The 57671-nt window shown below is 57.8% G+C and carries 52 protein-coding genes and 1 tRNA gene (2 of these 53 only partly in view); 24 read left to right on the plus strand and 29 right to left on the minus strand.

Annotated elements, in window-relative coordinates; all coding sequences use genetic code 11:
* Positions 1–552, plus strand: partial view of a S41 family peptidase gene (locus ACGHP5_RS08300; RefSeq protein WP_290532643.1) — the 3' end only. The gene continues 1086 nt to the left of window position 1, outside the view; 552 of the gene's 1638 nt are visible here — the last part of the coding sequence; the start codon falls outside the window, past its left edge; it ends in the stop codon at positions 550–552.
* Entirely contained in the window at positions 545–790 is a 246-nt protein-coding gene (locus ACGHP5_RS08305; RefSeq protein ID WP_337757122.1) for a hypothetical protein, read from the plus strand. Before ACGHP5_RS08300 ends, ACGHP5_RS08305 begins: the two co-directional genes overlap by 8 nt.
* 121 nt (positions 791–911) lie before the next feature.
* Here ACGHP5_RS08305 and deoC read toward each other — a convergent pair whose 3' ends face one another.
* From deoC to rpsO, 4 genes are all read right to left on the minus strand, one after another.
* Positions 912–1793, minus strand: a complete 882-nt coding sequence (gene deoC / locus ACGHP5_RS08310) for a deoxyribose-phosphate aldolase (RefSeq protein WP_290532641.1) — start codon at positions 1791–1793, stop codon at positions 912–914.
* Positions 1794–2020: 227 nt separating this feature from the next.
* Entirely contained in the window at positions 2021–3742 is a 1722-nt protein-coding gene (locus ACGHP5_RS08315; protein ID WP_290532674.1) for a hypothetical protein, read from the minus strand.
* A 277-nt stretch (positions 3743–4019) separates the two neighbouring features.
* Complete coding sequence (gene pnp, locus ACGHP5_RS08320; RefSeq protein ID WP_295901265.1) at positions 4020–6263, minus strand: polyribonucleotide nucleotidyltransferase; 2244 nt, start codon at positions 6261–6263, stop codon at positions 4020–4022.
* Between the two features lie 93 nt (positions 6264–6356).
* The gene (gene rpsO, locus ACGHP5_RS08325; protein WP_015546507.1) at positions 6357–6629 is read right to left on the minus strand and encodes a 30S ribosomal protein S15; all 273 of its coding nucleotides are present in this window, start codon (positions 6627–6629) and stop codon (positions 6357–6359) included.
* A gap of 189 nt (positions 6630–6818) precedes the next feature.
* Here rpsO and ACGHP5_RS08330 point away from each other — a divergent pair, with 189 nt between their 5' ends.
* The 4 genes from ACGHP5_RS08330 (at position 6819) to bla (ending at position 10793) form a co-directional block, all read left to right on the plus strand.
* Entirely contained in the window at positions 6819–7829 is a 1011-nt protein-coding gene (locus ACGHP5_RS08330; protein WP_290532639.1) for an FAD:protein FMN transferase, read from the plus strand.
* An 8-nt stretch (positions 7830–7837) separates the two neighbouring features.
* Positions 7838–8716, plus strand: a complete 879-nt coding sequence (locus ACGHP5_RS08335) for a YegS/Rv2252/BmrU family lipid kinase (RefSeq protein WP_290532638.1) — start codon at positions 7838–7840, stop codon at positions 8714–8716.
* 277 nt (positions 8717–8993) lie between these two features.
* Entirely contained in the window at positions 8994–9908 is a 915-nt protein-coding gene (locus ACGHP5_RS08340) for an AraC family transcriptional regulator (RefSeq protein WP_295901270.1), read from the plus strand.
* A 6-nt stretch (positions 9909–9914) separates the two neighbouring features.
* Positions 9915–10793 carry a class A beta-lactamase, subclass A2 gene (gene bla, locus ACGHP5_RS08345; RefSeq protein ID WP_337657784.1) on the plus strand — a complete coding sequence of 293 codons (879 nt, stop codon included), beginning with the start codon at positions 9915–9917 and terminating at the stop codon, positions 10791–10793.
* A gap of 41 nt (positions 10794–10834) precedes the next feature.
* On the opposite strand, the gene ACGHP5_RS08350 is transcribed toward bla, so the two are convergent.
* Positions 10835–11362 (minus strand): DJ-1/PfpI family protein, encoded by a 528-nt coding sequence (locus ACGHP5_RS08350; RefSeq protein ID WP_290532635.1) that lies wholly within the window; start codon positions 11360–11362, stop codon positions 10835–10837.
* A gap of 166 nt (positions 11363–11528) precedes the next feature.
* On the opposite strand from ACGHP5_RS08350, the gene ACGHP5_RS08355 reads away from it, so the two are divergent.
* On the plus strand, positions 11529–11876 hold the full coding sequence (locus tag ACGHP5_RS08355) for a helix-turn-helix domain-containing protein (RefSeq protein WP_290532673.1): 348 nt from the start codon (positions 11529–11531) through the stop codon (positions 11874–11876).
* Here the strand turns inward: ACGHP5_RS08355 and rimI are convergent.
* The 8 genes from rimI to ACGHP5_RS08395 all read right to left on the minus strand — a co-directional run bounded on the left by rimI (position 11848) and on the right by ACGHP5_RS08395 (position 26123).
* Entirely contained in the window at positions 11848–12321 is a 474-nt protein-coding gene (rimI, locus tag ACGHP5_RS08360) for a ribosomal protein S18-alanine N-acetyltransferase (protein WP_337773472.1), read from the minus strand. The two genes, ACGHP5_RS08355 and rimI, sit on opposite strands and share 29 nt — an antisense overlap.
* The gene (locus tag ACGHP5_RS08365; RefSeq protein WP_337773473.1) at positions 12318–13793 is read right to left on the minus strand and encodes a RimK family protein; all 1476 of its coding nucleotides are present in this window, start codon (positions 13791–13793) and stop codon (positions 12318–12320) included. Before ACGHP5_RS08365 ends, rimI begins: the two co-directional genes overlap by 4 nt.
* Positions 13794–13918: 125 nt before the next feature.
* A complete protein-coding gene (locus ACGHP5_RS08370) occupies positions 13919–15136 on the minus strand; it encodes a glycoside hydrolase family 57 protein (protein WP_290532632.1) in 1218 nt (405 codons plus the stop codon).
* Positions 15137–15144: 8 nt separating this feature from the next.
* A complete protein-coding gene (locus ACGHP5_RS08375) occupies positions 15145–16464 on the minus strand; it encodes a glycosyltransferase family 4 protein (protein WP_365944350.1) in 1320 nt (439 codons plus the stop codon).
* Between the two features lie 171 nt (positions 16465–16635).
* Positions 16636–18747 (minus strand): glycogen debranching enzyme N-terminal domain-containing protein, encoded by a 2112-nt coding sequence (locus tag ACGHP5_RS08380; RefSeq protein WP_390566193.1) that lies wholly within the window; start codon positions 18745–18747, stop codon positions 16636–16638.
* A 100-nt stretch (positions 18748–18847) separates the two neighbouring features.
* Positions 18848–23095 carry an alpha-glucan family phosphorylase gene (gene glgP / locus ACGHP5_RS08385; RefSeq protein ID WP_390566195.1) on the minus strand — a complete coding sequence of 1416 codons (4248 nt, stop codon included), beginning with the start codon at positions 23093–23095 and terminating at the stop codon, positions 18848–18850.
* Positions 23096–23229: 134 nt separating this feature from the next.
* Positions 23230–24363, minus strand: a complete 1134-nt coding sequence (gene hemW / locus ACGHP5_RS08390; protein WP_390566197.1) for a radical SAM family heme chaperone HemW — start codon at positions 24361–24363, stop codon at positions 23230–23232.
* Positions 24364–24482: 119 nt separating this feature from the next.
* On the minus strand, positions 24483–26123 hold the full coding sequence (locus tag ACGHP5_RS08395; protein ID WP_337756708.1) for a glycoside hydrolase family 32 protein: 1641 nt from the start codon (positions 26121–26123) through the stop codon (positions 24483–24485).
* A gap of 396 nt (positions 26124–26519) precedes the next feature.
* On the opposite strand from ACGHP5_RS08395, the gene pckA reads away from it, so the two are divergent.
* Positions 26520–28127 (plus strand): phosphoenolpyruvate carboxykinase (ATP), encoded by a 1608-nt coding sequence (gene pckA / locus ACGHP5_RS08400; RefSeq protein ID WP_390566199.1) that lies wholly within the window; start codon positions 26520–26522, stop codon positions 28125–28127.
* Positions 28128–28395: 268 nt separating this feature from the next.
* On the opposite strand, the gene frr is transcribed toward pckA, so the two are convergent.
* Genes frr through pyrH form a run of 3 tightly spaced genes read right to left on the minus strand, consistent with a single transcriptional unit; the run spans position 28396 to position 30244 of the window.
* Positions 28396–28953 carry a ribosome recycling factor gene (gene frr / locus ACGHP5_RS08405; protein ID WP_290532626.1) on the minus strand — a complete coding sequence of 186 codons (558 nt, stop codon included), beginning with the start codon at positions 28951–28953 and terminating at the stop codon, positions 28396–28398.
* A 12-nt stretch (positions 28954–28965) separates the two neighbouring features.
* Entirely contained in the window at positions 28966–29532 is a 567-nt protein-coding gene (locus tag ACGHP5_RS08410) for a redoxin domain-containing protein (protein WP_390566201.1), read from the minus strand.
* A gap of 4 nt (positions 29533–29536) precedes the next feature.
* Positions 29537–30244, minus strand: a complete 708-nt coding sequence (gene pyrH, locus ACGHP5_RS08415; protein WP_290532624.1) for a UMP kinase — start codon at positions 30242–30244, stop codon at positions 29537–29539.
* A 171-nt stretch (positions 30245–30415) separates the two neighbouring features.
* Here pyrH and dxs point away from each other — a divergent pair, with 171 nt between their 5' ends.
* Entirely contained in the window at positions 30416–32296 is a 1881-nt protein-coding gene (gene dxs / locus ACGHP5_RS08420) for a 1-deoxy-D-xylulose-5-phosphate synthase (RefSeq protein WP_390566203.1), read from the plus strand.
* Between the two features lie 63 nt (positions 32297–32359).
* Positions 32360–32884, plus strand: a complete 525-nt coding sequence (locus ACGHP5_RS08425) for a lipocalin family protein (RefSeq protein WP_390566205.1) — start codon at positions 32360–32362, stop codon at positions 32882–32884.
* Between the two features lie 158 nt (positions 32885–33042).
* On the opposite strand, the gene ACGHP5_RS08430 is transcribed toward ACGHP5_RS08425, so the two are convergent.
* Together ACGHP5_RS08430 and ACGHP5_RS08435 are read right to left on the minus strand one after the other, a co-directional pair.
* Positions 33043–33804, minus strand: a complete 762-nt coding sequence (locus ACGHP5_RS08430) for a YaaA family protein (protein ID WP_337657728.1) — start codon at positions 33802–33804, stop codon at positions 33043–33045.
* A gap of 12 nt (positions 33805–33816) precedes the next feature.
* The gene (locus tag ACGHP5_RS08435) at positions 33817–34590 is read right to left on the minus strand and encodes a radical SAM protein (protein WP_390566207.1); all 774 of its coding nucleotides are present in this window, start codon (positions 34588–34590) and stop codon (positions 33817–33819) included.
* 57 nt (positions 34591–34647) lie between these two features.
* On the opposite strand from ACGHP5_RS08435, the gene ACGHP5_RS08440 reads away from it, so the two are divergent.
* From ACGHP5_RS08440 to ACGHP5_RS08455, 4 genes are all read left to right on the plus strand, one after another.
* Positions 34648–35802: a dicarboxylate/amino acid:cation symporter gene (locus ACGHP5_RS08440; protein WP_290532619.1), complete on the plus strand. Its 1155-nt coding sequence runs from the start codon at positions 34648–34650 to the stop codon at positions 35800–35802.
* A gap of 180 nt (positions 35803–35982) precedes the next feature.
* Positions 35983–37254 (plus strand): pyridoxal phosphate-dependent aminotransferase family protein, encoded by a 1272-nt coding sequence (locus ACGHP5_RS08445; protein WP_337756717.1) that lies wholly within the window; start codon positions 35983–35985, stop codon positions 37252–37254.
* Positions 37255–37415: 161 nt separating this feature from the next.
* Positions 37416–37488, plus strand: a tRNA-Gly gene (locus ACGHP5_RS08450).
* A gap of 319 nt (positions 37489–37807) precedes the next feature.
* A complete protein-coding gene (locus ACGHP5_RS08455; RefSeq protein WP_337756729.1) occupies positions 37808–39037 on the plus strand; it encodes a site-specific integrase in 1230 nt (409 codons plus the stop codon).
* 79 nt (positions 39038–39116) lie between these two features.
* Here the strand turns inward: ACGHP5_RS08455 and ACGHP5_RS08460 are convergent, their stop codons facing one another.
* Both ACGHP5_RS08460 and ACGHP5_RS08465 read right to left on the minus strand, forming a co-directional pair.
* Positions 39117–39422 (minus strand): helix-turn-helix domain-containing protein, encoded by a 306-nt coding sequence (locus ACGHP5_RS08460; protein ID WP_337756731.1) that lies wholly within the window; start codon positions 39420–39422, stop codon positions 39117–39119.
* 1 nt (position 39423) lies between these two features.
* Complete coding sequence (locus tag ACGHP5_RS08465; protein ID WP_337756738.1) at positions 39424–39591, minus strand: helix-turn-helix domain-containing protein; 168 nt, start codon at positions 39589–39591, stop codon at positions 39424–39426.
* Positions 39592–40772: 1181 nt separating this feature from the next.
* On the opposite strand from ACGHP5_RS08465, the gene ACGHP5_RS08470 reads away from it, so the two are divergent.
* Both ACGHP5_RS08470 and ACGHP5_RS08475 read left to right on the plus strand, forming a co-directional pair.
* On the plus strand, positions 40773–41129 hold the full coding sequence (locus ACGHP5_RS08470; RefSeq protein WP_390566210.1) for a plasmid mobilization protein: 357 nt from the start codon (positions 40773–40775) through the stop codon (positions 41127–41129).
* A 2-nt stretch (positions 41130–41131) separates the two neighbouring features.
* Complete coding sequence (locus ACGHP5_RS08475) at positions 41132–42550, plus strand: relaxase/mobilization nuclease domain-containing protein (RefSeq protein WP_390566212.1); 1419 nt, start codon at positions 41132–41134, stop codon at positions 42548–42550.
* Between the two features lie 53 nt (positions 42551–42603).
* Here the strand turns inward: ACGHP5_RS08475 and ACGHP5_RS08480 are convergent, their stop codons facing one another.
* Together ACGHP5_RS08480 and ACGHP5_RS08485 are read right to left on the minus strand one after the other, a co-directional pair.
* Complete coding sequence (locus ACGHP5_RS08480; RefSeq protein ID WP_390566214.1) at positions 42604–43443, minus strand: hypothetical protein; 840 nt, start codon at positions 43441–43443, stop codon at positions 42604–42606.
* Positions 43430–44329 (minus strand): HEPN domain-containing protein, encoded by a 900-nt coding sequence (locus ACGHP5_RS08485; RefSeq protein WP_390566216.1) that lies wholly within the window; start codon positions 44327–44329, stop codon positions 43430–43432. The genes ACGHP5_RS08480 and ACGHP5_RS08485 overlap by 14 nt, the downstream gene beginning before the upstream one ends.
* Before the next feature lie 705 nt (positions 44330–45034).
* Between ACGHP5_RS08485 and ACGHP5_RS08490 the strand changes: the two genes are divergently transcribed.
* On the plus strand, positions 45035–46000 hold the full coding sequence (locus tag ACGHP5_RS08490) for a hypothetical protein (protein WP_390566217.1): 966 nt from the start codon (positions 45035–45037) through the stop codon (positions 45998–46000).
* Positions 46001–46504: 504 nt separating this feature from the next.
* Here the strand turns inward: ACGHP5_RS08490 and ACGHP5_RS08495 are convergent.
* Genes ACGHP5_RS08495 through ACGHP5_RS08515 form a run of 5 tightly spaced genes read right to left on the minus strand, consistent with a single transcriptional unit; the run spans position 46505 to position 51213 of the window.
* Positions 46505–47836 (minus strand): formylglycine-generating enzyme family protein, encoded by a 1332-nt coding sequence (locus tag ACGHP5_RS08495; protein WP_390566219.1) that lies wholly within the window; start codon positions 47834–47836, stop codon positions 46505–46507.
* Positions 47837–47857: 21 nt separating this feature from the next.
* Positions 47858–49486 carry an SUMF1/EgtB/PvdO family nonheme iron enzyme gene (locus ACGHP5_RS08500; protein ID WP_390566221.1) on the minus strand — a complete coding sequence of 543 codons (1629 nt, stop codon included), beginning with the start codon at positions 49484–49486 and terminating at the stop codon, positions 47858–47860.
* A 37-nt stretch (positions 49487–49523) separates the two neighbouring features.
* Positions 49524–50417: an SMP-30/gluconolactonase/LRE family protein gene (locus tag ACGHP5_RS08505; RefSeq protein WP_390566223.1), complete on the minus strand. Its 894-nt coding sequence runs from the start codon at positions 50415–50417 to the stop codon at positions 49524–49526.
* Positions 50414–50785, minus strand: a complete 372-nt coding sequence (locus tag ACGHP5_RS08510; protein ID WP_390566225.1) for a hypothetical protein — start codon at positions 50783–50785, stop codon at positions 50414–50416. The genes ACGHP5_RS08505 and ACGHP5_RS08510 overlap by 4 nt, the downstream gene beginning before the upstream one ends.
* A gap of 29 nt (positions 50786–50814) precedes the next feature.
* Positions 50815–51213 carry a DUF6515 family protein gene (locus ACGHP5_RS08515; protein ID WP_276722597.1) on the minus strand — a complete coding sequence of 133 codons (399 nt, stop codon included), beginning with the start codon at positions 51211–51213 and terminating at the stop codon, positions 50815–50817.
* A 176-nt stretch (positions 51214–51389) separates the two neighbouring features.
* Between ACGHP5_RS08515 and ACGHP5_RS08520 the strand changes: the two genes are divergently transcribed.
* Both ACGHP5_RS08520 and ACGHP5_RS08525 read left to right on the plus strand, forming a co-directional pair.
* The gene (locus ACGHP5_RS08520) at positions 51390–52439 is read left to right on the plus strand and encodes a sensor histidine kinase (RefSeq protein ID WP_276722595.1); all 1050 of its coding nucleotides are present in this window, start codon (positions 51390–51392) and stop codon (positions 52437–52439) included.
* Position 52440: 1 nt separating this feature from the next.
* The gene (locus ACGHP5_RS08525) at positions 52441–53145 is read left to right on the plus strand and encodes a LytTR family DNA-binding domain-containing protein (RefSeq protein ID WP_337772681.1); all 705 of its coding nucleotides are present in this window, start codon (positions 52441–52443) and stop codon (positions 53143–53145) included.
* A gap of 305 nt (positions 53146–53450) precedes the next feature.
* Here ACGHP5_RS08525 and ACGHP5_RS08530 read toward each other — a convergent pair whose 3' ends face one another.
* A complete protein-coding gene (locus ACGHP5_RS08530) occupies positions 53451–53891 on the minus strand; it encodes a plasmid recombination protein (RefSeq protein WP_337772682.1) in 441 nt (146 codons plus the stop codon).
* Positions 53892–54563: 672 nt separating this feature from the next.
* Between ACGHP5_RS08530 and ACGHP5_RS08535 the strand changes: the two genes are divergently transcribed.
* A complete protein-coding gene (locus ACGHP5_RS08535; RefSeq protein ID WP_337772684.1) occupies positions 54564–54959 on the plus strand; it encodes a hypothetical protein in 396 nt (131 codons plus the stop codon).
* A 155-nt stretch (positions 54960–55114) separates the two neighbouring features.
* Here the strand turns inward: ACGHP5_RS08535 and ACGHP5_RS08540 are convergent, their stop codons facing one another.
* Positions 55115–55228, minus strand: coding sequence for a hypothetical protein (locus ACGHP5_RS08540; RefSeq protein WP_367115705.1), 114 nt, complete (start codon positions 55226–55228; stop codon positions 55115–55117).
* 163 nt (positions 55229–55391) lie between these two features.
* On the opposite strand from ACGHP5_RS08540, the gene ACGHP5_RS08545 reads away from it, so the two are divergent.
* The 4 genes from ACGHP5_RS08545 to ACGHP5_RS08560 form a co-directional block, all read left to right on the plus strand.
* Positions 55392–55550: a hypothetical protein gene (locus ACGHP5_RS08545; RefSeq protein WP_337772687.1), complete on the plus strand. Its 159-nt coding sequence runs from the start codon at positions 55392–55394 to the stop codon at positions 55548–55550.
* Between the two features lie 657 nt (positions 55551–56207).
* Complete coding sequence (locus tag ACGHP5_RS08550) at positions 56208–56747, plus strand: UpxY family transcription antiterminator (protein ID WP_337772689.1); 540 nt, start codon at positions 56208–56210, stop codon at positions 56745–56747.
* A 182-nt stretch (positions 56748–56929) separates the two neighbouring features.
* Positions 56930–57163: a hypothetical protein gene (locus ACGHP5_RS08555; protein WP_390566230.1), complete on the plus strand. Its 234-nt coding sequence runs from the start codon at positions 56930–56932 to the stop codon at positions 57161–57163.
* 171 nt (positions 57164–57334) lie between these two features.
* Positions 57335–57671 carry the start of a polysaccharide biosynthesis protein gene (locus ACGHP5_RS08560; protein ID WP_390566232.1) on the plus strand. It continues 1628 nt past the right edge of the window, so 337 of the gene's 1965 nt are visible here — the first part of the coding sequence; it begins with the start codon at positions 57335–57337; its stop codon lies off the right edge, out of view.

Genomic DNA, 57671 nt, shown 5'->3' on the forward strand with positions numbered 1-57671 from the left:
AAGCCCTACACGATCGGGGACGACGCGGACTACGAGGAGGATCTTTGGAACCGTTACCGGAACAACGAGTTTTTCTCGGCCGACAGCATCCATTTCGCCGACTCGCTCAAGCGGGTGACGCCGGGCGGAAAGGTGGTCTACGGCGGCGGCGGCATCATGCCGGACGTGTTCATTCCGGCCGATACGACCGACGTGACGAAGTATTTCGTCGAGGTGGCGGGCCGCAATATCCTCTACCGCTACACGATCGAGTACGCCGACCGTCACCGCGAGGCGCTCAATGCAGTGAAGACCATCGATGAGCTGCAGGCGCTGCTCGACAGCGACAAGACCCTTGTGGATGATTTCGTCCGCTATGCCGCCCGGAAGGGCGTTGCGCCGCGCTACGGCGACATCGCCCGTTCGCGGAAGCTGATCGAGGCCCAGCTCCGGGCCTATATCGGCCGCAATACGGCGTTGGAGGACAATGGGTTTTACGCAAACATCTATCCCGTGGACAACGTCGTCGTACGCGCCATCGGGATCTTAAAGGAAGCGAATAAAAATGATTAAAAAACTGATCGGTATCGTTGTGGCCGTGGCGGTGGTTGTCATCATCGTCGTAGCGGCCATCCGGCGCGACAACTTCCAGTCGATGGTGCAGCGCGATGAATTGCTCAACGGCGTCGAGCCGGCCGCGGAACCCCCGCACCTGATCTCGCCCGCCGAACTCGACGTTCCGGCCGAAGGCGCTCCGGCCCCCGGGACGGTCGACTCGTTGAGCGTCGAAATTACGGATTCGCTTCCGTAAGCCGGGATCGGTATGTATGAAACGGCGGCCCCCGTATCAGGGGCCGCCGTTTTTCGTGCATCGGGGCGGGTCAGTCCGTGAGAAAGGCCCCGTAGATGTCCGCCAGCCGGTTTCGGGGCGGTTAGAAATACTTGATCTCCGAGCCTTCGATGGCCGAAAGGATGTTGTTCGCGGCCGAAGAGGCCCCGATGCGGAACAACTCCGTCGTGAGCCACTCTTTGCCGAGTATCTCCTCGACGATCGTGTAGTAGAGTGCGGCGTCTTCCGCCGTGCGGACCCCGCCTGCGGCCTTGAAGCCGACCTTGCGGCCCGTCTTGTCGTAATAGTCCCGGATCGCGTGGCACATCACCACGGCGGCCTCGGGCGTTGCGGCCACGTCGATCTTGCCCGTCGAGGTCTTCACGAAATCGGCCCCTGCCAGCATCGACAGCAGCGACGCCTTGCGGATCAGCTCGGGGGTTTTCAGCGCTCCCGATTCGATGATCACCTTCAGCACCACGTCGTCGTCCATCTCCGTGCGGATCACCTCCACCTCGTTGGCCGCCTCGTCGTATTCACCCGTAAGCATGCGCCCCACGTTGAGGACGATGTCCACCTCGTCGGCGCCGTTCTCTACGGCCATCGCCACCTCGAGGGCCTTCACTTCGAGAAAGGTCTGCGCCGCGGGAAATCCCCCGCCGACACTCGTGATCTTCATCGGTGTGCCGTCCACGGCCAGCCCCACGGTCTCGACGAACGAGGGATAGATGCAGATCGAAGCCACGTTGGGGATGTGTGGGTATTTTTGGTAGAACTCCGCGGCCTTGCGGGCGAATTCCGTGACGGATTTCACCGAATCGTTGCACGACAGCGTCGTGAGGTCGATGGCCGAGTAGCAGAATTTGTAGACCTCGGTGTTGTGGTTGCGGGTCTCTGCGGCCTTGCGGATGCGTGCGACCTCTTCGTCGACTTGCGCTGCGCTCCACGCCGGGGCGTATTCTTTCAGGTGGTTGGCGTATTCCATACAATCTTGTTTTTTACAAAATTAGAAAAATTATTCGATCCCGCATCGCTTCCGGACCAATTATTTTAACGGTTGTCCGGCATCGGCCGCCGCCCGGACACGGCGCCGGACCCGCTTAACCGAAAAACGGATGCACCTATGCTTTTGTTGCGGGGCACGCAGGGCAGGATGCAAAAAAAGAGCCTGAACCCTCGCGGGCCAGACTCTTTTTTTATCGATGAAGCCGATTACTTGTTCAACGCCTTCAGGTTGATGTCCTTGGCGGCCTTCTGGGCCAGCGCGGGATTCTTCGAAACGGCGCTCTTCAGCTGTGCCTCTGCGGTCTTCAGGTCGCCTTCCTTGGCAGCGATAACGGCGCGCAGGTAGTCGGCGTCAGCCGAGTTGTCCTTGGCAATGGCCTTCTTGGCGCCGGCCAGGTCGTTCGACTGAACCAGGGCGATAGCTTCGTTGTAGCCTTCGAGGTTCTTGGCGGCAGCCTTGTAGTCGCCTTCGGCGGCAGCCATGGCGGCCTTGGCCTGGGCGTCGGCGGCAGCGGCGTACTTCTTGGCCTCTGCGGTATTGCCGTTAGCCAGGTTGGCGAGCAACAGGTTCTTGCTCAACTCCTTCGACGAATCCAGCTTGGCAGCTTTCTCGAACGATTTCAGAGCGGCGGCCTTGTCACCGGCCTGCGTCTGGGCAACGCCGAGGTTGTTCCATACGCGGGCGTCGTTGAACTTCTTCGAAGCGGCAGTCAGAATGGCAACCTGCTCCCCGGCTCCGTTAGCCAGCTCCTGGGCGGCATAGAGGTACTGCTCTACGGTCAGGTCGCCGCCGTTGCGGTAAGCGGCCATGATCTCGGCGTCGGTCAGACCCTGGAGGTCGGTGCTGTTGACGATCTGCGAACGGCGCAGTTCGGGAAGGATGTCCTTCTTCAGCTCGTTGAAGACGCTCGACATGTTCTTGATCTCGGTCTCACGCTCTGCGGGCGAGTTGTAGAGGCTCAGCACCTGGAGAATGAGGTTCTTGTCCTTGATGTCCGACTTCTCGACCAGCTCCTTGAAGCCGTCCCAGTCTTCGCCGTAAGCAGCGGCGTCGATGTCCAGACCGGCGTCCTTGAGCAGCTTGGCAACGACCTTCTTACCCGATTCGCTGCGCTTCTTCGAAAGCGTGTCGTTGAACTTCACCGGACCGTCGGGCGAAGCGTAGCCCTTCACGGCGATGTTCTGCGTGGCGCGGTCGTTCGTGAGGTTCTTGTCCACGTTCTCCTTGAATGCGCCGAGGTTGGCGTTCTTCTCGTTCTTCTTCGTCACGACCGACGAGTTGATGGCGTAGAGCAGGTCCGTCTTGTCGACTACCGTGGTGACCTTCTTGTAGTTGTTGGCCATCTGATCCATCAGGTCGCCGTACTTGAGGTCCTTCTGCAGGGTGTTCAGACCGTAAGCCACCGTCAGACCGAATTCCTTGGCGATGGCAGCCTTGGCTGCGGCGTCGTTGCCGGCCAGCACGGCAGCCTGCTCCTTGGTGGGGATGGCGCCGGTGTTCAGGTTGACGAGCACGAACTCCTTGGCCTTGCCTTTCGGGCACTTGATCTCGGCGCGGAGCTGCAGGGCGCACTGGTCCATGCGGGGATCGTACGGGAACTCGACGTGCTGCGTGAAATTGCCGCCGTTGCTCATATCTACGACTGCGTAGTTCTCGTCCACCTTCGAACCCTGGTAGTATTTGGTGGCGCCGGCTACTTCGCCGCCTTCGAATACGATGACGGGGGTAACTTTGATGATGGCCTTCTTGTTGAAATACTCTACGGGGAAGGTCACATTGATGTCCGCGGCAACCGTGCCGTTGTTCAGCGTCAGAATCTCGGGGGTGACCGTCAGCTTGATGTCGTCCCGGTTCTTGGCCATCTTCTTGAAGCAGTTACAGCTCGAGAATGCCAGTGCGGCAGCTACGAGCACAACGCTCAATTTCATTAAGTTTTTCATAATAGGTAAAAGTTAATGTGTTTATTTTGAATTTGTTTGCCTCTTTTTCCGTTTCGTTTGCCCTTCGTTTGCCCTTCGTCCGCCCTTCGTCCGCCCTTCGTTCGCCCTCTGTCCGTCCTCCATCCCTCCTTCGTTCGTCCATCAGGGCCGGTGCTTACCGGGCCGCGGAACAGCGCAAATATAGAAAACTCTTGCTGATTATGCAATATTCCGGACGGAAAAAAGCGCTGTTTTCCGTCCGAAATATCCACATTAACAGTCTTCTTTACTCCTCTTTGTGCTCGTGACGCTCACGGCGTTCGCCGCGGTCGCGACGCTCGCCACGCTCACCGCGCTCGGGACGCGGACGGCGCTCACGCTCCACGTAGCCTTCGGGCTTGGGAAGAAGCGCCTTGCGCGACAGTTTGAGCTTGTTGGTCTTGGGGTCTACGCCGATCAGTTTGACGTCGATCTCGTCGCCCTCCTTCAGACCCGTCTCCTCCATGGTCTCGAAACGCTTGTAGTCGATCTCCGAGATATGGAGCAGGGCGTCCTTGCCCGGCATGATCTCGACGAACGCGCCGAAGGCGACGATCGAACGGACCTTGCCGTGGTACGTCTCGCCCACTTCGGGGATGGCTACGATGGCCTTGATGCGGGCCAGCGCTCCGTCGAGGGCCTCCTTGTCGATGCCGAAGATGTCCACGATACCCTTGTTGTCCACCTCCGTGATGGTGATGGTGGTGTTGGTGGTCTTCTGGATGTCCTGGATCACCTTTCCGCCCGGGCCGATAACCGGACCGATCATATCCTGCGGAATGACGATCTGCACGATGCGCGGCACGCAGGGCTTGTAGTCCTCGCGCGGCTCGGCGATGCACTCGGTGATCTTGCCGAGGATGTGCATGCGGCCTTTGCGGGCCTGCTCCAGCGCGGCGGCCAGCACCTCGTAGGAGAGTCCGTCGACCTTGATGTCCATCTGCGTGGCGGTGATGCCGTCTTTGGTTCCCGTCACCTTGAAGTCCATGTCGCCCAGGTGGTCCTCATCGCCCAGGATGTCCGACAGCACGGCCCATTTGCCGGTTGCGGAATCGGAGATCAGCCCCATGGCGATACCCGATACGGGCTTGCGGAGTTTCACGCCGGCGTCCATCAGCGCGAGGGTTCCGGCGCAGACCGTGGCCATCGACGACGAGCCGTTCGACTCGAGGATGTCCGACACGACGCGCACGGCGTAGGGGTTGTCCTCGCCCAGCGGAATCATCGGCTTCAGGGCGCGCCATGCCAGGTGGCCGTGGCCGATTTCGCGGCGCGAGAGGCCGCGGGCGGCCTTGGCCTCGCCCGTCGAGAAGGGCGGGAAGTTGTAGTGGAGCACGAACTGCTCGGTTCCTTGTACGAGCACCTCGTCCTTGACTTTTTCGTCCAGTTTCGTGCCGAGCGTAACGGTCGTCAGCGACTGCGTTTCACCGCGGGTGAAGATCGCCGAGCCGTGGGCTGCGGGCAGGTAGCCCACCTCGCACCAGATCGGGCGGATCTCGTCGGTCTTGCGGCCGTCGAGGCGGACGCCTTCGTCGAGGATCATGTTGCGCATGGCCTTCTTCTGCACGTCGTCGTGGAAATATTTGTGGATCAGCGGGGCCTTCTCGACCAGCTCCTCCTCCGAATAACGGGCTGCGAACTCGGCTTCGAGGGCATTGAACTTGTCCTCGCGCTCGTGTTTCATCGTGCCGCTCGTGGCGATGGCGTAAGCCTTGTCGTAAAGTTCCCGGATGATCGTCTGGCGGAGTTCCTCGTCGTTGACTTCGTGGCAGTAGGTGCGTTTCACGTCCTTGCCCAGTTCTTTCGAAAGCTCGATCTGTACGGCGCAGTGTTTCTTGATCTCCTCGTGCGCAAACTTGATGGCGCCGAGCATCACCTCTTCCGAAACCTCCTTCATCTCACCCTCGACCATCAGGATGTTGTCGATCGTACCGCCGACCATGATGTCCAGGTCGCATTCGGGCATCTCCGAATAGGTGGGGTTGATGGCGTATTCGCCGTTGCGTCGTACGACGCGGACCTCCGAGATGGGGCCGCCGAAGGGAATGTCCGATACGGCGAGCGCCGCCGAGGCGGCCAGACCGGCCAGCGCGTCGGGCTGAATATCCTTGTCCGCCGAAATGAGGGTGACCGTCACGTAGACTTCGGCGTGGTAATCCGCGGGGAACAGGGGGCGGAGGGCGCGGTCGATCAGCCGGGCGACGAGGATCTCGCTGTCGTTAGCACGGCCTTCGCGCTTCATGAAACCTCCGGGATAGCGGCCGATGGAGGCGTACTTTTCTTTGTACTCTACCTGCAGGGGCATGAAATCGGTGTCGGGTTTTGCGTCCTTTGCGGCCACGACGGTACCGAGCAGCATCGTGTCGCCCATCTTGACGACGACCGAGCCGTCGGCCTGCTTGGCCAGTTTGCCCGTTTCGATCTCGATCTGGCGTCCGTCGGCCAGGGCGATCGTTTTACGGACTGCGTTGTACAGCTTCTTTTCTTCCATAAAAATTTTAAACCTATAGTGTTTTCGAATTGTTTTTCGCAACGAAAATGAAGGCAACCCCTCTCGGGAATTGCCTTCATTTCTTCCTCGGGATTACTTGCGGAGATTCAGCGTCTTCACGATTGCGCGGTAGCGCTCGATGTCGACCTCCTTCAGGTATTCCAGCAACGCGCGGCGCTTGCCGACCAGGCGCAGCAGTGCGCGCTGGGTTCCGAAGTCGTGCTTGTTGCTTTTGAGGTGTTCCGTAAGGTGGCTGATACGGTAGGAAAACAACGCGATCTGACTTTCGGGCGAACCCGTGTCGGTGTTAGACTTGCCGTACTGGCCGAAAAGCTCCTGCTTTTTCTCAGCTGTTAAATAAGCCATTGTGTAAATTTATTTACGTTCCACTCTACGACGCATCCCCCTTACCGTGGATAACGCCAGAGCGTTCCGCAAAGGTAGGAAATAATTCATAATTCATAATTCATAATTCACAATTATTTTCAATTTGGCGTCTAAAAATAACAAATTAATCGGGAAAATCGTATTTTTGCGGCTAAACAAGTGAAAATTATGGGGAAAACGGGTGTGCGCGGAACTTTCGCCGCGCTTGTTGCCGCGGCGCTGTGCGGCTGCGGGAGCGGGCCGGATTTCGTCACCGTCGACGGGACGATGCTCGGCACGACGCTGCATGTGGTGGCCGACGTGAAGGGTGTCTCGCAGCAGCGGCTCTATGCGGCCGTCATGGAGTTGGACCGCGAGGCCAAGGCGTCGATGTCGATCTACGATTCGACGTCGCTCGTGAGCCGCCTGAACCGCAACGAAACCGACAGCGTCGACCGCCACATCGCCTTCAACCTGCATCTGGCCGACAGCATCGGCGCGTTGAGCGACGGGCGTTACGACGTGACCGTCAAGCCGCTGGTTGAGGCGTGGGGTTTCGCCGGGCGGGAGCGTGCCGATAATCCGAATGTCGATTCGATTCTCGCATTCGTGGGCCGCGAAAAGGTCCGCGTCGAAGGCGGGCGGCTGGTGAAGGACGACCCGCGCGTGCAGCTGGATTTCAACTCCGTGGCCAAAGGCTATACGGTCGACCTGCTGGCCGCACTGGTCGAGAAATACGGGGCTGAAAACTACATCGTCGACATCGGCGGCGAGGTCCGCTGCCGGGGACTCAACCGGCAGGGCAGGGCGTGGCGCATCGGCGTCGAAACGCCTTTCGACGGCAACATGTCGGACGGCGAATACCTTCAGAAACGGATTCGGATGACCGGCGGCGGGCTGGCCACCTCGGGCAACTACCGCCGGTTCTACCTCGACGGGGAGGGCAACAAGGTCGCCCACACCATCGACCCCCGCACGGGGCGCAGCGCCCTTTCGCGCCTGCTGTCGGTGACCGTCGCGGCCCCGACCTGCGCCGAGGCCGACGCGCTGGGGACCATGTTCCTGGCGATGGGCGCCGACGATGCGCTGGCGGCCGCGGAACGGATGCCCGGCGTGAAGGCGTACTTCATCCTGGCGGGCGACGGCGGGGAGTACGAGGAGTACGTCTCGCCGGCCATGGAAGCGTTGATTCTGAAATAGCGAGATAAATGAAAACAGCGGTATTCCTCTACAATCCCGAATCGGGCAAGGGAAAGATCGCCCGCAACGTCGGGTGCATCAGTACGATTTTTCAGGCCTACGGCTACGACGTCACGCCGCAGAAGATCGACTTTACGGCCAATCCGTTCGACGGCAACGAGACAATCGACCTGATGGTCGTCGCCGGCGGCGACGGCACGGTGAACTATGTGGTCAACGCCATGAAACGCAAGGGACTGGACATTCCCATCGGCGTGATTCCGGCCGGTACGGCCAACGATTTCGCCGGGGCGGTCGGCATGTCGCGCGAGCCGCTCGAAGCGGCGCGGCAGATCGCGTCGGGCGTCGTCGAGAGGGTCGACTGCGGGCGGGTGAACGACCTGTATTTCGTCAATATCTTTTCGTTCGGCATCTTCACGACCACCTCGCAGCGCACGCCCGACGAGCGCAAGCACAAGATCGGCAAACTGGCATATATCATCGAGGGGGTCAAGGAGTTCCGCACGATGCACGCCGTGCCGCTGGAGATCGAGGCCGACGGCGAGCGGTTCGACCTGCGGTCGCTGATGGTGCTGATTTTCAACGGCGAGACGGCGGGCGGTTTCCACCTGGCGCGGCGGTCGTCGATCAAGGACGGGCTGTTCGACTGCATCCTGCTGGAGAAGAAGAACTTCTTCCGTTCGACGCTGGCCATGTGCCGCTACCTGGCGGGAGGCAGTCCGAAGATCGTCCGCCATCTCCGGGCGCAGCGGATCGACATCCGGTCGTCGGTCAACGAACCCACGGACGTCGACGGGCAGAAGGGAGCCGAATTCCCGCTGCACATCGAATGTCTGGCGGGCGGCCTGCGTGTGATGTGCGCCAAACAGACCTCGGGCAATTCCTGATTTTGGGCGTCCGGCCCGTATTCCGGCCGCTGGTCCGGTTGCAGGCGCTGAACCCCTCCCGCGGGCTGGGCTTGGGCCGGACGGACTTATGGCGCGAAAACAGGCGCCATGACTGCTGTGGCGGCTCGGCAATCCGCAGGCGGTTGTCCTGCCGTCCGCAGCCGTGCATACGGCGGAACGCAGCGGCGACAGCGTTCGGAAACCGGGAAGTTTTTTTATTTCCGCACTTGCGATTTTAAGCGGTAATTGTTACTTTTGTCGGAAAAACTACGACGATATGGCGGATAACGGCAAAACGGCGCGCAGCGGAGGACGCGAAAGTTTGCGCAAAGTCTCCATCTCCCGGATCAAGAAGGAGATGAGCGACGTCTTTTACCTCTCGGACGATCTGGTGATCTCCGCACTCACGGCCGACAAGAACACCACGGCCGACTATCCGACCTCGATCGACGGTTTTACGGCCATCATCATGATGGCGGGCGAGGCCACCGTGTCGATCGACATGCAGAATTACAGCATCAAACCCAACACGATCGTCTTTTTCAACCCCGATTCGATCATCCGCACGGTCAAATGTTCGTCGAACGCCGCGGCTTACCTGTTGGCCTTCTCGAAATCGTTCGTCAACGAGATCCAGATCGACCTCTCGACCTCGCTGCCGGTCTACATGCGCTTCGGCAAGGCTCCCGTGCTGGAGGTCACGCCGCAGGACGTGGACGAAATCCGCCAGTTGTTCCAGCTCATCAAGACCATGCTGCGCAGCGACAAGGAGCGTTACCGCCACGAGATCATCCGCACGCTCTTCACCACGGCGTTCTACATCATCACCGAGATCAACCAGCGCGAGCAGCCCGGCGAGATGAAGCAGGGACGCTGCGAGGTGCTGTTCGACGAGTTCATGTCGCTCCTGCAGCAGTACAACAAGAAGGAGCGCAACGTGAGCTTCTACGCCAAGCAGCTCAATATCACGCCCAAATACCTCTCGTCCGTGGTGAAGGAGGTGAGCGGCAAGACCGCCGCGCGGTGGATCGACGAGTCGGTGATCCTCGAAGCCAAGGCCCTGCTCAAGTATTCCGGGATGAGCATTCAGGAGATCGCCTACCACCTCAATTTCTCGACGCAGTCCTTCTTCGGCAAGTATTTCAAACAGCATACCGGGACTTCGCCCTCGCGTTACAAACGGAAAGGATAACGGCCCGTGAAACGGCTGATCCTGCTCTGTTGCTGCCTTGCGGCGGCCGCCCTTTCGGCCCGGCCCGGGACGCCGGAGCGCGACATCCGCGCCCTGGCCGATTCGGTGCGGGCGACGGTGGGCGTCGCCGTGGTGTTCGATGACGGCGACACGCTCGTGGTGAACGGCTCCCGTCCCTATCCCATGTTGAGCGTCTTTAAATTCCATCAGGCGCTGGCCGTGCTCGACAGCCTTGCCCGCGGCGGCCTTCCCCTTGCGACGCGCATTCCGGTCCGTCGCTCCGACCTGCCGCCCGATACGTGGTCGCCGCTGCGCGAAGTCTGTCCCGCGGGCGGCGAGTTCACCGTGGCGGAACTGCTGGCATACAGCGTCGCGCAGAGCGACAACAACGTCTGTGACCTGTTGTTCCGCTTCCTCGGCGGACCGGAGACCGTGAGCCGCTATGTCGCCCGGCTGGGCGTCGGTGAGACGGAGATCGTCGCCGACGAGGAGACGATGCACCGCCATACGGACAACCAGTATCTCAACCGGACCACGCCGCTGGCGGCCGTGCGGCTGCTCGAACGTTTCCGCCGCGGGGAATTGCTCCCGGATGAATACGGGGATTTCCTGGAGAGGACGATGTTCGCGACGACGACCGGTCCCGACAAACTCCGCGGGTTGCTGCCTGCCGGGGTCGCCGTGGCGCATAAGACCGGCAGTTCGGACCGCACGGCGAGCGGGGTGAAGATCGCCGACAACGACATCGGATTCGTCCGTCTGCCCGATGGCCGGGAGTATTCGATTGCGGTCTTCGTGATGGATTCCCGCGAGGACGACCGGACCAATGCCGCCGTCATCGCCCGCATTTCGCGGCTTGTCTACGATTACGCCATCCGGCCGTAAAATGAAAAGCCCCGGTCTTGCGGCCGGGGTTTTTCGTGGTGTTATTTCAGCGCTTCGACCACCTGTCGGATCATCGCCGGAATGGCGTGCTCCTCCTGGGCGGTGTAGAAGTTGCCGTCGATCTCGAACGGGGCGTCCGTCGCCACGGGACCCGTCACGGCGGCTTTGGCCATCGGGTGCACGGCGACGCGCCGTCCGGCGGCGACACCTGCGAATCCGAACATCATCCCTGCGGCGCAGTGGCCGATCATCGGTTTGCCCGTCTCCCCGAAGGTTTTCAGCACCTCCATCAGGTCCTTGTTCCAGGGCTTGTCGGCGTTCTGCGCGAAGACCGGCACGGCGTCGCCGCAGGCGAACACCAGGGCGTCGTACTCCTCTTCGTGTCCTTTGAGGCTGGCGATCACGTCGTCGGCGGTCAGCCCGACGCCCGAATTGGTGCGGATCTCCCGGCTGTCGGACACCGCAAAGACGGTGTAGGGAATCCGGTTCTCGAAAAATGCTTCCAGATACTGGAACAGGCCCATCCCGTTCACGGGATTCACGGCCACGACGGCTGTTTTCTTTGACATGGTTGCGATTTGTTTAGTGAAACAATGGTTATTTTCGGTAAGTTTATTACTTTTGCTTACAAATATAGGCAGATTCGTGTTTATAGACAAGAACGCACTTAAAAATGAGTTGGTTACGGAAAAGTAACCGTTGCTGGAAATCAAAGGGATGGAAACGGAAAAAAGTTTGCAGAATTTTGCGCCCACGGGTTCCTGCCCGGTCCGGGACGTGCTGTGCCGCCTGGGGGACAAGTGGTCGATGCTGGTGCTGCTGACGTTGGACGCCAACGGCGTGATGCGTTTCAGCGAGATTCACCGCACGCTGGGCGACATTTCGCACCGCATGCTGACCGTCACGCTGCGGATGCTCGAAACCGACGGGATGATCCGCCGCGAAGTCTATGCCGAGGTTCCGCCGCGGGTGGAATACAGCCTTACGGAGCGGGGCGGGAGCCTTCTGCCGCATATTTTCGGACTGGTGGAGTGGGCCGAGGCGAACAAGGAGGCTATTCTGGACGGCCGCCGGAGATCCTGAACGACATCCGCCGGGCATCCGTGCCGTCGGGGTAGTAGCCGCGCAGCAGCCGTTCGTCCCGGAAGCCGTTGCGGGCGTAAAGCCTTATGGCGGAATCGTTATCGGTGCGCACTTCGAGCGTCACTTCACGCAGCCCGAGCCGCCGGGCCAGCACGATAGCGGCGTCCAGCAATGCCTGTCCGACTCCGCAGCCGCGCGCCGCGGGGTCCACCGCCACGGAGTAGATGCGGAGGTTTTGCGCCGTGCGCCGCATCAGCAATGAAATGTAGCCGACGACCGCACCGTCGCGGGTGGCGGCGTAGGACGCTCCCTGCGCATGCGTCAGCAGGTAGAGCAGCTGCCGCCGCGTGAAAGCCTCCCCTTCCGGGAAACAGCGCCGCTCGACGCACTCCACGGCGTCGAGGTCCCCGGCCGTCGCGGGACGTATTCCGACTGCGGGGTTCATTGCGCGTGGAGGCGGTTGAGGCAGTGGACGAAATGGTTGAGGATGCGGTAGTAAAGCTCGTCGCCCAGCACGGCGTCCTCGACCTCGTGGTCGATCGACGGGTTGTCGTTGATCTCGATCACCACGGCTCTGCCGTTGATGAGTTTCAGGTCCACGCCGTACAATCCCTTGCCGATCAGCGCCGCGGCCTTTACGGCCGTGTCGAGCACTTTCTGCGGCGCCTTGTAGATGGGCACGGTTTCCCACGCGCCGCACAGGTTGCGGCCCGTGTCGTCGTGGGCGTGGTTGTAGATCTGCCAGTGGCCCTTGGCCATGAAATACTTGCAGGCGAAGAGCGGTTCGCCGTCCAGGAGGCCGATCCGCCAGTCAAACTCCGTGGGGATGAACTCCTGGGCCAGCAGCACGGCCGAATGCCCGAACATCTCGCCGAGGGCCGCGCGCAGCTCCTCCTCGTTGCCGACCTTGTGCATGCCGACCGAGAACGATCCGTCGGGAATCTTGAGGATGAAGGGCGCGCCGAGGCGTTCGCTGATCTCCCCGAAGGTATATTCGTTGCTGCGGAACAGCAGCTGCGAGGCCGGGGCCGGGATGCGGGCCTTTTCGAAAAGTTCGCACAGGTAGACCTTGTTCGTGCAGCGGATGATCGACTCGGGATCGTCGATCACGGCGATGTCGTTCATCGCGGCCCGCTGCGCGAGGCGGAAGGTGTAGTGGTTGAGCGATGTGGTCGTGCGGATGAACAGCGCGTCGAACTCCATCAGCCGCGTGGCCTCCTCTTCGGTGATCAGCTCCGCGTGGATGTTCATTTTCCGGGCCACCTCGAGGAATTTGCCGAGGGCGTCCTTGTCGCTGGGCGGAAATTTTTCGTCCGGGTCGTAGAGAATGGCGAGGTTGTAGCGTGCGGGTTTGGCCGAGCGCGGCGAGCGCCATACCTTCTTGTTGAAGCTGTCCAGTGCGTTGGCGAAGTCGTCCTGTTCGCTCTCCGAGAGCTGGCGCAGGGAAAGGGCCTGCACCGACTCGATCTGGTTGCGGGCGTGGTTGTTCATCGTCACGCGCAGGATCGGGCACGGGTAGTGGTCGAAAATGAAGCGTGCGATCTTCTCCAGCCCCTTCTCGCGGCAGGTCCCGAAATAGATGTTCAGCTGCCAGATTTCGTCGGTGATACGGTTGCGCTCGATCCATTGGTGGCACAGCTGCTGCAGGTTGCTGTTCATGCGGATTCCCGCACCCGATTCGAGCTTGTTGAGGGTCTCGACGCCCGGCAGCACCCGGTGTCCCCGGGCCTGGGCCAGCAGCGAGCAGTAATAACCCTCGGAGTTGTAGCCGTATTCGTCGCTCAAATTGATGACCAGTTTGGGCGTCCGTTCCCCGTAACGGTGTTCGAGGTAGTCGGTGACGGTTACGAGCGAATCCGTTTCGCAGTAGGGCTTCCAGTCGTTGAGGCTGTTCAGCAGGATGAAGACGCTATTCATACAGAAGTATTTTCAATGCGCCAAATGTAAGCAAATAAAGCATACGCTGTACACCCTGCGGGCCGTTTTGCAAAATAAAAAAACGGGCTTCCGCAGAAGCCCGTTTTCCGGTTGCCCGGAGGCCGTCAGGCCCGTTTTTTCGCCGCCTTGGCAGCCACCGCCTTGTCCAGCTCGATGATGAAGTCCGAGAGGACGTTCATGTAGTTGATGAAGGCGTCGTAAGCCGAATCGTAGGGGTTGAAGTAGGAGTGCACGTCGCCGTCCGACAGCCACTTGGTGGCCATGTAGTAGAAATGGTCGGAGGTCTGCATGAAACTCCATACATAGTCGAAGTCGGGGTTCTTCAGTGCAGAGACCTTCTCCTTCTGGGCGTAGAGTTTCGAGAAGGCTTCGTTCTGCAGTTCGTTGCCCAGCCATGCCGTCACGTCGCGCTCCTCGTCGGCCCACGACATCACGTGCGGGCAGTGGAGCACCGAAACCGGCTGGTATTTCTTCGCCGCTTCGGTCACCGTGGCGAACTCCAGGCCGTTTTTCTTGGCGAGAATCGCTTTGGGCAGTGCGCGCATGAATTCGAAGATGCCCGTGTCGGCGGTCTGGTGCTCGCCGAAGGTCTCGTAGTCCATGAACAGGTTGACGACCTCGCCCGGCGTCTCGTCCGAGGCGAGCCACTGCACGTACTTGTCGGCCGTCAGGGGCCATTCGTCCCAGCTCTTGTTCGAGAAACGGAAGGCGATGTCGTCCGAGAGCTTGTAGTTGCGCAGCAGCAGGCGCAACTTCTGGTCGATGGCGTTGGCGTAGACGTAGTTGGGCGATTTCCAGCCCAGCACGTGCTTGGCGCCTTCGGCCAGCATCGTGCGGAAGCCCATGCCGGCGACCATCGCGCCGATCTCGTCCGAATAGATCAGCTCCGTGTTGCGGAAGGCCGTGGGTTTCACCCCGAACTCCTTCCTGATGAGGTTGGCGTGCAGCTTGACCTGCTCCGTGAAATCCTCCTTCGAGGCCAGCGAGGCCAGCGAGTGGGAGTAGGTCTCGGCGAGGAACTCCACGCAGCCCGTCGCGGCCAGCTCCTTGAACGAGTCGAGCACTTCGGGGGCGAAGGCGCGGAACTGTTCGATGGCGATGCCCGTGATCGAGAACGAACAGCGGAACTTGCCCTTGTTCTCCTTGATGAGTTTGAGCAGCAGGGCGTTCATCGGCAGGTAGCACTGGCGGGCGACCTTCTGCATGATCGAACGGTTCATGAGGTCGTCCAGGTAGTTGTGGTCCTTGCCCATGTTGAAGAAGCGGTATTTCTTCAGACGCCAGGGCTGATGCACCTGAAAATAAAGACAGACGGTTTTCATGCGGGATGCTATTTTAATTGTTTTTTATTCTCTTCGATCACGGTTTCGTACACCGATTTGATCTTCGCCGCGGCGTCGTTCCACTTGAGGTTGGTCACCTCTTCGAGGCCCTTCGAGGCGAACATGTCCGACAGGGCGGGATACTTGATCAGTCCGTAGATGGCGTCGGCCAGGGCGTCCACGTCCCAGTAGTCGACCTTTACGGCGTAGTCCAGCACTTCGGCCACGCCGCTCTGCTTGGAGATGATCACCGGGACGTTCGAGCGCATCGCCTCCAGCGGCGAGATGCCGAAAGGCTCCGAGACGGAGGGCATCACGTAGACGTCCGACAGCTGGAACATCTTGTGCACGTCCTCCCCGCGGAGGAATCCCGTGAAGTGGAACCGGTCGGCGATGCCGAGCCGCGCCACGCGGCGGATGACGTGGTTCATCATGTCGCCCGAACCGGCCATCACGAACCGCACGCCGGGAACCCGCTTGAGGACCTTGGCGGCCGCCTCGACGAAGTAGTCGGGGCCTTTCTGGTAGGTAATGCGCCCCAGGAAGGTCACGATCTTGTCGTCGACGCCCCGCTCGGGTGTTGTGCCGCAGTTCTGGGCGAAGCGCACGGCATTGTGCACCGTGACGACCCGCTCGGCCGGAACGCCGTAGCGGTTGATGACGATGTTGCGCGTGAGGTTCGAAACGGCGATCACCCGGTCGGCGGCGTGCATGCCGGCCCGCTCGATGGCGTAGACCTGCGTGTTGACGTTCTCGCCCGAGCGGTCGTACTCCGTGGCGTGCATGTGCACCACCAGCGGCTTGCCCGACACGCGCTTGGCCGCAATGCCGGCGTAATAGGTCAGCCAGTCGTGGGCGTGGATCACGTCGAACTGCCCTTCGAGGTCCTTGGCCACCTGCGCGGCGACCACGGCGTAGCGCGCCACCTCCTCCATGAGGTTGGCGCCGTACTTGCCCGAGAAGGTGTAGCGCTGTTTCCAGGCGTCGGTCGTCGACCAGGTCTTCCGGCCCGACTTGACATACTGCTCGTGGTAGGATTCGTACTCCTCGGGGGAGATATAGGGGACCATGTTCGAGTCGATGTGGATGAACGACATCTTCTCCAGAATGTCGTCCGCGCCGCTGCCCGTCGAACCGTACATGGCCTCCACGTCGCTGGCGTTCACGACGTGCGTGAAACGCTGGTCCTCGTCGCCGTAGGCATGCGGAACGATGAAGGTGACGTCTACACCGTTGCGCGCCAGTCCGCGGGTCATTCCGTAGCAGGCCGTTCCAAGCCCGCCTGCAATGTGGGGCGGAAACTCCCATCCGAACATTAAAACTCTCATACCTTATCTTTTTGTAATTTCATTTTTGCCGCCTGTGCGCTTTCTCTCCGCATCCCTTCACGGCGCTCGGCCGTGTCCGTAAGTCAGATCCCGCTTTGAACCCCTCCCCTGGGGAGGGGTCTCGCCATCCGGCACAACTCTCTTTCACATTGTGCGCCCGGGCCGTATTCGTTATTTCGTTTTTTTCGTCGTTTTCTTCTCCGTTGTCTTTTTTGCGGCCGGTTTCTTCGCAGCTTTTGCTGCGGGTTTCCCGGCCTTCGCGGCAACCCCTTTCTTACCAACGTTTTCTGCGGCCTTCGCAGTCTTCGGATTCGCTTTTTTCGCGATCTTTTCCGACTTTCCGGGCTTTTCTTCCGGTTTGCGCGCGAGGATCATGCCGTAAATGTCCAGCACGGCCGCGACGCTCCACGCCTGCGAGATGGCGCCGCGCGGTGCGAACGGGGGATCGGCGTCGAACAGCTCGCCGATCGAACCGATGCCGTAGGTCTGGATGTCCTCCTCGAATCCGGCGAGAATCTCCTCGGCCTGCGGCAGGAAGGCGTCGCCGTCGATGTCGAAGCAGGCGCTGACGTAGAACGACAGCAGCCACGGCCATACCGAGCCGTTCTTGCCCGCGAAGTCGCGTTCGGCGGGAGTGCCCTCCTGCGAACCCTTGTAAAGCGGATTGCGGGGCGAGAGCGTGCGCAGTCCCTTCGGCGTGAGGAGGTGCTGCCGTACCGTGCGGATCACCTCCAGCTGGGTCTGCTCGTCGAGCATCTTGTAGGGCAGTCCGCAGGCGACGATCATGTTCGGGCGGATGTCCGTACCGGTGCCGTCGCAGCCCACATAGTCGGCCAGGTAGCCTTCGGGCAGGCGGAACAGCTCGTTGAACGCCGCCGCGGTGCGTTCGGGCAGTTTCTCCCACGCCTTCACGAACTTTGTGTCGCCTGCCTCGCCGGCCAGCCGGAGGGTGTAGCGGACGGCGTTGTACCACAGGGCGTTGACCTCGACCTGGTAGCCGTTGCGCGGGGTGACGGAGCGGCCGTCGATCACGGAGTTCATCCACGTGAGGGGAACCTCGTCCGACGAGGCCCACACCAGTCCGTTGTCGTTGAGCACGACACGGCCCGCGACGCCCCGTTTATACGATTCGAGCACCTGCTTCATGGCTTCGCCGTAGCGTTTCCAGATCTTCTTCGCGCCGATCTGCGCTTCGAGCCGCTGGAGGGTCCAGAAGAACCACAGCGGGGCGTCCGCGGCCGCTGCCGCCGAAGCGTTCCCGGCGAACATGCCGTCCTGCATGCCGCGCACCTGCGTGTCGAGGGCGTCGATGCAGTCCTCCTTGTGGTTCTGCCACAGGGTGATGCCCGGCAGCGAGACGAAGGTCTGGCGGCCCGAAACCCCGTGCCACGGATAGCCCGAGACCACCTCCGTCCGGTTGCCCGGGCGGCGGATCACGAACTGCCGCGCCGAGTGTTCGAGGCAGCTGATGAAGTCGATCTTGTGCGTGCGGCGCGCGATGGAGCCGCCGAAGACCTCCTCGATGGTTTTCGTCGAGCCCATTTCGTCGAGCGACGCCGAGAAGATGATGCTCTCGCCCTTCTTCAGCTCGGTTTCGAAATAGCCCGTGGTCATCAGGTCCTCGTAGCCGTCGTAGCCGCGGGCGATGTCCTGCCGGTATTCGAAATTGTAGTACCAGTCGGGCGCGGGCACGAACTCCGCGCCGGGTTTGCTGGTCTGGAGATACAGCCACGGAAACGAACCGTAGAGGCGGCATTTCACGCCGTTGACGGCCGGATAGGAGTGCCCGTCGGCCTCCATGTTGGCATGCGTCAGCGCATGCTTGTCGCGGAAGGCGAGGAACGGGCGCAGCCGGAGGCGCGTTTCCGAATGGGCGTCGACGAGCGTGTAGCGGATCATCAGTTGCGTGCGCTTGTGAATCCAGAGCATCTCCTTCTTGAGGATCACGCCGCCTACGCGATAGGTGATCGTGGGGGTCGGAGTGTACTCGAAATCGGTGATGTACTTGTGGCCGCGCGGCTCGTAGGTCCCCTGGAAACGGTGCAGCGCCAGGTTGAACGTCTGGTCGTGCTGGATGATCGTTTCGTCGAGCGCCGACAACAGGACGTAGGTCCGGTCGCTGTCGTCGATCGGGGCCACCATCAGGCCGTGGTAACGGCGGGTGTTGCAGCAGACGATGGTCGTGCTCATATAGCCGCCGATACGGTCCGTTGCGAGCATTTCGCGCTGGAGCGAGTACTCCAGATTGCCCAATTCGCTTTTGTCGAAAGTAAGTGCTGACATATCGCTAAAAAATACGGTTCGTCCTTTAAAGATATTGAAATTTTCGAACAGTTACAACTTGTTATTGTTAATTATTCAAATTTAATACCTTCTATTGGCATTAGGCCCACTTCACCAGCGCGAAGTCCATGCGGTGGGGCAGGAGCGGGTTCGAGGGGTAGATGCGCAGCGCCACGTCGAAAGTGCCGGCTTCGTCGGGCGTGTAGTCGAGCGAGTAGGTGACCCGGCTTCCGTCGGCCTTCGTGCGTTCCAGCTGGATCGTGCGGGTGACGTTGACGGACTGTCCGCCGACGATCTGCCGCGCGACGACCATCTCCACGCCGATGTCCTCGGGCCGGAGGTTGGCGATGTCGAGCGTCACGGCGAACTGGTACTTCTCGCCGACGCAGACGGCCTCCTTGTCGATCTTCACGCGCTGCACGTCGACGATGCGCACCTGGTCCCATGCGGCGGAGACCTTGCGCTTCCAGGCCGCGATCTCGCGGGCCATGCGGTAGGCCTCGGCGCTCATCTCGCGTTTGCGCGCGGCGAGCTTGTCGTAGAACCGGTTCTCGTAGTCGGTCAGCATGCGGTTGGTCGTGAAGTTCGAGGCGATGTCGGCCACGCACTTCTTCACCGACGAAACCCACTCGTGCGGGATGCCGTCCGTGTCGCGGGCGTAGTATTTCGGGGCGATCTGCTCCTCGATGGTGTTGTAGATCATCTCGGCGTCGAGTTCGTCCTGGTAGTGCTGGTCGGCGAAGGTGCGCTCCATCGGAAGCATCCATCCGGCGCCCTCCTTGTAGCCCTCGACCCACCAGCCGTCGAGCACGGAGAATTGCAGCACGCCGTTCATCACGCACTTCTCGCCCGAGGTGCCCGAGGCTTCGAGCGGCCGCGTGGGCGTGTTCAGCCATACGTCGACACCCTGCACCATGCGGCGGGCGAGTTCCATGTCGTAGTTTTGCAGGAAGAGGATCTTGCCCACGAACTGCGGCATGGCGGCCACCTCGACGATGCGCCGGATCAGGTCCTGTCCCGGCTTGTCGTTGGGGTGCGCCTTGCCCGCGAAGATGAACTGCACGGGACGCTCCTTGTTGTTGACGATCGCCGCCAGACGGTCGAGGTTCGTGAACAGCAGGTAGGCGCGTTTGTAGGTGGCGAAGCGGCGTGCGAAACCGATGGTCAGCACGTCGGGCTTGATGCCCTCGATGACCTGAAGCATCTGGCGCGGCGAGTCGAGGCGCACCTGCCGGGGGTCGCTGTAACGCCGGCGGATATGCTTGATGAGCTTGTTCTTGAGCTTCATGCGCTCCTCCCACAGCTCCGCGTCGGGGATGTCGTGGACCTTCTGCCAGGCCGGGATGTCATAGACGTGGCCTTCGAATCCGTCGCCGAAGTAACGGGCGTAGAGGCGGCGCAGCGACGAGGCGATCCACGTCGGGAAGTGCACGCCGTTGGTGACGTAGCCGATGTGCAGCTCGTTCTTGAAGTAGCCCGGCCACATGTTGCCCAGGATCTCCTTCGAGACCTCGCCGTGGAGCCACGAAACGCCGTTGACCTCCTGCGAGAGGTTGCAGGCCAGCACCGACATCGAGAACTTCTCGTTGGGGTCGTTGGGATTGGTCTTGCCCAGGTTGATATACTGCTCCCAGGTGATGCCCAGCACGTCGGGATAGTGCGACATGTACTGGCGGATCATCGACTCGGGGAATGCGTCGTGGCCTGCGGGCACGGGGGTGTGCGTTGTGAAGAGCGACGACGAGCGCACCACCTCCAGCGCCTCGGAGAACGAGAGCTTGCGGTGGTTCACCAGGTCGCGGATGCGCTCGACGCCGATGAATGCGGCGTGGCCCTCGTTGCAGTGGAACACGTCGTGCTTGATGCCCAGCTGACGCAGCGCGCGGATGCCGCCGATGCCCAGCAGGATCTCCTGCTTGAGGCGGTTCTCCCAATCGCCTCCGTAGAGGTAGTGGGTGATCTGGCGGTCCTCTTCGAGGTTGTCCTCGATGTCGGCGTCGAGCAGGTAGAGGTCCGTGCGGCCCACCTGGCACTTCCAGACGCGCGCCGAGAGCGTGCGGCCCGGGAAGGCGATGGTGACCGTCACCCAGCCTCCGGCCTCGTCGCGCACGGGCGAGATCGGCAGTTTGTAGAAATTCTGCGCCTCATAGGTGGCCTCCTGCGCACCCTGCGCCGAAAGGCGTTGGGTGAAGTAGCCGTAGCGGTAGAGAAGGCCCACGGCGGCCATCGGAACGTTCTTGTCCGAAGCCTCCTTCAGGTAGTCGCCGGCCAGGATGCCCAGGCCGCCCGAGTAGATCTTCAGCGACGAGTGCAGGCCGTATTCCATCGAGAAGTACGAAACCGTCGTCGCCTTCGGGTCGGGCTTCTCGTTCATGTAGTCGCGGAACTGCGTGTGCACGGCGTCGAGCTGCGCCAGGAAGTTCGTGTCTTTCTCCAGTTCCTTCATCCGCTCGACGCTCATCTTGTCGAGGAAGGCGATCGGGTTGCGGTCCGATTCGGCCCACAGCGCGGGGTCGATGCCTTCGAACAGGTCGCGGGCGCCGGGGTTCCAGCACCACCAGAGGTTGCGCGAAAGCTCTTCGAGGGCGTGCAGCCGCTTGGGCAGCGTCTTGTCGACCATCATGCGGTTCCAGACGGGTTTCTCGACGAAAAGCTGCTGGCGCACGAAGTTGATCTGCTCGGTTTTCGTGCCGCCGTCGAGCACGGCGCGGTTGGTGCGGACGATCGAACTCTCGACCGCCTCGGAGTAGGCCTGTTCGTAGGCCGCGAAGAGGTGCTCCCAGAGCGCCGTCAGCGAGATTTCATAGGCCGAGGTGTGCTGTTCGTTGACGTGTTTTTCGTCCAGCAGGCTGAAGCGCAGCAGCGTATCGGCGATCTTCGCCTCGACCTCCTTGTCGTTGTAGTCGTCGCGGCGGATGACCTCCACGCCGGCGTGCTCGCGCTGCTTGTCGACCCAGATGCCGAACCCGGCCAGCGTCGTGGTGACCGTCGGGATGGAGAAGGCCACCGACTCCAGCGGGGTGTAGCCCCATGGCTCGTAGTAGGAGGGGAAAACCGTGATGTCCATGCCCACGAGCAGTTCGTAGTAATCCTTGTGGAAGATGCCGTCGGCCTTGTTGAGGTATGTGGGCACGAAGATCACCTTCACCTTCGATCCGGGATCGGTGAGGTTGCTGTTCTTCAGCGCGTTCACGATGGGGTCCCACGTCGCGTTTTCAAGGTAGTGGGTCGAATGTCTGTACTGGCCTGCGTCGATGGGCTTCGACGGGTCGGCCAGATGAGCCTGCAAATCGAGGCGCGGGCCGCGGTTGCCGGCCGGCACGGTGATGTAGGCCAGCACCTCGCGCCGGAGACGGTCCGAGGCGGCGAGCTGCTTGAGCGACTCGATGAAGACGTCGATACCCTTGTTGCGGAATTCGTAGCGGCCGCTGGTTCCGACGATCAGCGGGTCGCCCGTGAATTTTTCGCCCAGGCAGGCCTCGGCCACCGCGATCATCGCCCGGCGGGCTTCGTCGCGTTTGGCGTAGTACTCCTCGCCGGCCCATACGAAGTCGTTCTCGAAGCCGTTGGGCGTCACGCCGTCCGGTTCGCGCCCCAGCAGGTATTTGCATTCGTTGGCCGTGATGTCGCTCACCGTCAGGAATGCGTCGTGGTAGGCGGCGGCCATCTTCTCGATCGAGTGTTTGGCCGTGACGTTGAACTGGCGCGCCAGCTCGTCGGCGTTGAATTTCGGGAGGTCGTTGTAGAGCGGCAGGCGGTTGCCGGCGATGCAGCGGCCCATGACCGTGGCGTGGGTGGTGAACACCGTGGCGATGTAGGGGGCGTGTTTGCGCAGGTACAGCCCGCCCGCGGCGGTCATCCACTCGTGGAAATGCGCGACAGCCTTCTCGGTCGGCGTGCCGAAGGTCTCGACGTAGGAGGCGATCACGACGCCTGCGGCCCATCCGAACAGCACCGGCTCGATGTAGTCCCACTGGCCCGAGATCGAGTCCACGTGGTACGATTCCCAGAGGCTTTTGAGTATTTCGTCCTTGCGGGGGATCAGCGACGAGAAATCGACCAGCACCGCCGTCGGCTCGCCCTTGATTTTCCAGCGGCCGACGCGGACGCGGATGCCTTCGTTGTAGAGGCTCTGGCGCCAGGCCTTCAGCTGGTTGGGGTCCTCCTCGAACTCCGGGTTGACGCCCTCGTGCGAGAGGTCGGGACCCAGCAGGACGTAGCGGTCTGCGAATTTGCGGGTGACGGTCTGCGCTTTGGTCGAAATGACGGTGTGGATGCCGCCGACCTTGTTGCATACTTCCCAACTTACTTCGAACAGCAAATCGGGGGAGTGTTTGGCATTGCTCATATACTTATGCTAATTTGTAATTTTCGTGACGAACCGAAGAAGAATTCGGCCGCAAAGGTAACACTTATATTTATATTAAACAATCGGGATTGGATGTTTCTAAAAATATTTAATAATAACTTAACATTTCTGTTTCACTTGGTTGCGGTGTCCGGTTCCGTTTCGAAAAACGTTTCGATCACCGCGTCGGAGACCAGCATCCGAGCCGGCGGGACGGCCATCCGGCCCGCTGCGAGGACGAGCGTGCGGCTCGCCAGCCACGGTTCCGCGTCGCGCATCATCCGTGCCGCGCGTTCCTTCCCGAACAGCCTTTCCGCCTCCCGGACGTCGATGCCTTCGGCCGTGCGCAGCCGTGTCATCACGTATTCGTTGAAGCGGTCGCGGTCGGTGAGCACCTCCGCTTCGGCGGGCGCCCCGCCGATGTATTCCGCCACCGAACCGACGTTCCAGCGGCGTTCCCGGCCGTCGAACGAGTGGGCTGCGGGGCCGATGCCGAGGTACTTCACGCCGTGCCAGTAGGCTGCGTTGTGGCGGGCGCGGAAGCCGGGCAGGGCGAAATTCGAAACCTCGTAGTGTTCGAACCCTGCCCCGGTCAGCGTTTCGTGCACGAGGGCGTATTCCGCTTCGCTGGTCGCTTCGTCCACCGGGGCGAACTGTCCGCGGGCGGCCTGCCGTCCGAAGGCCGTACCGGGTTCGACGGTCAAATGGTATGCCGAAATGTGCTGCACGCCCAGCGCGAGGGCGCCGTCGAGCGAGCGGCGCAGCGCGTCGCCGCCGAAACCCGGCACGCCGAAAATCAGGTCGACGGTGATATTTTCGTAACCTTCGCGCTTCGCGCTGCGCACGGCCTGAACGGCTTGCGCCGCATTGTGGCGGCGGTTCATCAGCTTGAGGCATGCGTCGTCGAACGACTGGATGCCGACCGACAGGCGGTCGACACCCGCGCGGCGCAGTGCCGCAAGGTAGGCGGGCGTGAGGTCGTCGGGGTTGGCTTCGAGCGTGGTCTCCTCCGCTGCAGAGCAATCGAACAGCATTGCGGCATGGTCCAACAGCCCCGCGACAGCCTCCGGGGCGCACAGCGAGGGGGTTCCGCCGCCGAAGTAGCGGGTGCGCACAGGCTCGCCGCCCAGGTATTCCCGCCGGGCGTCCAGTTCGCGGTGCATGGACTCCAGAAGCGGGTCCATGCGGCGCAGGTCGACGCTTTTGTAGAAATCGCAGTAGGCGCAGACGCGCTTGCAGAAGGGTATGTGGAAATAAAGTCCGGCCATATTAACAAAGATACGAAAAAGGCGGATGGTTGCAAAACTGAATTGCGTCCGGTGCGGGAAAACCTTCCGATGCATAAAAGTGTCGTCACGACACCAAAGATACGAAAAAGGCGGATGGTTTATTCCGGCTGCCAGATCGATTCGACGGAGAACACCTCCAGGTCGCAGACCCTGATCCGTTTGCCCCGGAAGCGGAATCCCCGGTCGTTGCCGGCCTCGGGACGGCGCTCCATGGAGTAGGAGTACAGTCCGCCGTCGATGAATACTTCGACCGAGGTGCGGTCGATGTAGATGTCGGCCGTCAGGCGCATGCTGGTCGGGTCCTGCGGAGAGTAGAAACGGCCGTTGAGGGTGTTGTGGTTCATGTCGTAGGCGACGAGCGGCTGGCCGGAGAGCGTGAGCGAGGCGTCCGTCGCGTGCGAAAGTTCGATGGTCGTCCGGATGCGGAGCCGGTCGGCCGTTCCGAACTCCTCCAGCCTGCGGCCGGCCTCTTCCGCCGTCAGCTCCCGCCATTCGCCCAGCGGGCGGAACAGCCGGTCGAGTTCGGCGACCGGCGTGCTGACCAGCCGCACGCCGTCCTTGGTCGTACGCAGCGTCAGTTCCGTGGGCATCGTCATCATGCCCTTGAAAGGCATCCCGGGGTGCGAAATGCGGCCCCAGCCGATCTGGATGCGCCGTCCGTCGGCGGCCGGAATGTTCGTGTAGGTCTGGGCCGCGTAGATGCTGCCCGACGTGTAGCGGTGTTTGCCCGACTCGGGACGGAACACCCGGCCGTCGAACGATCCGAGCATGTAGGTTCCCGAAGCCCCGTACATCACCCATTTCGTGTTGCCGGGGTCGCCGTCGACCGGAAGTTCGAACAGTTCGGGGCATTCCCAGAATCCGGTGACATGGCTCTCGTAGGTCCAGCGTTTCAGGTCGGGCGAGGTGTAGATCGAGTGTCCGTCGCGTTCGTTGAGCACCAGCACCCAATGTCCGGCGGGGGCGTACCAGAACACTTTGGGATCGCGCGTGTCCTTGCTGTTCCATTTGTCCCGGGAGTCGATCACCGGGTTGCCGGCGTATTTGGTGAACGTGCGGCCGTTGTCGAGGCTGTAAGCCACGCACTGCACCTGCCTCTCGGGACCTGCCGCCGTGTAGACGGCGACCAGGGCGGGCGTGCCGTCGCGGTTGAACCCCGCGGTGTTGGCGCAGTCGATGACTGCCGATCCGGAATACATCGTTCCCAGGCCGTCGGGAAAGAGTGCGTCGGGCAGTTCCTCCCAATGTACGAGGTCCTTGCTGACGGCATGTCCCCAGTGCATGTTCTGCCACTCGCGCTCGTAGGGGTTGTGCTGGTAGAAGAGGTGGTATTCGCCGTCGTGGAAAACAAGGCCGTTCGGGTCGTTGATCCAGCCCCGGCGGGTCGTGAAGTGGAACTGCGGGCGGTTCTTTTCGCGGTAGAGGCTGTCCTGTCCGGCGATCCGGTCCGACTGATAGATTTTCCCGAGTCCCCGCGGGTCGCCGTCGTAGGCGATCCGCACGGTCTTCCCTTCAAGAGCCGACACGTCCCGGAACACCCAGTAGTCCGCCTCTTCGGGGGCCAGCCGGATCGCCACCGAAAGGGCCGGTTCACCTTCCGTTTCGAAGGTCATGCGGCCCCGCTCCTGCCCGTGGGAGACCGGGAAGTTGAGGTAGCGTTTCGTGATTTTCAGCGCGATGTTCTCGGCCTGTACGCCCGAAGCGCACAGGGGCAGCAGCGAGCAGAGTATCAAAGTCATTTTCGTCCGTGTTTTCATGGCGGGTCGGCAGTTGCGGGTTGATGGGGAACGTATTCCGGGGTTCTCTTTCCGGGCGGAAAAACCGCTCTCCCTCAAAGGTAATAAAAAATCGGCGGAAGAAAAACGGGGCGTCCCGTACGGTGCGGGTAAATTGCGGCAAAATCTTTGCCGGACAATCTCCGCAAGGGTTTGCGAAGGGCTTCCCGGCGGTGCTGTACGAGGCTATGAATGAAGTGTATAGCACTATCGGAAAAAATAATAAATATTTTTTGTAATTTCTGCTGTTAATTTTTTCACAAATCTGAAAGTTTTTCTACCTTTGTGCCGTTGAAGTCCGGACTTGCGGACCGAAACGTCAGGTTGAAAAGAGGAGTTTTAATCAAATAAATTACAATTATGGACAAAATGGATTTGAAAAAGTACGGGATCACGGGCGTAACCGAGATCGTGTACAATCCCTCCTACGACGAGCTGTTCCGTGAGGAGACGAAAAAGGGGCTGCGCGGTTATGAGAAGGGTCAGCTGACCGAGACCGGCGCCGTGAACGTGATGACCGGCGTTTACACCGGCCGTTCGCCCAAGGACAAGTTCTTCGTAATGGACGAGACCACCAAGGACACGATCTGGTGGACCTCCGACGAATATAAGAACGACAACAAGCCGGTTACGAAGAAGGCTTGGAAAGAACTGAAGAAAATCGCCGTCGAGGAGCTTTCGGGCAAGAAACTCTACGTTGTGGACACGTTCTGCGGCGCCAACGAGAACTCGCGTCTGAAGATCCGTTTCATCATGGAGGTCGCCTGGCAGGCTCACTTCGTGAAGAACATGTTCATCCGTCCGACGGACGAGGAACTGGAGAAGTACGGCGAGCCCGACTTCGTAGTGCTCAACGCTTCGAAAGCCAAGGTGAAGGACTACAAGAAACTGGGTCTGAACTCGGAGACCGCCGTTGTCTTCAACCTCACCGAGAAGATGCAGGTGATCATCAACACCTGGTACGGCGGCGAGATGAAGAAGGGTATGTTCTCCTACATGAACTACCTGCTTCCGCTGAAGGGCATGGCTTCGATGCACTGCTCGGCCAACACCAACGAGAAGGGCGAGACCGCTATCTTCTTCGGTCTGTCGGGAACCGGCAAGACCACGCTTTCGACCGACCCGAAGCGCCAGCTCATCGGCGACGACGAGCACGGCTGGGACGACGACGGCGTATTCAACTTCGAGGGCGGCTGCTACGCCAAGGTGATCAACCTCTCGCAGGAGAACGAGCCTGACATCTGGAACGCCATCCGCCGCAACGCGCTGCTGGAGAATGTGACGGTGGACAAGAAGGGCAAGATCGACTATGCCGACAAGTCGGTTACGGAGAACACCCGCGTATCGTACCCGATCTTCCACATCGAGAACATCGTGAAACCCGTATCGAAGGCTCCGGCCGCCAAGAAGGTCATCTTCCTCTCGGCCGACGCATTCGGCGTACTGCCCCCGGTTTCGATCCTGACCCCCGAGCAGACGAAGTACTACTTCCTCTCGGGCTTCACCGCCAAGCTCGCAGGTACGGAGCGCGGCATCACCGAGCCTACGCCGACCTTCTCGGCCTGCTTCGGCGCAGCCTTCCTGTCGTTGCACCCCACCAAGTACGGTGAGGAACTGGTGAAGAAGATGCAGAAGTCGGGCGCCAAGGCCTATCTCGTGAACACGGGCTGGAACGGAACCGGCAAGCGTATCTCGATCAAGGACACGCGCGGCATCATCGACGCGATCCTCGACGGTTCGATCGACAAGGCTCCGACCAAGACCATGCCTATCTTCGATTTCGTGGTTCCGACCGCCCTGCCGGGCGTAGATCCCGCTATTCTCGATCCGCGCGACACCTACAAGAGCGCCAAGGATTGGGAGGTTAAGGCAGAGGATCTGGCCAACCGTTTCGTGAAGAACTTCGTGAAATTCACGGGTAACGAGGAGGGTAAGAAGCTCGTAACCGCAGGCCCGAAGGTAAAGTAATTCCCTGCGGCTTGAGCCGCTGCAAATGATGAATCCCGGTTTCCCGCAGTGGAGACCGGGATTTTTTATGAACAGGCGCGGCCCGGCCGACGGCGGCGGGTGTGTGCGGGACGGGTTTGCGGACGGAGACGGTCCGTCCGCGCCGGTTGCCGCCGACGTTACCGCGATGATGCGGGGGCATGGAAGGGCGGGACCGGATAACCGGATGGAAAAAAGCCCGGCTGGAATTCATTCCAGCCGGGCTTTTTCGCGTTGCGGAGCCGGCGGGTCAGACCGTCATGATCTCCTTCTCCTTTTTCGAAAGCGCCTCGTCCAGCGTCTTGGAGAACTTTTCGAGCAGTTTCTGCGACTGCGTTTCGCCGTCCTTCGACTCGTCCTCGGGCATGCCCTCCTTCTGGGCCTTCTTGAAGGACTCCACCGCGTCGCGGCGGGCGTTGCGCAGGCTGATGCGGGCGGTCTCCGCCTCGGCGCGCACCTGCTTCACCAGTTCCTTGCGGCGCTCCTCCGTAAGGGGCGGAATCGTCAGGCGGATCTGCTCGCCGTTGTTCGAGGGCGTCAGGCCGATGTTCGAGTCGATGATGGCCTTCTCGATCGGGCGCAGCATGTTCTTGTCCCACGGCTGGATCAGGATGGTCTTGGCATCGGGTACGGTGACGCTGGCCGCGCCCGAAACGGGAACCTGCGAGCCGAAATAGTCGACCATCACGCCGTTCAGGGCGTTGGGCGACGCCTTGCCGGCGCGAACGTTCAAAAGTTCCTCTTCGAGGTGGTCGATGGCCTTCTGCATGCGGCCCGTAGCTTCGTTGAGAATCGTCTTGGTATCCATAAGTGTTGGGGTTTAATTTCCGAGTGTTTTTTCAATGGTGCGGATCAGTTCCTCGAATTCATGTTCGTCGTAGCCCACTGTGGCCAGCACGACCTTGCCTTTGCGGTCGATCACGAAATTCCGCGGGATGTAGTTCGAGGCGTAGCGGTCGTAGACGGTGCGCGCGGGGTCGAGCCCCATCGGGAAGGTGTAACCCGTCTTTTCGCGAAACGCCTCCACGGCCTCGCGTTTCTCGCCGCGCGACACGGGCAGGAAGACGAACGGCTTGCCGGCGAAGCGGTCGATGATGTCCGTCTGCACGCGGGTCAGCTCCTGCCGGCAGGGCGGACACCACGTGGCCCAGAAGTTGAGCAGCACGACGTTGCCCTTCAGGTCGTCGAGCGTCACGGAGCTGCCGTCGACCATTTCGACCGTAAAGTCCGGGGCCATGTCGCCGGCCTTTACGAGCGTCGTCGATTCGGTTTGCGTTTCGGACTCCTTTTCGGCCTCTCCGGAGGGCAGCAGCAGGATTGCGACGATGATCACGACGATCAGCGCCAGCATCACCCACAGCGATTTGTTGCTTTTCTTGGTTGCCATAGTCTTACAGTTTTACCAGCGTTCCGATCTTCTCCCCGGCAAGGACCTTGCCGAGGTTGCCCGCGGTGTCCATGTCGAAGACGATGATCCGGAGTCCGTTCTCGCGGCAGAGCGTGAAGGCCGTGAGGTCCATGACCTTCAGACGGCGGTCGAGTACCTCCTCGAACGTGATTTCGTCGAACTTCGTCGCCGCGGGGTCCTTCTCGGGATCGGCCGTGTAGACGCCGTCCACGCGGGTTCCCTTCAGCATCACGTCGGCCTCGATCTCGATGCCGCGCAGCGCCGACGCCGAGTCGGTCGTGAAGTAGGGGTTCGACGTGCCGCCTCCGACGATCACCACATAGCCCGCTTCGAGATACTCGATGGCACGGGCCTTGGAGTAGTATTCGCCGATGGGTTCCATGCGGATCGAGGTGAGCACCTTGCATCGGACGCCGTTGTCTTCGAGCGCCGACTGGAGCGCCAGCGAGTTGATGATCGTGGCGAGCATGCCCATCTGGTCGCCTTTCACGCGGTCGAAGCCCTTTTTGGCGCCCGTGAGGCCGCGGAAAATGTTGCCGCCGCCGATGACGATGCCGATCTGGACGCCCGTCGCCGCGGCCGCCTTGATCTGTTCGGCATAGGATTGCAGCATCTCGGGGGAAAGCCCGTATTTCTGTTCGCCCTGCAGCGATTCGCCGCTCAATTTCAGGAGTATTCGCTTGTATTTCATCGTGGGTCGCATTTTATCGTAATGCGAAGATAGGTATTTTTTCGAAAAAATTCATATATATTCCTTATCTTTGGTGTCGTGACGGCACTTTTACCGGTCGGAACGTTCTGCCGGGCCGCGCGCGATTCGGTTTTGGAGTCGTCCGTTCTTTTTTCTATCTTTGCAATCCTTATGGCGTCGGAAGAATATAAACTGCTCGATACGATTTCCTCACCGCGGGAGTTGAAAAAACTCCCGCCGGAGGAGCTGTCCGCCTACTGCGACGAGTTGAGGCGTTACATCATCGACGAATGTGCGGTCAATCCGGGCCACCTGGCTTCGAGCCTCGGGGCCGTGGAGCTGGCCGCGGCCCTGCATTACGTTTTCGACACCCCGGAGGACAAGATCGTCTGGGACGTCGGCCACCAGACCTACGCCCACAAGATCATCACGGGGCGCCGCGAGGCCTTCCGGACCAAACGGCGGCTGGGGGGCATCAGCGGTTTCCCGCGCATGTCCGAGAGCGAATACGACGCCTTCGGGGGCGGGCACGCTTCGGTGTCGATCTCCGCGGCGTTCGGCATGGCCAAGGCGGCCGAACTGCGGGGCGAGAAGCGGCAGGTCGTGGCCGTTATCGGCGACGGCTCGATGACCGGAGGCCTCGCCTTCGAGGGGCTGAACAACGCTGGAGCCTCGAAGCGCACCAACCTGCTGGTGATTCTCAACGACAACAACATGGCCATCGACCAGGCCACGGGGGCGCTGAAAAACTACCTGCTGAAAATTTCGACCTCGGTGCACTACAACCGTTTCAAACAACGGTTGTGGGGGCTGATGTCGCATACGCCGCGGCTGCTGCGGCTCTGCCAGAAGGCGGGCAACGCCGTGAAGCAGGGGCTGCTGAACAAGAGCAACCTGTTCGAAAGCCTCAATTTCCGCTATTTCGGCCCGGTGGACGGCCACAACCTCAAGGAGTTGGTGCGGACACTTCGGGCGCTGCGCGACATCGAGGGGCCTAAACTGCTGCACGTGATGACGGTAAAGGGCAAGGGTTACCTTCCGGCCGAGCACGACCAGCCCGCCTGGCACGCTCCGGGGCGTTTCAACCCCGACACGGGCGAGCGGATTTCGGCTCCGGGCGGCGCGGCGCGTTATCAGGACGTATTCGGCGAAACCCTGCTGGAGCTGGCCCGCCGCGACGAGCGCGTCGTGGGCGTCACGCCCGCCATGCCGTCGGGCTGTTCGATGAACATCCTGCTGCGCGAGATGCCCGGCCGCTGTTTCGACGTGGGCATCGCCGAAGGGCATGCCGTAACCTTCTCGGCAGGACTGGCCGCGGCGGGCATGGTCCCCTTCTGCAACATCTATTCGACCTTCATGCAGCGGGCCTACGACAATGTGATTCACGACGTTGCGATCCAAGACCTTCCGGTGGTGATGTGTCTCGACAGGGGCGGTCTGGTGGGCGAGGACGGGGTGACGCACCACGGGGTCTTCGACATGGCCGCTTTCGGTGCCGTGCCGGGGCTGACGATCGCCGCGCCGATGAATGAACCCGAACTGCGCAACATGATGTATACGGCCCTGGGATCGGGCCATCCCTTCATGATCCGCTACCCGCGGGGGCACGGCGAGGGTCTGCCGTGGCGCGGCGAGAAGTTCGAGGCGCTGCCCGTCGGACGGGGCCGCCGCCTGCGCGAAGGCGACGATGTGGCGCTGGTGAGTGTCGGGACCGTCGGCAACGCCGCCGCGCGGGCTGCCGAACGCGCCGCCGCGGAAGGCGTGAACGCCGCCCATTACGACCTGCGTTTCGTGAAACCGCTGGATGAAGCGTTGCTGGACGAGGTGGGACGTAAGTTCCGCCGTGTGGTCACGGTCGAGGACGGTGCGCTGCGCGGAGGTGTCGGCGAAGCGGTCGCGGCGTTCTTCAACGACCGCGGCTACGACGTGCGGGTGCACCGGCTCGGCATCGGCGACGAGTGGGTAGAGCACGGCACGCCCGGGCAGCTGTACGCTCTTTGCGGCTACGACGAGGAGGGTATTCTGCGCGCCCTGCTCGATACCCGCGCGTAAATTTTCCGCAACGCACTTTTCCGGCACAAATTCTGCGTGATGGCTTCCCAAAACGACCGGGAAGTGAAAATCGTCATTCTATTGCTTGTTGCCGCCCTGCTGATTCTGGGTGCGGTGGCTGTCGCGGCGGCTTCGGACCGCATCGACCGTATGCCTGTCGCCGTGTTCGACCTGCGGCGCTATATGGGAACATGGTATGAGATCGCCCGCTACGACCATTCGTTCGAACGGCGGCTGGCGGGTGTGCAGGCCCACTACGAATTGCGGCCCGACGGCCGGGTCGCCGTCGAGAACAGCGGTGTCGACTACCGTTCGGACCGCCGCAAACGGGCGCGCGGCAAGGCCCATGCCACGGCGATGCCGGGGCGTTTGCGGGTCTCGTTTTTCTGGTTTTTCTATTCGGATTACAACGTGCTGGAACTCGGTCCCGATTACGACTGGGCGCTGGTGGGCAGCAGTTCGTCGAAATACCTCTGGATTCTCTCGCGCACGCCCCGTCTGCCGAGCCGCACGCTCAACCACATCCTGCGGCTGGCCGAAGCGCGGGGGTACCGTACCGGAAAGCTGTTGTTCGTGGACCAGGGGTAGGGGATTCCGCCGCCTTTCGGTCGGCAGTCAATCGCGGTCTTCGCCTGCAATGAACCGGCTAACGCTGGCTCCGGGCGGCTATTCGCGGGGGCGCACGCGCCCTGCCCCCTCCGCTCGCGCTTTTCCGGTCCGTCGTTTCTCGGTTCCGGCCTGATACATTACATGGTAAATACCCAGTCGTCGCCTTTCGAGAGGACCGGGTCCAGGCGGAAGCCTTCCCATTCGAACGCCCGGAGCGCCGCGGGATCGGCGATGCGGTTTTTCAGGATATGGCGCGTCATCTCTCCGCGGCACATTTTGGTATAGACCACGATGGTTTTCAGCCGGTCGCCCTCGCGGACGCGGAATTCGGGCGTGATGACCCGCGCCTCGCGGCAGACGCGTTTCCAGTCGAACAGCCGTTTCATCTCTCCGCTCGCCAGGTTGACCAGGATGCCGTCGTCGGCGTGAATCCGGCCGAGCAGGTCGTCGGTCAGCCGGCTTTGCCAATAGGAAAACATCGTTTCGTCGCCGTGTCCGGGCAGTACGGCGTCGCCTTCGAGCCGGTAGGTGCGGATGGCGTCCAGCGGGCGGAGCAGTCCGTAGAGGAACGAGGTGATGTTGAGGTGCCGCTGGGCGTATTCGAAATCGGCGTCGGTGAAACTCGCCGCGTCGATGCGCTTGAAAACGATTCCCGTATAGGCCGCGATGGCCGGAAGCGCCGCATCGTCGTCACCGTGGAAGCGGCCGTAGCGCAGACGGTTTTCGGCGGCGATACGGCGGTTAACGCCCAGGAGCCGGGCCAGTTCGTCGGTCGGGAGCGTCGCCAGTTCGGCGGCCAGTCGGGCGGCCTCGTTGCGGTAGGCGGGCCGGGTCGTGCGGGGCGTCGGGACGGAACTGCGCTCCGACATCGTTTTGGCGCAGGAGAGGAGTATTTGCATGGCGTCCGGGCGTTAGGCTACGGAGCAGGGGACGCCGAGCGCTTCGACGCGCTCGGCGACGGCCTGCAGTTCCTCTTTGGTGACCTTTTCGAGCGTCGGGCAGGGGGTGTCGCGGTCGAGCGAGTAGACCATCACCTGCCGCGGGCGGATTTCGGCGACGAGCCGGAGCCAGGCCGAGACCTCCTCTTCGGTGGTGTTGTCGACGGGCTGCCCGCCGCACTCCCCGCGCAGGAACATCGTTTGCAGGATCATGCGGCCGTCGAAGCGTTTCATCGCTTCGACGATGCTCCGCACCGAATAGGACGCGTTCTGCGGGTTGTTCATCCGCCGCACCGTCGCGTCGAATGCCGAGTCGAGTTTGAGGATGTTGTTGTCCACGCGCAGCAGGGCGCGGCGAACGCTGTCGCGGTGGATCTGCGTGGCGTTGGAGAGCACCGAGACCTTTGCCGCGGGGCACAGCGCGTCGCGCAGGGCGATCGTGTCGCCGATGACGGCTTCGAACTCGGGGTGCATGGTCGGCTCGCCGTTGCCGGCGAAGGTGATCACGTCGGGCGGGGTTCCGTCGGCCACCATGCGCCGCAGGGTGGCTTCGAGCTGCGTGCGCACGTCCTCTCGGGCGTTGAAGCGGCGTCCGCCCGGGTGTTCGGCATTCCAGCCGCATTCGCAGTAGATGCAGTCGAACGAGCAGAGCTTCGAGGAGAGCGGGAGGAGGTTGACTCCCAGCGAAAGGCCCAGCCGCCGCGAATGCACCGGGCCGAAAATAATGTCGTGGAATAGCGATGTCATGGAGCAAAGATAAGTAAAACGAAAATGTTTTGCTATATTTACAAAAACCATTCTCGGATGAAATTCAAATTCGGACTTTTGCCGCGCGTCGTACTGGCCATTGCGCTGGGCGTCGCCTGCGGATTCTTCTTGCCCGGCTGGGCGACGCGCATCGCGCTGACTTTCAATGCGATTTTCGGACAGTTCCTGGGATTCGCCATTCCGCTGCTGATCCTCGGGCTGGTGGCTCCGGGCATCGCCGACCTGGGCCGGAACGCCGGGCGCCTGCTGGCCCTGACAGCCGCGCTGGCCTATGCCTTCACGCTCTTTTCGGGGTTCGGGACCTATCTGACGGGCCGGCTCGTCTTTCCGGCGCTGCTCGAAGGTTCCGCGGCCGTGCTGCCCGAGGAGGGGGCGGCCCTTGCACCCTATTTCACGGTCGAGATGCCGCCCGTGATGGGTGTGATGTCGGCGCTGGTCCTCGCTTTCGTGCTGGGGCTGGGCATGGCCTATATCCGCTCGGAGACGCTCAAGGGGGCGATGGACGATTTCAAACGGATTATCGAGCTGGTGATCCTGCGCGTCATCATCCCGCTGCTGCCCTTCTACATTTTCGGCATATTCCTCTCGATGGCCCAGTCGGGGCAGGTGGCCGGGGTGTTGGGCGTCTTCGTGAAACTGATCGCGGTGATCTTCTGCATGACGGTCGTGCTGCTCCTCGTGCAGTTCTCCGTCGCGGGGCTTGTGGCGCGTAAAAATCCGCTGAAGATGCTCCGCACGATGCTGACGGCCTATGTCACGGCTCTCGGCACGCAGTCGTCCGCCGCGACGATCCCCGTGACTCTGGCCCAGACCGTCAAACTCGGCGTGCGCCCCGAACTGGCTTCGTTCGTCGTGCCGCTGTGCGCCACGATCCACCTCTCGGGCTCGATGATGAAGATCACGGCCTGTGCGCTGGCCGTGTCGATGATCGCCGGGCTGGACATTCCGGCGTCGACCTTCGCGGGGTTCATCCTGCTGCTGGCCGTAACGATGGTGGCGGCGCCGGGCGTGCCGGGCGGGGCCATCATGGCGGCGCTGGGGCTGTTGGAATCGATGCTGGGATTCGACGAGACCCTCGCGGGGCTGATGATCGCCACCTACATCGCCATGGACAGTTTCGGCACGGCGACCAACGTGACGGGCGACGGCGCCGTGGCGGTGATCGTCGATGCGATCGACCGGCGGCGCTGAAAAATCCGTTCCCGGCCCGCCTTCGGCGGTCCTTTTCCTTATTTAGAACCGAAATAAGTATAAATGCGTATCCTTGTGGAATAAAAAACGGCTACTTTTGAATGCTAATTCCGGTTTATTTATACTTTTGTGCGTCCAAAACGGAAAAAAGAGACACAAACTCATAATTACAAGACAAATATGGTTGATATTTTTGCACGCCTCGAGAAAAATGCGGGCGGACCGATCGGTCAGTACATGTCGTACGCCCACGGTTATTACGCCTTCCCCAAACTCGAAGGCGACATCGGCCCCCACATGGTTTTCCGGGGCAAGAAGATGCTCAACTGGAGCCTGAACAACTACCTCGGACTGGCCAACCATCCCGAGGTGCGCAAGGCCGACGCCGAGGGTGCTGCGCAGTTCGGCATGGCGGCCCCGATGGGTGCCCGCATGATGAGCGGACAGACCGTTTACCACGAGCGTCTGGAGCGTGAACTGGCCGCATTTGTCGGCAAAGAGGACGCCTTCCTGCTCAATTTCGGTTACCAGGGCATGATCTCGATCATCGACTGCCTGCTGACTCCCCGCGACGTGGTCGTCTACGATGCCGAGGCGCACGCCTGCATCATCGACGGACTGCGCCTGCACAAGGGCAAGCGTTTCGTCTTCGGCCACAACGATATGGATTCGCTGCGCCTGCAGTTGCAGCACGCTACGGACCTGGCCGAGGAGCAGAACGGCGGCGTGCTGGTGATCACCGAGGGCGTATTCGGCATGAAGGGCGACCTGGGCAAGCTCGACGAGATCGTGGCGCTGAAGAAGGATTTCCAGTTCCGTCTGCTGGTCGACGACGCCCACGGCTTCGGTACGATGGGTGAGGGCGGCCGCGGTACGGCGTCGCATTTCGGCGTCGTGGACGGTGTGGACGTGCTTTTCAACACCTTCGCCAAGTCGATGGCCGGTATCGGCGCATTCGTGTGCGGTCCCCGCTGGCTGATCAACCTGCTGCGTTACAACATGCGTTCGCAGCTCTATGCCAAGTCGCTCCCGATGCCGATGGTGGTCGGTGCGCTGAAGCGTCTGGAACTGATCCGCAACCATCCCGAATACCAGGAAAAACTCTGGGAGATCGTCCGCATGCTCCAGAGCAGCCTGAAAGAGAACGGCTTCGAGATCGGCGTGACCAATTCGCCTGTGACTCCCGTCTTCCTGAAAGGCGGCATTCCCGAGGCCACGAATCTGGTCGTGGACCTGCGCGAGAACCACGGTATTTTCTGCTCGATGGTGGTTTACCCCGTGATTCCGAAGGGCGAGATCATCCTTCGCATCATCCCGACGGCGGTACATACGCTGGAGGATGTGAAGGTTACGATCGAGGCTTTCAAGGCAGTTCGCGAGAAACTCGAAACCGGCGTATACGCTTCGATGCCCATTCCGGCACGTGCCGACGAGGGCTTCATGATCCGCTAAAAAACGGTTTTCAGATACGGATGTCCCCGGCTTTGCGGCCGGGGACATTTTGTTTTCAACAAAAGTCGCCGAAAAATTTTGCAGAATAAATTTTTCATTTTATATTTGCAGTCCCGAAGCGCAGGAAACGACGGTTTTCCGCGGCAGGGAAGATAGATTTTGCGGAAATAGCTCAGTTGGTAGAGCGCAACCTTGCCAAGGTTGAGGTCGCGGGTCCGAGTCCCGTTTTCCGCTCACGGGGCCTTTGAAAGAAGGTGCAACAAGAAGCAGAAAACCTTATGTATCAATGATATGTAAGGTTTTTTCGTTTTTAGGATGAAGCCGAAAAAAGCAACGGAATGCAGTTTTTTACGACCTTATCGGTGACCTGTTTCGCTCGGACCCGAAATAGGTCACTAATGTAAGTTATTGCATTAATTATCAGCTTTTTGCCTCGCAACAATTCTATGCTGTAAACGTATTACTAACAAACTATTTACAGCAGTATGGAAAGAAGACTTTCAACAAAGTTGAAGTTCATTCTCGCCTCGGCATAGCTCGAACAAGTTCGGCTATGCCCTCGGCTCGGCGAACTTTCAGCGTGGTTTTCTTCTGCAAGAAAACCAAAGTAACGAAAAAGGGCAAGGCCCCGATCTATGTGCGCATCAAGACCTGCGGCACGGCTACGGAGATTTACACGCGATGCCAAATCGAACCGGAGCGTTGGAATCAACGGCTTGAACGGTCACTCTACAAGGATGAGATAGACCAACAGATCAATAGCATCGTCGCCAGCTACCGGGCCAATGTCCTCGCGGCCTATGACCAGTTAATCAAGGAGGGCAAAGAGCCGACGTGCTTTGCTATCAAACACCGGCTTGAAAACCCCGCGGGCAATGCGCGTCTGTTTCTTGCTGAGTTCGGGAAATATTGTGACAAACGGCAGAAAGAGGTCGGAACACGGATCACCCAACTCACGGCGAACAAGTATCACCGCCTGCTTCGCTACCTGAAAGAGTATATGCAGGCGCAATACAAAAAGGAAGATATTCCGCTGGGTATGGTTAATTACGAGTACCTCGACGGACTGAACACCTTTATCCAGACGGCCCATAACTGCAAGACTAACGGTGCGGTCAATCTGTTGTGCTGTTTGAAGAACTTTATGCTGTACGCTATCCGCAACGAGTGGATCGAAAAGAATCCGTTTCAGTACTACAAGCTAAAGCCCGAACACAACAAGTCGAAAGACCACTTGACCAAAGCGGAATTGGATGTTTTGATAACCAAACCTATGCCGAACGAGCGGATAGAACGCATTCGGGACGTGTTCGCGTTCTGCTGCCTGACGGGACTTGCCTTTACGGATGCCGACCACCTGCGCCCGGAACATATCAGCGCGGATGATAGCGGGCAGTTGTGGATTCACAAGCCCCGCGAGAAAACCGCCGTAATGAGCCGCATCCCCTTGTTGCCGCATCCGGTGAAACTTCTGCGAAAGTACGAGCACGACCCGAATTGCCGACAGCGCGGAAAGATGCTGCCCGTACCGAGCAACAGCAAAATGAACGCCTATCTGAAAGAACTGGTGGGCATCTGCAATATCGACAAGACGCTGACGACGCATGTCGCCCGGCATACGTTTGCCTGCCTTGCCGTGGAGTACGGAATGCCGATAGATGTGCTGGCAAAGATTTTAGGGCATACCAATACGAATATGACCCGGCATTACGCGAAATTCTCGGAGGGCTTGATCGGCCGGGAGATGCAGAAGATCGGCAGTATCTTCGCTAATCCGGCATGATAGCCTACAACGAAAGGCAGGGCGCACAGGATTTGGAATGATCCCTGATGCGCCCCGCCTTTCGTTTACATAGCCCGACCTATTGCGGGTGGTAGGTTGGTTTGTAATTCTTTGTCAGCGTTTCCCGGATCGCCGATTCGGGATAGAGGATGTTGCGCTCGCTTATTGCGACAAACGGTATCTGCCGCGTATCGCGGAGCGTTTGCAAGGTTCGGGGAGAGATGTGCAGATATTCGCAAACTTCCTCCCCAGTAAGATAGCGTTCCGAGCCTATTAATGGCTGATAGTTCGCAGCAGCCAGTTGCAGGGTTTCTTCGGCCCGGTCGATCATAGCGAGCAACTCCCGGACTTCCTCGCTCTCCATCGTTAAATAGTCCGATTCCATGCTACACGTCCTTTCTGATTGTCCGCTCCCGCAGGAATCCTATTACGTCAGGTTCCCGATAGAAGAACTTACCGCCGACATTCGAATAAGGTAACACCCGCCTGTCGCGATAACTTTGCAACGTGCGCTTGGAAATCCGTAATAACTGACAGACTTCCGGCCCGTCCAGTCAGCCGTCAGGCGACGGCGGATTGTACCGCATTCTTGTTCGTTGTGATTGAGCGGCCAATGCTTCCAGCCGTTCCGTGAGCACTCTTCATACGCGCTCGTCCATACAAATACTTGTCATAAAAATTTGAATTAAATAGGTTAATAATAAATTTCATTTGCAAGGTAATACCGAATCGAAGGTTTCCGGAACCATGGCCGCTCCATGCCGCCCAGACCGTCCGCCTTCGATGCTCCTGCAAATCCGACGGCAAGATAAGGTGTGTCGACCGATTTGGTACTGGCTGGTCCCCCGATCGCCCTCAATCGCCCTAATTGGCCCCAAGAATCGGGCGGATTCCGTAGCATAACTCCCGGCCTCTCTCCTCGGTGTTCCTGCAAACTTGGCGGCAAGATAAGGGCAGCGGCCCGACTTGGTGCTATCCGGGTAGTGAACGGTTATGAACGGTGCTAATTGACCCCGAAAACCGGACAAAATCAGCCGCAGTTTCGGAGTATTGGCGCAAAAATCAGACATCCGGACGTTTTGTCCGTACTGCGGAGCAGTTCCGCGCAGCAGGACGCAATAATATCAGGCGTGTAACAGATTGGCAAATTGTATATTATCTTCGCCGCAAACCTTAAAATCCGACATATTTATGACTACCCGAACCATCCATTCCACCCCGGCGATCTTCCGTCCGTCGTGAAGAGCCGCCCGCCCTGTTTGTAGTTTTCCAATCTCCAGCCTTTCCGGGCACTGACTTCCCCGATCTGTCCGCCTGCGCCTTTGCGTGAGCGTCGATGCGATACGTCCCGCCTTTGCCGTCCTAAGCCTCCGCCGACTATATCCGGCGGGTCTTGCGGGCCAGTTTCGGCGGGCCGTGTCCGGGGCTTCGGCCCCGGCATCGACCGCTCCCGAAAACAGAAGAAGCAAGGTTGTGTTTTCGTGCCACAAAAATCTGCCGTTGGCAGTTTTTGCAACCACTTCAAACAACCTTGCTCTGCGAGGCTATCCCATTCGGACTGCTCCCGGGTCGGGTCGCATTCCGAAACGCCCGCCGCTCCCTGCCGTCGCCGCGGGCTTGGGATTCAGGGCGTCTGCGACGCGGGTTTACGACCGCGCCTGCTCCACTCGTTTTACTCGGTCATCCGGCAGCGGTCGGACGTGCGGCCATGCGCTGAACTAACACGGGTTCGCACATGGCCGAGAACCGAAAGAACAAGGGCGGCAGACCGCCCAAAACCGCCGCCGCAAAGCACTCCGAAACCGTCCGTTTCCGCGTAACGGCCGCCCAGATGCAGACCCTGCAACAAAGCGCAGCGAAAAGCAGGCTGACCCTGTCGGAATACGCCCGGCAAATGGTGCTTGCCGGAAAGGTCATTGCCCCGGCCAGCCCCGAAGAACTGGGCCTAATCGCCGAGCTGACCCGCGAGAAGAACAACCTGAACCAGCTTGCCAAAGCCCAGAATGCCGCAGGAGCCGCAACGCGGGAAGCAGAATTGATCCGGATCATCCGGTTTTACAATCGGATGATTGCCAAACTGAAAAGAGAGTAGCAATGATAGGAAAAATCGTAACGGGCAAATCGTTCGGCGGAGCCGTCGAGTATGTCCTCATGAAAGAGAAAGCCCGCCTGCTGGAGAGCGACGGGGTAGATACCGAAAGCATCCGCGCCATTATCGACGACTTCAATTTCCAGCGCAAGGCCCGCCGGGAGATCGCAAAAGTCGTCGGGCATATTTCGCTGTCGTTTCATAAGGACGATGCGCCGAAGCTGACCGACGGGCGGATGCGGGAACTGGCGACGGCCTACATGGAGCGCATGGGAATTGCCGACACGCAGTATATCGTTGCCCGGCACAACGACACGAAACATCCCCACCTGCATATTATCTACAACCGGGTGAAATACGACCGGACGCTTGTGGCGGATAAGAACGAACGCCGCCGGAACGTCAAAGTCTGCAAACAGCTTAAACGCCGATACGGGCTGACATTCTCCAACGGCAAGCAAGACATAAAGACTGAACGGCTCCACGGAGCGGACAAGGTGCGGCAGGAGGTGTTCGACGCCATAACCCGCACCCTGCCCAAATGCGACCGGATCGCCGACCTGTCTGCCAAACTGAAACGGCAGGGGATCGGCATGCAGTTCATCCACCGGGGTAACGACCCGAAGAAAGCGGTTCAGGGCGTAACCTTTACCAAAGACGGACTGACATTCAAAGGCTCGCAGGTAGACCGCAAATTCAGCTATGCCGGATTGTCGAAGACGATCCGCGAACGGGTCGAGACGTTAGCACGGGAAGCAGCCGACGAGGAGATCAAATACATACGGCAAAGACGGCGGGAGCAGGAACGCAACACAACGCCGAAGCCGCGGAAAGAAGAAAGGCCGCAACCGCCGCAGGTCAAACGGGAAGAAACACCCCGCCTGCAACAGTCACGGCAGACACAACCGGCTTCAGCCGAACCGCAACCCTCCGCGCCGCAGCAGGTTGAAATCGGCGGTACGCGCTTTACGCAGGAGCAATGGCGGCAGTTGCAGGAGAACCGGATGCTGCGGATAATCGTTCGCCGCAGCGATGCAAATATGCTGCGCGAATACTGGTTCGACAATGCAGGAGGGGTGCAACACACCCTTATCGCCTTGCGCCGCAGGGATGAAGCCTTTACCCGTGAATTGGTTACAGCGATAAAAGGCTGTCGGCTGACGGTGCAGGAACAGAAACAGTTGTATTCCGAGCAGGGGTTGATTAAGGCGTTCCGAAAGCAGGACGGAACGGTTTACCGATCCCGGTTCGGGGTGGAAGCAAAGCCCGGACAGAAAGATATGCTGTCCGAGTGCGTATTATCTGTGCAACAGCCGCAAGAGGTGAAGCCCGACATAAAGCCACAGGTCAAATCGGAACAGCAACAGAAACCGAGGCCGCAGGTGATTACAGTACCGTCGAAGAAAAGAGGACGGCATCTATAACTTGTTTTTTATTAGATAGTAATGGAAATCAGAGCCATATATAATGTGATTTACTACTTCTTTTTCCATTCTATTCTCAATGGTAATCCATCATCACTTAAAGCATATTTAAGTTCAAACTCTCCATTTTTGTATTCAAAGACTAATTTTACAATTTTGTGTGATTCTTCGTGAATATTATGGAAGTAGTATGGCAAAATTCTATCTAATTCTTTTAAACCATACTGTAATATATTATTAATGTCATCCTCTGACGGATTTGTAAGAATTATTTGAGTTGCTACTTTTTTATCGTTAGAATCATATACTGTAAAATTAAAATCCAACAACTTTTCTTTCTCTTCTTTTTTCCTTTTTGTTAATGTGGTTAACAATTTAATAAGGGTATCATAAGCATCTGATCCGATCTTGTTTAAAAAACCTGTTGCAATAGCTCCCAAAATAAAACAGCCTGTAATTTTTAAGATGGAAAGAGGATCTAATGCTTTTTTTATTTCTTCCGAAGCAGGCTCATTGCATTGTAAGAGGTTTGTTAATTTATTTATATTTTCTTGATCCTCCTTGTTTTTAAAATTTCTATCGTAACAAATGCCTCTATGTCCTTTATCAAAGAACTCTACATTAACATATTTATTATTAAGTTGTGTTAACTTCTCATTGCCTCGAAAAAAATATTCTCCTATTGCATCTAATGCGTATTCTCCGTCTTCTAATCTTACAATTTCAGCAGCAAAATAACGTCCAATGGGCATAATTCGGGGGTCATGTTCAACGGTCATTGGAATAATACTTTCATTAGTTGCCTTGCACATATCTTCCAATATCCTTAATGACAGTTTATCCCCGTGTTTATCAAGATGTGTTGTTGCTATTCTGGCTTTAACTTTTTGCATAATTAATTAAAATGTCATAATTAGTTAGTTTTTCTTTGCAGACCTTTTCCACGATGTCGCGCAATAGTTCGATCTTGGGGACGAGGGCGTCGATGTCGGCTTTCGTTACAACGAATTTGTCGTTGTAGCGGGCTTCCAGATAGGCGCGGCGCAACAGGTCGAACAGGCGTTTTTCTTCGTCCGTGTCGCAGGGGAATACTTTTGCCAGTTCCAATGTATAGGGTTTGCATTTCCCGATCAGAAATTCAAGGTCGTGTTCTTTATACCCGTAAAGAATATAAACCAACGGGATAGCTTTTAGAAAATACTCGGCAGCTTGGTGAAGATAAAAAGATGCTTGGACAAATCTGTTTTTGTGGATGTTAGTAATAGCGTCATCAAAGAAATATGTAGCGCGAGTATATTTGCTTATATAATATTCTTCCGCCATCTTCTTAATCTCGGCATAATCCAACTTTCCGGGTGTGGCTAACTGACATTCGCCCGAATCGTAGAGCATGATTCCCTTTGCGACGATCTCGACGTAGAAATAACGTCCCATCGTCAGGGCGTCGTTCAGCTTGGAGATGCTTTCGTTGATAATCTGGGGTCGGGGCAGGTTCTCGTCGTTCTTTCCGGCTGCAAACCGCTCCCTTATGCGTGATTCCACCGTGCTTTCCCTTTCACCCAGCCGACGCTTGGTCACGACCAGCAGATCGTAGTCGCTCATGTAGATTGTCCGCACGCCGTAGTCGCGCCGTTCGTCGCGTTCGACATAGGTATTCGCCGCATAACTCCCGTACAGGATAATCATAACGACATCTTTCACCTCGTCGCGGATCAGTGCGGCCAATTCGCGTAAATCCCGCTGTTTGCGTTCGGGCAGAAAGTCGATGGAGTTCTTCATACCCACAAAATTAGCAAGATTTTTCCAAAAACACACGGCCCGTTGGTATTAGATTCGAAATTGTTCGTATATTTGTTTCACGATTCCTTGAAGCAGTTTCGTTGTATAGGGGCGGCAGAAGCCGTCCGGGAACAAACTGGCAAGCAACTACTATGCAAACTTCAAGGAATTATCTCGATTCGGCATAGCCGACGGACATAACATATAAAGGGTAAACAACTCTTTATACCTAACAGCAAACATAGGAACCTCTTTCGGGAGGGTTTGAAATTGGTATAATGGTTGTCAGTCCTTGTTATGTCCTGCCCATTCCGGGCGGGACAGGCAAGGGCGCAGGACAGCTGCCGATTTCGGGTTTCCTATGACCTGCTGTTAGGGGCTGCAAATGCGCCCCTTTTTTATTTCCATCCGGGGCGCACTCACACAACTCAACCCCGGTATTATGTCACGGCAAATCAATCGGAAAGAGGCGTTTTCGGCATTCGTCGGCCCTTGGTCGGCGGGCATTGCCGTGTCTGCCGGGGGCTTCACAAGGACGGCGGACATGGCCCTGAAATCTGGTAGTAACACGCAAGTAATCCCGTGCCCGGCCGTCCTTTTTATTTTGCGGATGCGGGCGGCCGAAACGGATTCTTCAATCTGTGAAGTTGCGTCACTTGATTGTTTCGGTCCCGCCTCCGCTTTTTAATCCGACAACCACAAACTATGGAACCTGCCTTTACCCTCGGCATCTTGTACGGCTGCGGCCGCGGTTTCCGCACGGCGCAGTATTTCGAACAACTCGCCGCATACTATCTGAAATCCATGTCGCGCGTCCGGGTGCTGATCGCCCTGACGGGCAAAGCCGAGCGGTCGGTTGCGGCCTGCCTTTTGGAACAACGGGCGAAGCACTCCGGGCTGGAGGTCGCCGTTGTGCTGACGGCCCGACAATGGCGGGAATATCTGCAAAACGTTTCGCACGGCAAAGCCGCCGAATGCAACCCGATTATCGATGCGGCGGATCGTCGGGAGGTGATGGAACAATGCGCGGAGCGTTTTTCGCCTCCGGAGCTGTTCCGGCTGTTTATCGAGCGTTGCGACCTGCTTGTTTTTCAAGAACACCATGCCGGGGCGCAGATGGTCGGACTGCTGCACGAACTGCTGACGGATATGGCCGTGCCGCTGCCCGTGCAATACGAACTGCTCCATCCCGGCTATGCGAGCCTGCATTATCCGGCCGACCGGAAGCAGTACCGAATATACGGAGGCCCTTATTACGATCCCTATCAAGAGATTCGGCAGAGCGTCGCCTACCTGCGGCGCAATAATTTCGTGATCCGGGCGGAACACCTGCCGATGATCTTCGTGCGCAAATGGCGGTCCGAGCCACCGCCGGGGTGGTATCATTACCTGACGACCCCGGACGATACGGATGCGATATTCCGCCTGCGGGAAACGCCGCGCCACGATCATCTTTCGCTCAAGGTGTTCGCATACGCCTATGCCGTAAGGCATGATATGTGGGCGGGAGGCCGGGCAACCCCGTCGGGGGCCGACGCGATAAGGCGGTTCCGGCAATTCCGGCAACTGTTGGAGATCATAGCCGCCCGGCGGGAAGCGGGGGAGCGGGTGGAAGCGTTCGACCTGATGGATTTCGACGGGTACGATAAAATACTCCGCCAAAATAGATAGAATAAAAGATTTGTTTTTGTCTAAAATATTGTGTATCTTTGTATTGACGCATAGAAATGCAGCAAGGCGCAAAAGGTGAGCTGCTTATCGGTGACCTAAAAAACCAAAGAACGCCGTAACATATTGATACATAACGGAAAGAAACCCAAGGTTCGGTTTCCGTTTTCCGCTCCAAAACAGACGATTAAATCCTTACGATAAGCCAATTAGCGAGTTGTGAGGATTTTTTGTTTGTGGCGGTTAACGATCTGTTAACCGATCTTCTACGTTGCATTGCAGCAGTCTGTATCGTAAAAAAGAACTCGTTAGCGCAAATATGCGGTAAAATTAATATAAATCAACATAGATTTCGATTTTACACGCTGCCCGCTCTGCCTGCATCCTTTGCTGTAATGCCCATTTTACATTTCTCTTGACGAATCGGGGTGCTTATATTAACTTTATTTAAGTATAAAGTGCAGCTCATACTAAAAAAGAACTGCACTTTTTGGGATGAACGGGGTGTCAGAAATCGGTCCTGACCACCCGGAAACCGACATTGGCGTAGCCTTGTGCCCCGATTCTCACATCATCCGATTTCTCCGAGCGGCAATCGTCGCGTTTGGAATCCCAAGCGCCTCCTTTGACGATATACCGTCCGTTCGCATCGGTAGAAGAGGTCCACTCCCAGCAGTTGCCCCAAAAGTCAATACCCCCACAGGCACCTGTCGATTGACTGTATGCGTCCACCGCGGTCAAGCCTAATTCAACATGATTGGAATTCATGGCGACATCCTTGGGCATGTGTCCGGCACCGAGAACCCACTCTTCTTCGTTCGGCAGACGGTAGATGTGTTTGGTGTTCCGTGCCGTAAGCCAGTCGCAATAGGCTTCGGCCTCGTCGATCGAGATATTTACGACCGGATAGTTCTCCTTCCCTTTATCGTAAGTAAATCCGGACTTGAACATGGCGTATTCGGCATTGGTGACAGGCGTATAGCCGATGTAGGCATTCGGAGCCGATGCACCGCGCAGCACCATCCAGCCGTCGTTCGGGTCCTCGTCCCGCCGCGGGTCGATGAACCGCAGGAATTGCTGTTGTATTCTGATGTCACGGTTCTGTACCATCTCGTTCACGATTCCCTGCATGTGTTCCACGATGCTGTATGTTTTCGCCTCGCGCTCCAGTTCACGAAGCTTGTTCTTCTTTCTCGCCACCACCTTGTCGTAGCGGATACCCATCCGATCCAATAACGCCTGTCGGTTAGCCTCTGTCGGGTTTCTCCGGTACTGAATGAAGAGGTTGTGTGTTTTGGAATCCATCTTGGGCCGTCCCTCTTCGACAAGCGGAGCACCGGGTTTGTCGAACTCCAATTCGCTCTCCACCAAGTCGTCGGGACTTATAAACGTTCCCGGCTCCACGGTCTGATGCACGCCGAAATAGTGAGCCACAAGGCCGTTGCGGTAGATGGAAAGCCGGTAGCCTCCGTAGAGGTCGCAAGGCAGGGTGGAGATGTAGTAATCCTTGCCGGGCGTGAAGCCCGACTCGGCGGCGGCTCTGAACGTGACAACGGAACTTGCGTGTTCTATCGTTTCCACCGTATCGGCGTCCTCGTCCATACGCGCCGTACCTGCCAGCGGATTGCCGTCGACGCTCTCCAGCTCCACCTTCGTTACGCCCGAAAGACGGGTGTTGAACTTTATTCCGCAATTTGTTGCGGAACTGCCGTCATATCCGCCGTCTTTGTCTGTCTGGACAGCCGGAACCACGATCGTATTTTCTTTGCTATTTCCCTGTGCGGACACTACGGTGCCCGTCACAATGGCGAGCGCCATTGCTAAAAACAACTTTTTCATGGTTGAATATTGTTTTAAGAATTATATAGAATCCGTTCTTACCACCCGGAAACCGACATTGGCGTAGCCCTGCGAACCGTTCCGTACGACATCCGATTTTTCGCTGCGGCAGTCATCCCGGCTGGAATCCCAACTGCCTCCTTTGATAATATACGAGCCGCTTGCGTCCGTCGAGAAGGTCCACTCCCAGCAGTTGCCCCAAAAGTCGATGCCTCCGCAGGCTCCGGTCGTCTGGCTGTAAGCATCCACCGCCGTCAATCCGGATTCCACACGTCCGGCGTTCATGACGACATCCTTCGGCATGTGTCCTGCGCCCAGCACCCACTCTTCGTCGGTGGGAAGCCGATAGGTGTGCACGTTGTCCTGGGCAGTGAGCCAGTCGCAGTAAGCCGTGGCTTCGGCGATCGTGATGTTCACCACCGGATAATTTTCTTTGTCCGCATCATAAACGAAATCCGCTTTGAATGCGGCATATTCGGCGTTTGTCACAGGTGCATAGCCGATGTAGGCATTCGGAGCCGAAGCGCCGCGCAGCACCATCCATGCGTCGTTCGGGTCGTCGTCGTTCCGAGGGTCGATAAGCCGCAGGAACTGCTGTTCGAGCCGAATATCCCGATTCTCGACCATCTCGTCCACGATGGTTTGCATCTCTTCCACGAGGTCGGGGGTTTTCGCCTCCCGCTCCAGTTCGCGGAGCTTGGCTTTCTTGCGAGCCACGACTTTGTCGTAGCGGAGTCCCATCTGGGCCAACAACGCCTGTTTGTTCTCTTCCGTCGGATCTTTCTGATACTGACGCAAAAGGGCGCTTGTGGTGGCATCCAGTTCCGGGCGTTCCTCTTCCACGAGCGGTGCATCCGGGTCGTCGAACTCCAGTTCGCTCTCCGCCAAATCGGCTGGGGTTATATAATCGGCCCGTTCCACCGTCTGATGCACGCCGAAATAGTGAGCGACAAGTTCGTCCTTGTAGATGGAAAGCCGGTAACCGCCATAGAGGTCGCAGGGCAGGGTGGAGATGTAATAGTCCTTGCCCGGAGTGAAGCCGGCAGCATTATCGGCAGCGTTGAAAACCAGTATGGAGGCTGCGTTTTTCGTTTCAGCGACTACGGGCTTTCCCTGTTCGTTCCACTTTATCGTGGCCGTGCCTGACAGGGTGTAACCGTCGACGCTTTCCAACTCGATCTTCGTTACTCCCGACATCTGAAAGTTCAGTTTTATGCCGCCGCCGATGGCCTGAAAAGTCAGGGATTCGGAAACCGTGCGGGCCACCGATACGGCAGCCTTCGCATCGTAGCCGTCGCCTTCCGCCGTTTGTGCGGCGGGAACGGTTACGGTCACGCTTTCACGGTCGGAAGATACCGCGTTCTCTGCGGGGTACACGCCATACAAGGGATTGCTGTCGGTGAACGTGCCTTCGACGGAGCCGGAAAGCCCCGATGTGCCGCCGGATGCCAGCGTGGAAACGCTGGCCGCTTGTCCGTCGTGAAACAATGTTATCCCGTCGCCTTTACTCCAACTTCCGTGAAGTCCGTCGGCGATGGCTGCGGTAAGGCTATTCCCGGCAGGAACTTGCTCCTGTTCAAAAGTATTGTCCTTCGAGCACGATACGAGGGCAAACAGTGCCGCAAAGCAGAATAAGGTGCTGGTTTTCATATTTCCGTATATTTTATCTTTGTTTTTGAATCATGCCTTAATAGGTCAAACGTACCCTGTACAATGACTGGCTTGCCGCTACGAAAAGGGCGTTTCCATCGTCTTCCCCGAAGCACAGATTACGAATCCGGTCCTTTGCCGAGAATGTAATGCGTTCTTTTTGCGCTCCTTCCGGGGAAAGTACGACTACACCTCCCGCAGAGAAAGCGATGAAAAGACAGCCGCTCTTATGGCAGGCGATGCCGTCGACCTCTCCGTCTCCGGAAATCTTGCAGAGCGTCCGCTTGTTCACAGGTGCTCCCGCCGAGGTCAGGTCGAAAACATGGATCGTATTGGAACTGCTCTCGCAAACATAGAGTTTCGAGTGGTCGGGCGAAAGCGCCACGCCGTTGGGCTTCGTCATGGAATCATCGGCAAGGATGGCTTCATCGCTATTCTTAACGACATAATACACCCCTTCGAAATCCAGTTCCCGATCCTCCGGTTCGACACCGTAATCCGGATCGGTGAAGTATACGGTCCCTTGTTTGCTTACGGCAATATCGTTCGGGCTGTTCAGTTTAAGCCCGTCATACGAGCCGACAACCGATGCGATCTCGCCCTCTTTGTTCAGTACAGCAATGTCTCTGGCCATGTGACGGCATACCCAAAACAGCGTGCCGTCATAGAAGATGCCGTTCGAATTCTCACTGGGGCTTAAAAAAGTCGTAACGCCGTCACGCTCGGTCCACTTATAAATCTTATTGTCGTTGAGATCGCTGAACAGCAAATAGCCGTCCGCGCACCATGCAGGCCCTTCCGTAAACCGGAATCCGCTTGCCAGAAGTTCCGGTTCCTGCAACATGAACGATTGAAGCTGCTGCCGTTCGCCGCCGTTCGTTTCGCATGAAAGACACAGGATCATCGTTGCGAAAAATAGGTGTTTGCTCATGTCCGGTCTTTTTTGACTTCTGATTGCCCCTTCGCTTTTTCGGTTTTCCGGCGTGCGGCGGCCTCTTTCTGCATCTGGCGATAAATCGTCTCCTGCTCGGCCGTCAGGACCGAGGCGATCTTTTCGTTCAACTCGGCCAATGCCTTCTTGCGCTCTTCGGGCGTGAACTTTCGGGCATTGAACTCGGCGCAAAACAACCGGATCTGCTCCTTCTGTTCGTCGGTCAGTTTCAATTTGGCGTCCATGCGAGCGATGCGCTGCTCGGTGCGCTGTTGCGGCGTCATGCGTTTTTCCTGCTGCGCGGGCTGTGCCGCGGCGATCCGGCATGCGGCCAATACGGCCAGCATTGCAAATACGATTTTTTTCATAATACGTTGTTTTTAGGTTTTATCGGTTCTTATTTCATGAATCCCACGACTTCGTATTTCACGCCTTTCTTCGTCGGCACGGCCTTGTAAATCACCCCGTCGTAAACGAAACGGATGCCGTCGTCAGTCTCGATGGTTTTCACGCCGTACTCGGGCAGTTCGGGAACCTGCATCCCGATCTGGGGCAGGACCACTTCGTACTTCTTACCGACTTTCCGATAATAGACTCCGGCTGCGTAATAATAAGGTACGTCTCTGAAACGGATTGCGATGCAGCGGTGCGGACGCTTCAAAAACCGCATGCCGATATGCCACCGAGGACCTCCGACCCGAATGGTCGCCGTATGAGGACGGCGGGCCGCGCCTTCGGCCTGCTGACCGATTCCGGCAAACATCATTGCCGCGAGAACCAACACGATCTTTTTCATAGCTACAACAATTATTCGGTTTGCTGAAACGAAGATAGCCGGTAGAGAGACAGAAAAAACGCCCGCCCCGGAATGTAGTGGCGAACGGCACGAAAACGGGGGCGAACGACCTGCCGGGAATTTTCACGAATGCCCGAATCTTGCTATCTTTGTCCACGGATGAACCGATAACCGAAATGCGCACGAACAACCGTCTGCCCCTTGTGATCGACCTGGCTTTCTGCCTCGTCCTGGTGCCTTTCATGATCTGGCTGCTGCCGGTCAGTCGCTGGGCCGCGAGCAACGCGCCGTTCGTCGTATTGTTCGTGGGGTGGCTTTACGTCGTCTATTTCGCATACCGCTATTATGCCGTTCCGCGCATGTTCCGCGGCCGTCGGCAGATTGTCGCGGCCATTGCCGTTATCGCCGTCACTCTCGTTGTGACGTGGCTTATTTCCCGCTACCGCTTCGAGATTCCCCAGCAGGCCATGCCCCGGATGCGGCCCCGGCCTTATGCTCCCGAAATGACGCCCCGTGGGGGTCTGATGATTCTCCATCAGCGGGCCGTGTGGTTCCTTTATGTCGTCGTCGCGGCATTCAGTTTCGCCGTGGGCACGCTTGCCGAGCTTTACCGCCAGATCGTCGAACGGCAGGCCGCGGAGCACGAACGACGGAAGGCGGAGCTGGCTCTTTACAAAGTCCAGATCAACCCCCATTTCCTGTTCAATACGCTGAACACCCTCTACGGGCTGATGCTGACCGACGTGTCACGGGCCGAGACGGCGTTCATGCAGTTCATGGACCTGACCAAATACATGTACACCAACGCCGAAAAGGATAAGGTTCCTCTCCGGGCCGAGATCGACTACATCCGCCAGTATATCGAGTTGCAGAAAAACCGCATGAACGACCGCACGCATGTCCATTTTTCGGTCGAGAAACGCAATGAGCGTCCCGATGCCGCGATCGCCCCGATGATCCTCATCACGTTCGTGGAGAACGCACTTAAATACGGCGTGTCGTCCCATGTGCGGAGCGATATTTTCATCGGTTTGGCCCTCGACGGCGATTGGCTGCATTTTACGACCCGCAATCCGGTCGTCGTGCGTCCGTCCGCCGAGAAGAGCGGCTTCGGCATCGTCAACTGCCGCAAGCGGCTCGACCTGCTTTATCCCGGCCGCTATACACTCGAAATCCGGGAACAAGCGGACGAATACCGCGTAACGCTCGATCTTAAACTGCATTGAAATGAACTGCATCGCCATCGACGACGAACCCGTCGCATTGAGTGTCCTTACCCGTTATTGCGAACGAATGGGCGGCATGGAATTGAAAACCTATTCCGATCCCGTCGTCGGAATGCACGAGGTGCTGCGCGCCGCGCCCGACCTGTTGTTTCTGGACATTCGGATGGGGGAGATCAGCGGCGTGGAGCTGGCCCGCGAAATTCCGAAAGGAACCTTTCTGGTCTTCACGACAGCCTATGCGCAATATGCCGTGGACGGGTACGACCTCGACGCCGTGGATTTCCTGCACAAGCCCTTTTCCTATCCGCGCTTCTGCCGCGCAGTCGAAAAGGCCCGGCAGTTGCAGGCGCTTCGGGAACTCTCGCAGCGGTCCGCCACGGAGGAAGAGACGATTACGGTCAAGGTCGAATACCGGAATGTGAAAATTCCCCTCTCGGAGATCGTCTATATCGAGGCGATGGACAACTATGTCCGCATCCACCTGCGCAACGCACGTCCGGCGCTCCCGCAGATGAGCCTTCGGAACCTGCTGGAACTATTGCCCGACACCTTTGTCCGCATTCACAAATCGTTTGTCGTGCCCTTGCGCCGTGTCGCCTCCTATACCCGCACGGGCCTTATGCTTAATGGCTCCGATACGGCGCTGCCGATCGGACGGGCATTCTATGCCGATTTCATCGAAAGGATGAATGACAGAGATCGTTAATGAAGTTTCATGCCCTGCTTTTGGCCCGGTTCGATATTGATTCCCAGACGTTCGTAAAACTCCTTCCGTTGCTGTTTGAACCGCACGTCATCGTCTCCGTTTATGGTGAACCGAAATCCGCTCAGCCCGTCTTTGTCGGGTTTGAATTGCAGGACTGTCTCGTCGGCTTTGAACGTCTGGTTGTATTTTATTGAATGCAGTTCTCCTGTATATCGGTAAGACTGCATCGTAAATAACGATCTCGCCCTCCTTCGTTCTTGCAATAGTTTTCCCATTTCAACAACCCCTTTACATAGGGGCACAGATCATTGACACGCATCAAGGCTTTCACGATCTGTCGGGCTTCCAGTTTCAGGACGGTGGGTTCTTTCCCGTGCCTTGCCTGCATGGTCTTTATCTCGCATCGGGCATCCCGTTTCGCCTGCAAAGCGGCAGTAGACCGTCAGCGTTTGTCGCAGTTCTTTGAGCTTCTCCCTTGCCATCACATCGTCGGCGCACAGGCGCGGGCGGTCTTTCTTGGTGCGGTAGGTTCTCTTTCCGTTTTGGGTGTTCTTTGCCCGCTCTAACTTGGCCTTCCGCCGCTCTCCCCGGACGATGGGCACGACGGTCGCGTGAATATGGGGCGTTTTTTCGTTCAGGTGCAGGACGGCCGACACGCCATTTTCTTTTTCGAAAGTCTTTTGCAACCAGCCGCCGGAATCTCTGCACCATGCGTCCGGTTGTCCAGCCTGCCGGATATATTTCATGTCTTCGGGGCTTCCGGAGAGCATGACACGCAACGCCCGACTTGATTCTTTCGTAAATATCCGAAAAAGTACATACTAGAATAAAATAAATGGTTGTAAAGTTTGTAATAAAAGAAAAAACAGCTAAATTTGTTATAGAAATATGCAACTGATCATTTAATAAAGGATTGGTTGCGCTGTTTGTCGAATCAAAAAGACCAAATACCCTAAACAGCAGACAAGCAGTTGGGAACGCGTAGCAAAATGCGCGATTCCTGATTGTTTTATATTATGCTGTTCCGATTTGGTCTCGGTTGATTCATCAATACGACAGTCCGGTTTCGCGCACTTTTTAAGATACCATCAAAAAAAGTGTAAAAGAAATGAACAGCAGAAACCGAATCACTCCTCCGCCCCTGGTCCCCGGGCAATTTATTCCTTTCACCCGACAGCGTTCTTATTATGGCCTTCCGGGAACAGTTTATAGGGAATTTACGACGAAACTACCTGCAGCATCATTTATTTGGAGTCGAGCAGCCGAGATTTACAGGAATTTGATTTTAGGCATGCTTCTCGTCCCCTTCCTTATCGTTACCGGCGGTTATCCACGCGTTCGGAACTGCGGGACTATATGTCCGATCTATCCTCGTATGAGAACTCATGGTCCGGCTAACACCAACCCCTTCTTTTGCCATGAGCCGGCTTAAGTACTACCTGTACCGTGCCGCTTTGGTTCAGTGGGTCGATTCTCTGTTCTACGAAGCGGGGAATGCAAAACGGAGCCATATTCGCGCTTATAGTCAGCTTGTACGTCGGCTGTGCGGTATTGGCGAAGAGACCTTCCGCAATTATCTGCACTATCCGGCCGGTTCGCTGGCCGGATATGAACTGCCCGGGGATTTGAGGTACCTGTTGCTGATCTATGTCACCACACGCAAAGCACTGCCAGGAACAGAATCGGCGCGCTATCTGCAACATCTTGCAGCGCAGAGCGCCCTTGCTGTAGAATCGGCCCGTCGCAATGAAGGTCCTGTAACTGCCGATAAACTGATCGAACACCTTCATTCGTATCCGAAAGACAAGAAATGAGTGACGCAACTCATTGCAGGAGGGGGGCAGGCGTAAGACGCCTGTTTTATGGGCAAGGTCGGTTTGTGCGGTAACGCATTGTTTCCGGCGCTTCTGGCCACGCCCCCCCCCCGATTTTAATATTCCGGGTTCCCGGATTTTCTAAAACAGGCTTTTTAAGCCTGCGGTGTCCACTTGTGCGGCAAGAGCTCTTCGAGTTGTTTTACGGAGCAGGCCTGAATTCGGGTAAATACGTCCGTCAGCCATCGTATGGAATCGATCTCCCACAAGCGGCATACTCCCGCGCTTCCTTCAATTGCTCAACGCCTTCAAAGTCCAGCTTCAGTTGTGCGGGATCGGAGGAAATAAACTGCTCGGACTTGCGACCGAACACATTCGGCGCCACAAATATTTTTGCCGGCTTAATGAAGAGCAAATATTCGCTTCGACGAGTTGCTTTGTAAGGTCGGACTGGAGCATAACCGCAGCCTGTTTGTCGTCAAAAGGTTCTTCAACGAAGAGTTCATCGTCACTCAACACAAATCTTCGCAGATGCAGTCCGTTGTACGCCTAAACGATTTTTTATTTCTAATTCCGAACGCCGGAAAATGACTATATCAGGTTGTGAAAGCTATCAATACTGCAATTTCACATCAGATTGCCATCTTGGAATAGCACGCACGTGAATTGAGGGGGCCTTAATATCAAGACTCTGAAACCGGCAAAACAAGCGGTGGAATGGTTGCAAAGATGGAGATCAATCGTAAAACTGTTCGGTTTTGAATAGAACCGTTTCTGTGCAAGAAACCAACAGCAACCGCCAAAGCGCTGTCTATCTGCCTAATAAACCAACATCCCCTGCAAAATATTTTTGAGAACTCAAGATTTCAGGTATTTTTCTTTGCAAGAAGAAATGCAACAGAAAGAGCGCATTATTGCCCATTCGGGCAATATTAATGTTTTGAAATTGATATAAATACTTAATTTAGAGGCTGTTTTTCGGAGGGGGGGGGGATTTTTTAGCATAAGATTTAAACGGAATAGTTTGGTCGTTTAAACAATATTCCATACTTTTGTGTAGTAAAAGTGCGGTTTCTTACAAAGAACCCGTATCTGCAGACAGGTTTACAACCGAGTATTTGGATTAATACCGGTTGGGCGCGATACAATAATCAAATTGAATATCAAGCCTATAACCTATAAGTGCTTCGTGTCGCGGGACGAAAATACCGGATGCGGAGGAATACAAAGAATGCCCATACGTAAACGATGGCAGGCGACGCTTCGGTACATTGGTATGCCCTCAAGGTTTTTTTCAATAGAGTCTTCGAAATAGAAGAACTGCTCAAGAAAGATCTTAAGGAGAGTTACATTCCCTGCCAGACGATCAATGTCGTCTCCAACGGCATTCGGAAAACCGAGCGCCAAACGATTATCCCTTCATTGATGTTTTTCCGCTCCACGGAGCAATATGCAAATGAATTGCAGACTGCTCTCCGAGGGCGGATAATGGTTTATACGTATTTCGACGAGAATAAAAAACGCCAGCCGGCCGCGATCTCCGATCATGAAATGAATATGTTCATACTGGTTACATCGGCCGGGGATAAGGGGCTGGAGTTTTTTGCTGATGATTGTCCGGAATATCAGGTAGGCGAACGGGTCCGGGTAATCGACGGACTTTTCAAGGGAGCCGAAGGATATATCAAACGTATCAAGCACAACAGGCGCCTGACGGTATCTCTCAAAGGCGTATGTATGGTGGCAACCTCATTCATTCCGCCCTGCTGCCTGGAAAAAATAGAGTAAGCATTTCCGCTGCATGAAAACGGCGAATGGAAAGGGATTCGTGCAGAGGAGGCATTGCAACGCATCATTCTGATGGGCATGAACTCCTATATGCTGCTTGACAGTCGTCACGATACGATCATTCAGAAAGCTATTCCTATTATTGCATAAGCCGCCAGCTGCAATTCTGCCGAACGGCGGAATTGACTGCCGATGAAATTCGCTACTATATTTTAATATACGACGCAATTCAGCAAAGTGCCGTCAATGATCCCGGGAATCGTAAATATCTGAACGATATTGCCCAATTGCTGGAAGCGCAAAGGATGCCGAAGAACAGCGCCGAAGCGCTGCTTTGCCGCAGCATAGCGATAGACGATCTTTGTGGTCGAATCTCCGACGAAGCCCAACAACAGATGCGGGCGAACGTCAAATAAGTTCCGATTTTCTACCTGAAGGGATTAGCTCCGAAGCCGTTGTCGCCATTTATCGGCAACGAATAAAGTCCCGTATTGCAGTCGGGACGCATCTTCCACCATAATTTCTGGAAACATCACATATACGCGTCACTGTAATTAGCAACTGTCCGGATTTAACTTCGCCTCCACATGTTTTATGTCTTTATGACCCGTTTCGGGATTGAGAAATACCTTTCGTCGCGGTATTTTTCGTCGTGGTTGATTTTGGCCATCGATACCGTAGTATCTGTTTTTTCGACGTTTGTTGCCTACCTTTTGGTCCGGGGTCTTTTTCCGCATCCTGTTTTCACGGTCTGGTACGGCGTGTATCTTCTGGCAGGTTCGTGCTTGCTGAGCGTCATCTCGTTCATTCTGTTCCGTACGTTCCGGAGCGTCATCCGCCACACGACCCTTCGTGAAGTCTGGAAACTGGGCGCCGCGGTTCTGCTGAAGGACGTGCTGATGTTCGTCTATGTGCAGTTGCTTC

It is taken from the genome of Alistipes sp. i18-0019-D1, assembly GCF_042852885.1.
Taxonomy (GTDB): domain Bacteria; phylum Bacteroidota; class Bacteroidia; order Bacteroidales; family Rikenellaceae; genus Alistipes.

Coding starts and splice junctions, on each gene's coding strand:
- ACGHP5_RS08530 (WP_337772682.1), bottom strand. CDS start 53,891: ATGAAATATATCCGGCAGGCTGGACAACCGGACGCATGGTGCAGAGAT.
- ACGHP5_RS08435 (WP_390566207.1), bottom strand. CDS start 34,590: ATGACATCGCTATTCCACGACATTATTTTCGGCCCGGTGCATTCGCGG.
- dxs (WP_390566203.1), top strand. CDS start 30,416: ATGGCGTCGGAAGAATATAAACTGCTCGATACGATTTCCTCACCGCGG.
- ACGHP5_RS08475 (WP_390566212.1), top strand. CDS start 41,132: ATGATAGGAAAAATCGTAACGGGCAAATCGTTCGGCGGAGCCGTCGAG.
- ACGHP5_RS08495 (WP_390566219.1), bottom strand. CDS start 47,836: ATGAAAAAGTTGTTTTTAGCAATGGCGCTCGCCATTGTGACGGGCACC.
- ACGHP5_RS08460 (WP_337756731.1), bottom strand. CDS start 39,422: ATGGAATCGGACTATTTAACGATGGAGAGCGAGGAAGTCCGGGAGTTG.
- rimI (WP_337773472.1), bottom strand. CDS start 12,321: ATGAACCCCGCAGTCGGAATACGTCCCGCGACGGCCGGGGACCTCGAC.
- ACGHP5_RS08455 (WP_337756729.1), top strand. CDS start 37,808: ATGCCCTCGGCTCGGCGAACTTTCAGCGTGGTTTTCTTCTGCAAGAAA.
- pyrH (WP_290532624.1), bottom strand. CDS start 30,244: ATGAAATACAAGCGAATACTCCTGAAATTGAGCGGCGAATCGCTGCAG.
- pckA (WP_390566199.1), top strand. CDS start 26,520: ATGGACAAAATGGATTTGAAAAAGTACGGGATCACGGGCGTAACCGAG.
- ACGHP5_RS08525 (WP_337772681.1), top strand. CDS start 52,441: ATGAACTGCATCGCCATCGACGACGAACCCGTCGCATTGAGTGTCCTT.
- ACGHP5_RS08480 (WP_390566214.1), bottom strand. CDS start 43,443: ATGCAAAAAGTTAAAGCCAGAATAGCAACAACACATCTTGATAAACAC.
- glgP (WP_390566195.1), bottom strand. CDS start 23,095: ATGAGCAATGCCAAACACTCCCCCGATTTGCTGTTCGAAGTAAGTTGG.
- ACGHP5_RS08410 (WP_390566201.1), bottom strand. CDS start 29,532: ATGGCAACCAAGAAAAGCAACAAATCGCTGTGGGTGATGCTGGCGCTG.
- frr (WP_290532626.1), bottom strand. CDS start 28,953: ATGGATACCAAGACGATTCTCAACGAAGCTACGGGCCGCATGCAGAAG.
- ACGHP5_RS08490 (WP_390566217.1), top strand. CDS start 45,035: ATGGAACCTGCCTTTACCCTCGGCATCTTGTACGGCTGCGGCCGCGGT.
- ACGHP5_RS08430 (WP_337657728.1), bottom strand. CDS start 33,804: ATGCAAATACTCCTCTCCTGCGCCAAAACGATGTCGGAGCGCAGTTCC.
- ACGHP5_RS08440 (WP_290532619.1), top strand. CDS start 34,648: ATGAAATTCAAATTCGGACTTTTGCCGCGCGTCGTACTGGCCATTGCG.
- pnp (WP_295901265.1), bottom strand. CDS start 6,263: ATGGAAGAAAAGAAGCTGTACAACGCAGTCCGTAAAACGATCGCCCTG.
- ACGHP5_RS08350 (WP_290532635.1), bottom strand. CDS start 11,362: ATGTCAAAGAAAACAGCCGTCGTGGCCGTGAATCCCGTGAACGGGATG.
- ACGHP5_RS08485 (WP_390566216.1), bottom strand. CDS start 44,329: ATGAAGAACTCCATCGACTTTCTGCCCGAACGCAAACAGCGGGATTTA.
- ACGHP5_RS08380 (WP_390566193.1), bottom strand. CDS start 18,747: ATGTCAGCACTTACTTTCGACAAAAGCGAATTGGGCAATCTGGAGTAC.
- ACGHP5_RS08515 (WP_276722597.1), bottom strand. CDS start 51,213: ATGAAAAAGATCGTGTTGGTTCTCGCGGCAATGATGTTTGCCGGAATC.
- rpsO (WP_015546507.1), bottom strand. CDS start 6,629: ATGGCTTATTTAACAGCTGAGAAAAAGCAGGAGCTTTTCGGCCAGTAC.
- ACGHP5_RS08535 (WP_337772684.1), top strand. CDS start 54,564: ATGAGCCGGCTTAAGTACTACCTGTACCGTGCCGCTTTGGTTCAGTGG.
- ACGHP5_RS08550 (WP_337772689.1), top strand. CDS start 56,208: ATGGCAGGCGACGCTTCGGTACATTGGTATGCCCTCAAGGTTTTTTTC.
- ACGHP5_RS08375 (WP_365944350.1), bottom strand. CDS start 16,464: ATGAGAGTTTTAATGTTCGGATGGGAGTTTCCGCCCCACATTGCAGGC.
- ACGHP5_RS08470 (WP_390566210.1), top strand. CDS start 40,773: ATGGCCGAGAACCGAAAGAACAAGGGCGGCAGACCGCCCAAAACCGCC.
- ACGHP5_RS08305 (WP_337757122.1), top strand. CDS start 545: ATGATTAAAAAACTGATCGGTATCGTTGTGGCCGTGGCGGTGGTTGTC.
- ACGHP5_RS08510 (WP_390566225.1), bottom strand. CDS start 50,785: ATGAAAAAAATCGTATTTGCAATGCTGGCCGTATTGGCCGCATGCCGG.
- ACGHP5_RS08365 (WP_337773473.1), bottom strand. CDS start 13,793: ATGAATAGCGTCTTCATCCTGCTGAACAGCCTCAACGACTGGAAGCCC.
- ACGHP5_RS08315 (WP_290532674.1), bottom strand. CDS start 3,742: ATGAAATTGAGCGTTGTGCTCGTAGCTGCCGCACTGGCATTCTCGAGC.
- ACGHP5_RS08370 (WP_290532632.1), bottom strand. CDS start 15,136: ATGAAAACCGTCTGTCTTTATTTTCAGGTGCATCAGCCCTGGCGTCTG.
- ACGHP5_RS08520 (WP_276722595.1), top strand. CDS start 51,390: ATGCGCACGAACAACCGTCTGCCCCTTGTGATCGACCTGGCTTTCTGC.
- ACGHP5_RS08505 (WP_390566223.1), bottom strand. CDS start 50,417: ATGAGCAAACACCTATTTTTCGCAACGATGATCCTGTGTCTTTCATGC.
- ACGHP5_RS08395 (WP_337756708.1), bottom strand. CDS start 26,123: ATGACTTTGATACTCTGCTCGCTGCTGCCCCTGTGCGCTTCGGGCGTA.
- deoC (WP_290532641.1), bottom strand. CDS start 1,793: ATGGAATACGCCAACCACCTGAAAGAATACGCCCCGGCGTGGAGCGCA.
- ACGHP5_RS08445 (WP_337756717.1), top strand. CDS start 35,983: ATGGTTGATATTTTTGCACGCCTCGAGAAAAATGCGGGCGGACCGATC.
- hemW (WP_390566197.1), bottom strand. CDS start 24,363: ATGGCCGGACTTTATTTCCACATACCCTTCTGCAAGCGCGTCTGCGCC.
- ACGHP5_RS08500 (WP_390566221.1), bottom strand. CDS start 49,486: ATGAAAACCAGCACCTTATTCTGCTTTGCGGCACTGTTTGCCCTCGTA.
- ACGHP5_RS08330 (WP_290532639.1), top strand. CDS start 6,819: ATGGGGAAAACGGGTGTGCGCGGAACTTTCGCCGCGCTTGTTGCCGCG.
- ACGHP5_RS08340 (WP_295901270.1), top strand. CDS start 8,994: ATGGCGGATAACGGCAAAACGGCGCGCAGCGGAGGACGCGAAAGTTTG.
- ACGHP5_RS08335 (WP_290532638.1), top strand. CDS start 7,838: ATGAAAACAGCGGTATTCCTCTACAATCCCGAATCGGGCAAGGGAAAG.